This window comes from Bacteroides sp. B1-V-101 (genome assembly GCF_023656585.1).
GTDB lineage: Bacteria > Bacteroidota > Bacteroidia > Bacteroidales > Bacteroidaceae > Bacteroides > Bacteroides thetaiotaomicron.
In genome coordinates this window covers 1-57671 of record NZ_JAMOKH010000008.1, presented here as the reverse complement: position 1 = coordinate 57671, position 57671 = coordinate 1, and the positions used below count along the sequence as shown (strand labels likewise).

Here is a 57671-nt window from a genome sequence, read left to right as displayed (position 1 = left end):
AAAAAGAGGAATTAAATCTGAGCAGTTTTGATTTTGGATACATATATTGTGGCAGTTTTGATATTCGTATTTTGGTTTTCCGATCTATTGGTTTTAGAGAAATACATGTTAAATGTAGTTCGAAAAATAGAACATTAAGAAGGTAGGAAACATGCAAACGATTTAGAAAAACTATGTATTTTTGTGTTATAACTTTCAAAACAGTATAAGAAGCTTTACTCATTTTAATGCAGAATTGACTTGTTTGCGAGTTTAAGCACAAATAGTTATTTTTATTATATTGACGAATTAATGCTTGATTTAGGATAAAACAAACAATTTATTGTTGGAATTCTTTAATTATTTATATAAGGGCAACTAAAGAATCATTTTAAAATTTGAAGAATTCTATAAGTAAAGAACATTTTATACTTTTGCACTGTTTTGAATAAAAAATTAACAGGTTTAAAGTAGAATTATGGCATCTATAAAGTTATTGCTCAATAAACAGCGAATGCTTAATAATGGTACATTTCCATTGGTTTTTCAGTTTATCCACCGGAGGCGAAAGTTACTTTATTATACCAAGTATCATATCTTTCAGCAACAACTGGCTGATGGAGCTTTGGAGGTTGAGTATTGTGAAGCATCGCTTTATTCCATGAAAGAAATAAAGGAGATAAATCGTGAGTTGAAACGGGACTATAAGCGATTCCAGAATCGTATATTGGAGTTGGAAAGGAACAATGAGGAGTATTTAGTAGATGATATCGTAGAGTTTAAAAAGAAGAAGAGTCATCGTTCGTATCTACTTATGCAGTATATAGAAACACAGATTTCTTATAAAAAAAAGATGGGGAAAGACGGTATTGCAGCCGCCTATCATAGCACCTATATTTCTCTGAAAAAATATATAGGTATGAAATCTGCGCGTAAGTCGGATATCAGGATGGAGGAAATAAACTTCAGCTTTGTGGTAGGGTATGAGGACTATTTGAATGCACAAGGACTGGCGAGGAATACGATTAATTATTATCTGCGTAATTTCCGAACGATTTATAATTCCTCTATCCGGGATGGATTTAAGCCTAAAAGCGAGAATCCTTTTACTTACATTCAGACAAAACCATGCAAGACAATAAAACGTGCAATTAATAAAGATGATATGAAGAAACTTTCTTCGCTTATTTTACCTGTTCATTCTGGAATGGACATTGCGCGGGATATGTATTTATTTAGCTTCTATGCCCAAGGAATGGCTTTCGTTGATATTGTATTTCTAAAAAAGAAGAATATTCGTGATGGAATATTGAGCTATCGACGTCATAAGTCACAACAGCTGATTCATATAGTTATCACTCCTCAGATGCAGGGATTGATTGATAAATACGCGAATGACAGTGAATATGTGTTTCCAATTATTGATACATCTTTGTCGACATCTATCTACGATCAGTATCGCCTGGCTTTAGGCAGGGTGAACCGGTATTTAAAAAAGATCACTTTTCGGTTAAATATAAATGTCCGGCTGACTACCTATACTGCAAGGCATACCTGGGCTACACTGGCAAGAGAAAGCGGGGCGCCTATTTCTATCATCAGTGCGGGATTAGGGCATACTTCAGAAGAAATGACGAGAGTATATCTTAAAGAATTCGATCAGGAGACGCTGGCGCGGGTGAATCGTATTGTGACCAATCTGTTATAATATGAAACATGAATTTGTTCTTCAAATTTTGTAAAACTCATATTTATAACTTATATTTGTAAACGGTATCTATTTTGTAATAGAGAGTATATCAATCGCTTAATAATAGCGATGTTGCAAAATAAGACTATTTTTTGCGAATAGCCATTATCAAAAAGTACATTAATACTCTCCTTTTGTACGATCCCGCAGTTCTCCTTAAAGATTATCGGTTTTCGCCTGATAACGGTCTATTAATTGCTTTGGAGTACAGCGAAAATGCTGTTTGAAGTAGCGGTATAACTGAGCTTGCGACTCAAAGTTGCATACCTCCATTAGTTGCTTGACACATATACCCGGTTCTATAACTTTTCCCAAAATACGTTTCTTTAATTGTTTCATCATCCATTGTTTTGCGGTAATTCCGAATTCTTCTTTGAATTTAATAAAGAAGCTGGTTCTTCCTATATTTGACAGTGTAATTAGCTCATCAAGATTATTTACTTTTGAATAGTTCTGCATGACAAAATCTCTAAACTCTAATTGCCTGCCAATGATAGGGTGGAAAAGTGTAGCAATTTCTTTTTTATTATAGAATCCCCTGAGTAGGAAGAAAAATTCACGTTCTATTACATTATGTAGGTATGTACAGTTCATTTCATTCCTCAAACAGTGGACTACAGTTTCAAGGAATGGCATTAGTGGATAACGCATGGGGATAGGGCTGAAATCATAGTCAATATTTTCACAAATGGAGCTCAAACCTTGAAATAAAAGTTTGTCACAGTTGCTTTGAGGTATATCAAATGCCATAGCCAGCATTTGGGATTTGTCTGTTGCGGAAATCTTTATCATTGAAGATTTAGGCAACACTACCATTTCATTGCTATGAAACGTGCGGTTACAAAATTGGTTACAGTATACTGAAAAATCTCCTTCTAAAAAAAATAAAAGATAATTTTTGTGGGTATACTCTTCCTCTATGCATTTCTCAGTGTCGAATTTAATATATTTGAATCCTGTATCAATATCTGTCATGTAATTTTTGCATGACAAATGTTCCCTGGCGTAATGTAATCCGTTCGGTGATTGTTCCCCTCTCATATCTTTCCCTTTTTGATGGCAACAAAGCGATTATACTCCATTATGCTTCATAATTGATTCAGTATGGTCTAATATAATCACTTTATTACCAATGTATTATAATGAATAAAATTAAAGCCTGTTATGTATATGCAGGGTATGAAACATAATATATAGTATATGGTTGTACATAACCCTCTATCAATCAATTGTATATATACAAAATAGACATTATTACTCTCTATTACAAAATAGAGAGTAAAGAGTATAGGGGAATTATGTATAGTTAATGTGTTGTATGTTAGATGATTATGCGACTAATTTGCGCATAGAATAGTATGGCTGTAAAATCAGGCCGGATGATTCTTGTTTAATGAAAAGTAGAAAACGACAGCACTCGTTTGTTGGAAAAAGAGAATTATGGGATGAATTATTTTTTTATAGCAATAGCATTTTTAGTTGCGGTATTTATGGGGTGGATTATCACTCCTCAGATTTTGCTCGTAGCTTTTAGAAAACGACTGTTTGATTCTGTAGGTGGTCGCAAGACCCATAGCGGTATAGTACCACGTTTGGGAGGAGTTGTGTTCGTCCCGGTGCAGTGCTTTCTATTAGTGCTATCTATGTTTTTTATGTATAAACTAGAAATAACGTCCTATCTTCAAGACCCATTTATACCTTTCCAATTTTTATTGTTGATGATAGGTTTGCTCATTTTGAATATGGTCGGAGTGATAGATGATTTGATTAGGATTAACTATCGTAGAAAATTCGTAGCTCAAATTGTTGCTTCTTCATTTCTTCCGTTATCCGGACTCTGGATTAATGATTTGTATGGACTACTCGGAATAACTACTTTATCTCCTTGGATTGGAATGCCTCTGACGGTGTTTGTGGCAGTCTTTATTATTAATGCCGTTAACCTGATTGATGGAATCGACGGGCTCTGTTCCGGTTTGGTCGGTATGGGGGCTTTGGTTTTTGGTTTCTTGTTTATTTATAATGCAGCATGGTTACATGCTGTTTTTGCCTTTATCACCGCAGGGGTGCTATGTCCTTTTTTCTATTACAATGTGTTCGGCAAATCGAAAGGAAGACAACGAATTTTTATGGGGGATACTGGCAGTCTGACGCTGGGGCTCTCGATGGCTTTTCTGGCAATCAGCTATGCGATGAATAATCCGTTGATAAAGCCTTTTTCCGAAGGAGCGATAGTAGTTTCTTTCGCTACATTGATTGTCCCTCTTTTTGATGTAGTTCGTGTGGTACGGATACGTTATTTTCAGCATAAGCCTCTTTTTATGCCCGACCAGAATCATATACATCATAAGTTTCTGAGAGTAGGGATGTCTCATTATGTCGCAATGATTCTTATTCTGGCTTTGGCATTGTTCTTTAGCTTCTTCAATATTGTTGCGGTAGAATATATCAGCAACAACATCGTGATTTTTATAGATATCGTACTGTGGATTGCTTTCCATTTATGGTTGGACAGGCGAGAGCTTATCCGGGCAAAACATGGGGTGGCAAATAATTAAATTTAATGATATGAAAATAGCTATTATCGGTGGTTCCGGATTCGTGGGAAGTCGTTTGATCGGGCTGTTACAGACTGTTCCGAACATTGAACTGCTCAATATTGACAAGCAGCAGAGTGAACTTTATCCTCATCTGACACAAATAGCTGATGTGCAGGATGTACAGAAGCTGACGGAGTTGCTGGCAGGAACTGATCTTGTGGTTTTATTGGCTGCCGAACATAAAGACAACGTAACTCCTGCATCGCTTTACTATACGGTGAATGTGGAAGGGACACGTAATACGCTTCAGGCTATGGAAAGTAATGGAGTTGCCCGTTTGGTATTCACCAGTTCTGTTGCTGTCTATGGATTGAACAAAGATAATCCATCAGAATTGCATCCGGCCGATCCGTTCAATGATTACGGTCGTAGTAAGTGGCAGGCGGAATGTATGCTGCAGGAGTGGTATGATACGCATCGGGAGTGGAACATTCATATTCTTCGTCCCACAGTTATCTTTGGAGAGGGCAACAGGGGGAATGTATATAATTTGTTGCGGCAGATTACTTCCGGGCGATTTCTGATGGTAGGAGACGGTGAAAACCGGAAGTCGATGGCCTATGTCGGTAACGTAGTTGCTTTTATCGCTTTTCTGATTGAGAATAATATGGAGGGATATCATGTATTCAATTATATCGATAAGCCGGATTTCACAATGAATGATTTGGTGTATCATGTCGGGGAGGTGTTGAATAAACATATTCCTACTACACATTACCCCTATTGGTTAGGAATGTTGGGTGGATATTGCTTTGATGCTTTGGCTAAGATGACGGGAAGAAAATTGTCGGTGAGTTCTGTTCGTGTGAAGAAGTTCTGTGCGGTGACTCAGTTTGATTCTGTTAAAGTACAGTCATCGGGTTTTAAGCCGGCTTTCTCAATGGAAGAAGGGTTGAGACGGACGTTGCAATACGAGTTTGGTTCAGGAGCTGAAGAAGCTATTAATTGATAAACTAGGCTTTTTCCTTTTTACAGGATAGAAAAGAAGGAAAAAAGTTAGATAGATAAGACATAAAATTTTTCAGGTAGCCGTCATGTATGTGACTGGCGGGAGCGGAGCGCGCTTGGAGGGTACCTTATTGTGACTTTAAATGATAGAATTGGAGGAGTTATTATGGATGAAAAAAAGTGTTGGTTGGTTGTTTGTGTGCAGAGTAACAGGGAGAAGAAAACCTACGAACGTCTGTCGGCATTGGGATTTGAATCTTTTCTTCCGTTACAGGAAGAAACACGTCGTTGGAGTGACCGAAGCAAGAAAGTGCAGCGGGTCGTGATTCCTATGGTTGTTTTTGCCCGGATAGCTCCTTCCGAACGTATTTCTGTGCTTCGTCTTCCCTCTGTAAGCCGCTTTATGGTATTGCGCGGAGAAAGTGCTCCGGCAATCATCCCGGATGCACAAATGGAACGTTTCCGCTTTATGCTCGATTATTCGGAAGAAGCGGTTGAGATGTGTTCGGAGCGTATCCAGCCGGGCGAACAGGTAAAAGTTATCAAGGGGCCGTTGACAGGATTAACAGGGGAGCTGATAACAATGGATGGAAAAAGTAAGGTAGCCGTCAGGATTAATATGCTGGGAGCTGCGATGGTAGAAGTGCCGGTAGGGTTTGTAGAGAGAATATGATACTGTTAGGTAATTACTACTAAGAAAAAACAACTGAGATTACAAACCATGAAGGAACAGCAGATTACAGTAACTTCCCCTTTATTACCATCTTTGGAGGAGTTAAATGTTTACTTGCAGGATATATGGCAACGCAAATGGATTACTAATAATGGATATTATCATCAGATGCTGGAAGCCGCTTTGTGTGAATATCTGGGTGTACCTTATATCAGTCTGTTTACCAACGGGACTCTTCCTCTAACTGCGGCCTTACTGGCAATGCGTATTACAGGAGAGGTAATAACCACGCCTTTCAGTTTTGTTGCTACTACACATTCGTTGTGGTTGAATGGCATCAAACCGGTATTTGTAGACATAGACCCTGTAACCTGTAATCTTGACCCTGATAAGATAGAGGTGGCTATAACTCCTAATACTACAGCCATTATGCCAGTGCATGTGTATGGGTATCCTTGTGATACTAAGAGCATTCAGCAAATAGCAGATAAATACGGATTGAAGGTAATCTATGATGCTGCTCATGCATTTGGGGTGGAGAGAGAGGGAGAATCTATTTTGAATGCAGGTGATATGTCGACATTGAGCTTTCATGCGACGAAGACTTTTAATACCATTGAGGGAGGTGCATTGGTACTTCACGATGAACATACTAAAAAGAGAGTTGATTACTTGAAAAATTTTGGTTTTGTCGGTGAAACGGAGGTGGTTATTCCCGGAACTAATGGCAAGCTAGATGAAGTGCGGGCAGCTTACGGATTACTGAACTTAAAACAGGTAGATGCTGCCATTGAAGCACGCTGCCAGGCTACAACTAATTATAGAGAAGCCTTACGTAATGTTTCCGGTATCACATTTATGGATGATATATCCGGAGTGAAGCATAATTATTCTTATTTCCCCATATTTGTGGATGAAGAACGATATGGTATGAGCCGTGATGAACTCTATTTTAAGATGAAGGAATATAATGTATTAGGACGGCGGTATTTTTATCCGCTGATCAGTACTTTTTCTACTTATCGTGAATTAAAGTCAGCAAGGAAAGAAAATTTGCCTGTAGCCACAAAGATGGCGGAACAGGTTATTTGTTTGCCGATGCACCATGCATTGAGCGAAGATGATATGGAGCGGGTGTTACGGCTGATAAGAAAGTAGAATATGAAACTTGGTGTGATGCAACCTTACTTTATGCCTTATATCGGTTATTTCCAATTAATGAAAGCTGTAGATAAGTATGTGGTTTATGATGATGTTAATTACATTAAAGGCGGCTGGGTTAACCGTAATCATATACTGATCAATGGAGAGAAAGAAATGTTCACTGTGACTTTGAAGAAAGCGAGTCAGAATAAGTTATTCAATGAAATAGTGATAGGCGATGATTTTAAGAAACTTATGAAAACACTGCAACTGAACTATTCCAAAGCTGTTAACTTTGATCAGACGATGACTCTGATGAAAAGAATCATTTCTTTCTCAGATAAGAGGCTTGCGGCATTTATAGCAAATAGTTTTCGGGAAATATTCAGTTATTTGTCAATAGATACGGAGATATTGATGTCCTCAGATATTCCGAAAGATAATTCTCTGAGAGGAAAAGATAAAATCTTGCAGATATGTGAAATATTGGGTGCTGATACTTATTATAATGCTATCGGTGGGCAGAATCTTTATGATAAAAAGGAATTTAGTGAACATGGAATTGTACTGAATTTTGTAGATACAATCCCAAAAGTATATTCTCAATTGCGTACTAAGGAATTTGTGCCTTATTTGTCGATGATAGATGTATTAATGAATAATACCAAAGATGAAGTCAATGATTTATTGGATTCTTTTTGTGTAAGATATTGAAATTGCTTAGATATGAAATCTTTTAATATTGTAGTGTGTGCGTCTGGTGGTGGAGGAAATTTTCGTTCTTTGATAAAATATCAATGTGATTATGGTTATCACATTTCGTTACTGATAGTAGATAGAGAGTGTCCTGCTATTAAGATAGCAAAGGAAAATGGGATATCATATTCCGTTTTAGAAAAGAAAGTTTTAGGCAAGTCTTTTTTTGAGGAGTTTGAGAAGATTGTCCCCATAGATACGAATTTAATTGTTTTAGCAGGATTTCTACCGATTATACCCAAATGGATTTGTGAAAAGTGGGAACGTAAAATAATAAATATTCATCCTTCACTATTGCCAAAATATGGAGGGAAAGGCATGTATGGGGTTAAAGTGCAAGAAGCTGTTTTGAGGAATCATGAGAAGTATGCCGGCTGTACCGTTCATTATGTGGATTCGGAAATAGACACTGGCGAGATAATAGCTCAAAAAAAAATACTTGTGATGGAGAATGAGTCTGCATGGGAATTGGGAGGCAGAGTTTTTAATGAAGAAATAATATTACTTCCGTTGGCTATTAAACATATACGTGAAGCAATGAAAGTGATTCCTTAAGATTGAATATAAGTGTATTATATAATATTATACGATTTTCGATATGACACAATGCCCATTGGTTAGTATTTCTTGTCTGACCTATAATCATGCTCCGTATTTACGTCAGTGTTTGGATGGTTTTGTGATGCAAATAACATCTTTTCCAATAGAAATCTTAATTTATGATGACGCGTCTGGAGATGGTACTCAGAATATTATTGAGGAGTATCAGAAAAAATATCCGGATATAATAAAACCAATATATCAAACTGAGAATCAATATTCAAAAGGTGTGAAGGTTGGTTTTGTTTATAATTATTCTCGGGCTAAAGGTGAGTATATAGCATTTTGTGAGGGGGATGATTATTGGACTGATCCTTATAAATTACAAAAGCAGATTGATTTTTTAGAATGTTACTCGGATTATGTTATTTGTTCACATCGATACAGAATATGTTTAAAAGAGGAGAAGGTGATGAATGATGAGATCAAACCGATTGGCGATTTATCTGATGGGATGTCTTTTGATTTGTCTTTCTTGATTCGTGGAGGTTGGTTATTTCAACCATTAAGTGTCGTATACCGAAAGTCGGCATTGGATTTGGATACATACTCGAAATATGCAATATATATAGACGTTGCCTTGTTCTATGCTATTTTGAAAAATGGGAAAGGATATTGTATGCCTGATGTAATGGGAGTATATAGAATACATGAAAAAGGGGTATGGTCTGGACTCGACTTAAATCATCAAAGGATCTTTTCTTTGAAAGCAAGAGAAGCTATTTATGATGTGGAGAAGACGGATGAGGCTGCAATGTTCATCCTCTCACAATTCTCTCGTCCAATGGGACGGTTTCAGGTTGTGAAAGAGTGTTCTATGTTTATGAGAATCACGAAGATATTAATTTCCCATTTTGGTTTACGTTTTGTATTGAGAATGTGGTTTGATAGACTATTCTTAAATAAAAAGTTGTGCGTGAATGAGTTTTATCAGATAAAGGATTTCTGCAAAAGAAAGAAGAATGGATAACATTATAATAGTATTAAATTCAAATCTGTTACTAAAATGAATATAGCATTGATTATTGCAGGGGGATCCGGCAACCGGATGGGACAAGATATTCCAAAACAGTTTATTCATGTGGATAATTGTCCGGTTATTGTACATACAATGTTAGCTTTCCAAAGACATCCGGACATAACTGCTGTTGCTGTTGTTTGTTTAGGTGGATGGGAAACTGTGTTGTCTTCATACGCTCATCAGTATAATGTATCAAAGTTACGTTGGATATTTGCTGGGGGGATAAATGGTCAGGAATCAATTAGTAACGGCATATACGGTTTAAAAAAGAACGGTGTCAAAAAGGATGATCTGGTTTTGATTCATGATGCGGTTCGTCCACTGGTATCTCAGAGTATTATATCTTCCAATATCGCAATTTGTAAGCAGTATGGTTATGCTATCACTGGTATTCAGTGTAGGGAGGCTATTTTGGAAAGTGATGATGGCTTTTGTTCTGTGACAAGTATTCCGCGTGATAAATTGATAAGAACGCAGACACCCCAGACTTTTCGGTTAGAAAATATTATAAATGTCCATGAGCAGGCAAAATCAAAAGGTATCATAAACTCAGTATCTTCTTGTACTCTTTTGGCGGAATTGGGCGGATATGAAATGCATATAGTTCCGGGAGAGGAGCGAAATATAAAGATTACGACTACGGAAGACCTGGAGATTTTCAAGGTTTTGAGGCAAACGTCAAAAGAAGACTGGCTGAAATGATGACTTATTATGACGATATCAGAAAAGTGCAGGATTTGCATCTGCCGTGGGAAATTCTGACTGATATAAATATTCTGATTGTGGGGGCCTCAGGTCTGATAGGAAGGGCGTTGGTGGATACTCTGATGCAGTTACCCGATAAGACGTTTCATCTATATGCAGGTGTACGGGATTTGGTTTATGCGCAAAGTTGTTTCATGCGATACAAGGATGATGAATCTTTCACCTTGATACAATGTGATGTGACAGCATTGATTCCATTTGATATTGATTTTCACTATATTATTCATGCAGCGAGCTATGCGGGGCCGGCCGCCTTTCATAATGATCCGGTCGGGGTTATGAAAGCGAATATATTGGGAGTTGACAATCTGTTTTCATACGGAGAGCAACACAATCTAAGAAGGTTGTTATATGTTTCTTCCGGTGAAGTGTATGGAGAGGGGAATGGAATTCCTTTTCGCGAAGAAGACAGTGGTTCTCTCGATTGGGCTTCCTTACGCGCATGTTACCCTGCGGCAAAACGGACTGCTGAGACTTTGTGTATTGCTTATGCAGCTCAATTTCAGATAGAAACAGTTATAGCACGTCCTTGCCATATTTATGGACCTTTTTACACTTCAAAAGATGATCGTGCCTATGCGCAGTTTATACGAAATGTATTGGCAGGTGAAAATATAATATTGAGAAGTTCTGGTTTGCAACAGCGTTCCTGGTGTTATGTGGTTGATTGTGTGTTTGCACTTCTTTACGTTTTGCTAAAAGGAAAAACAAAGAATGCTTATAATATAGCTGACGTCCGGTCGAATGTCAGTATCCGCGAATTTGCGGAAATGATAGCACAGAAAAGTGAACGAGAAGTAATTTTCGATTTACCGGATAATACCGGGAAGAATAAACCTATTATATCACAGGCGATATTTAATACTGAGAAAATAAATAAAATAGGCTGGTTCCCCCAATGGAAGCTTGAAGAAGGCGTTTCACATACACTTAATACTTTAATATCTGTTGATGGAACATATATATAAGTTGCTGCGCTCTTTTAAATGGGACTGTGCTAAATATCTCTACAAGAATACTCTGAACTTTAAAGTTAAGAGATTAAGACGAAAGAAAAATATAAGAGTTCTGTTTGCTGTGGCGGAGAGTGCTACCTGGAAAAGCGATTGTCTTTATAAAGCGATGGCGGAACATCCCAGATTTACTCCTTCTATTCTTGTTTTACCTGATGAACAGAAGGAAAAAACTCTGTTGAAAGAAGAAGTTGATTCATGTTTTAATTTATTTTGTAGAAAAGGGTATGCTTGTACTTATCCTTATCAAAATGGAAAACTGATTAATATTCGGAAGAAATTGAAACCGGATATCATTTTCTATCAAAAACCTTATACTTTTTATCCTAAGAGTCTTTTGTATTATAAAAATATGAATGCTTTATTTTGTTATACAAATTATGCTTTTCATAGCTTACTGACAGATTGGGCTAATGATAATGAATTCTTTAGATTGATGTGGCAGAATTATTATGAAAATGAGTCTGCTAATGTTGATTTGAAGAAAAAGTTTGCAGGGATATTCTCAAATATCGTAGTTACGGGCTTGCCTGTAACAGACTTATTTCTGACTGAGAAACATGAAGATAAGTGGAAAAAAACAGATAAGAGTCGTAAACGGATTATTTGGGCACCACATTTCTCAATATCTGATGGTGGCTGTTTGAACTATTCAACTTTCTTATCTATTGCGGAAGAACTGTTAGAATTTATAAAGAACACTCAATTACCTGTTCAGATGGCTTTTAAGCCTCATCCTTTGCTAAAGAGTCAACTATATAATTATTCTTCATGGGGGAAAGAGAAAACAGACGAGTATTATGCGGCATGGGAATTTCTGCCGAATGCTCAATTGGAGACCAATGAGTATGTTGATTTGTTTATGACTTCGGATGCCATGATTCATGATTGTGGCTCTTTTACGATTGAATATCATCATACATTGAAACCTGTAATGTATCTGGTCAATGGAAAAGAGCATACTGCAACGATGAATTCTTTTGCCAAGGCAGCCTATGACCTGCATTATAAGGGGCAGACTATCCAAGATATCCGGAATTTTATAGAATGTACAGTATTGGAAAACTCTGATTACTTACTAGAAAAAAGAAAAAACTTTTTTAAGTCGTACTTATTGCCGCCCCATAATCAGTCTGCCACAGAAAATATAATCCATGCTATTTTGGGAACAGGATATTATACCGAAAAAAAACAGAGGTGAATAGTGATATTCGTTCAATGGGCATTTCCGGTGTGAAATGGGCTTCTATAGGACGTTTCTCTTCGCAGGGAATAAGTTTTGTCCTGGGACTTATTTTGGCCCGTCTGCTTTTGCCTTCAGACTATGGTATGTTAGGAATGCTTGGAGTGTTTACTGCTTTTGCCGGTTCATTTATAGATTGTGGATTTGGTTCTGCTTTGATACGTAAGTTGGACCGTACAGAGATAGATTGTTCTACTGTTTTTTATTATAATCTGGGAGCGAGTTTATTGGTATACATGGTCATGTTTTTGGGAGCTCCTTTTATCGCGGACTTTTATAAGCAGCCTTTATTGACTAATGTAACCAGAATAGCCTGTCTGACAATACCGATAGGTGCTCTATGTTCAGTTCATAGTAATCTTTTGTATTGTCAGTTGAGGTTCAGAGATATCGCGATAGGTAATATACTGGCCACTTTTTTTTCAGGAGGTATAGGATTATTATTAGCATATAATGGTTATGGAGTTTGGGCATTAGTATGTCAGGGAATTATTGCGTCTTTGGTAAATTGTTGCTATTTATGGAGAATTTCCTGCTGGAAACCATTGTGGATGTTTTCTACCAGCTCTTTTAAAGAATTGTTTGGTTATGGCAGTAAGTTAATGTTGTCTGGTTGGCTTAATACAATGTATTCTCAGTTGTCCCCGTTGATTATTGGACGGTTCTATTCTTCCTCCACTTTGGGTTACTATACCAGAGCGCAAAGTTACGTGGATTTCCCGAGTAGTAATATAATGGGAATTTTGCAGCAAGTCGTTTTTCCTGTTCTGTCGAGATTGCAGAATGAGGATGAACAGTTAATAGGAATTTATCGGAAATATATTAAAGTTTGTGCTATTTTTATTTTTTGTGGTATGACCATTTTGGCGGCACTGGCTAAACCTTTGATACTTCTTTTACTTACAGATAAGTGGTTGCCATCTGTCCCGATCATGATACTTTTATGTTTTTCTTTTATGTTCTCATTTGTGAATACAATAAATTTATCTCTTTTACAGATTAAAGGAAGATCGGATCTATTTTTGAAACTGGAGGTCGTGAAAAAAGCTATTTCTATAACAATGATTTTGTTGAGTGCATCTTGGGGAATTATGGCGATGTGCTGGTCTATGGTTATATATACCCAAATTGCTATTTTTATTAATACATATTATACTGGAAAGCTATTTCATTTAGGGTATCGGGAACAGCTGACAGATTTTCTACCTTATTTTTTTATGGCACTTTTAGCTAATATACCTACTTATATGCTGACATATACATCTTTGTCTATTGTTACACAGATTTTATTGGGCGGCTTAATGAGTTTATCTATTTATATATTACTATTGAAAATAAAGCGTGATGATATGTATCTGTTAATAGAGCATATGCTGTTAAGTTATTGTAAAAGAAAGATGGCGAGATGATATTCGGTTTTATTGCAAAAATATATAGGAAATATCAAGAATATATTCATCCTGGTATTTATGTTACGAGGCATGGTATTCTGTACAGAGAAAAAGATTGCCGATATAATGTATATCCGTTACAAAGATTAATTGTTGGTAAGGTATGGGTTGGAAACATTTCTTCACAGGAGAAAGGGCGGCTTATTCTTCATGCTAACTCGGAATTGATAGTAAAAGGGAATTTTGATATTATCGGTTCAACTGTAGTCGTATTGCCGGATGCTAAACTGATTTTAGGTTCCGGGTATATTAATTTCCATTCGAAGTTACATTGTTTTAATCACATAGAAATAGGAGAAAATGTTATCATTTCAGAGAATGTAATTATCCGGGATTCTGATAATCACCAGATAACGGGAGGAAATAGCATGTTTGCTCCTGTTATAATAAAGGATAATGCATGGATTGGTATGTCTGCTATCATTTTAAAAGGGGTGACGGTTGGTGAAGGTGCTATTGTTGCAGCAGGTTCTGTCGTGACTAAAGACGTACCGCCGCATACTATTGTCGCAGGAGTACCGGCAAGGGTAATTAAAAAAGATGTTTATTATACAATATGATTATTCAATCTTGTGAGAAACGAAACATTAGTATCTATCATCGTACCTGTCTATAATTCTGCGCAATATTTAAGGAAGTGCATAGATAGTATTTTGGCACAGTCATATACAGAATTTGAGCTTCTCTTAATAAATGATGGCAGTGAAGATCATTCGGGATTGATTTGCGATGATTATGCGCAAAGTGATAACCGGATACAAGTCTTTCATCAGGAAAATGCAGGCGTGAGTGCTGCGAGAAACTTGGGACTTGAAAAGCATACTGGTGAACATTTCCTTTTTATAGATTCAGATGACTACATACAAGAGAGGTATCTGGAAGAACTAATGAAATATGCATCATGCGATTTTGTTCAGTGTTCCTGCTGTTCTGAACCTGTGGGCAATGACTATTTATTTGTTGATGGAAATTTCGAAGGGAGCGATGAAATAAAGCAATGTCTGTTGAAATATATTTATCCTGAATTTACGGTACCTTTCGGCAGATTGTATAAGTCATCCATACAAAGAAAGAATAAATTGTTTTTCGATACATATTTGTATTCAGGAGAGGATACTTTATGGGTAAGCCAATATTTATTGTGTGTTCACTCTTTGCGAGTATCCTCATATATTGGATATATCTATGTGCATCATGTAGGGGAACATTTGTCGCAAAAATCGATTTCATATGAGCATTTGGAATATACGTTACATAAACTGTTAATTTCTTATTCTGATCTTGAAAAACGATATGATTTCGATTTAACAGGTGTTCGTTATAGTGTCATTATTTATTTTTTTCATAGGTATATCGTATATATAGCAAACAGAAATTATACAGAAATCAGGAAAGAGTTAGAAAAGTCATGTGCTAACCCTTTGATTAAGGGGGTCTTTTATGATAAGAAATATCTCTTGAAAGGGAAAAAAATGAAATTGTTTAATTGGTTAGTATTACATGATATGTATAGTGTATTGGCTCTTTATGTAAAACGATGGAAGCGATATTTATGAGATCCGAGCTTTTGTCTGCTTTCGGATTCAGATTAATTTAATAAAAGAGACGTAGAATGGTGACTTTAAAAGAATACCTTAATTCGGATCGTATTGATTATTTTCCTTTTGGTTCAAAAGGATATATCATGGATTGGCTCTTGAGGACAGAACAATATTGGATTCGGAGATATATACGTGCACTTCGTAAAGAGGAATTTTATATGAACTATAAGAGAAATAAGATTTTGCAATATTATTTTTCTCGAAAGAAGAATCTTTTGGGTATCCGTCTTGGGTTCTTTATAAATGCAGGTTGTTTTGATATTGGTTTGAAGATTTATCATTATGGGTCTATTATTGTAAATCCTAAATCCCGTATAGGTAAAAATTGTACGATTCATGGTAATTGCTGCATTGGAAGTAAAGGTACTTTTCCGGATGATTCTCCCGTTATTGGGAATAATGTTGATATTGGACAGAATGCGCAAATTCTGGGTGGAATATATATTGCAGACGGAGTGAAAATTGGAGCGGGAGCAGTTGTTACGAAATCGGTATTAGTTCCGGGAGTGACGGTAGTAGGGGTTCCGGCTCGTATTGTAGAGAAGTAATGAAGATATCAGTTATAACGATTAATTATAATAATGGTGAGCAACTGGAAGCTACCATTCAGTCAGTCGTATCTAATGTGACAGTATTAAGAGAGCTTTTGGGAGAGAAGGCTGAATACATTGTGATTGATGGTGGAAGCGTTGACTGTAGTGTTTCTGTGCTTCAAAAATATTCTGAATATATTTCTTATTGGATTAGTGAGAAAGATAAAGGTATTTATCATGCAATGAATAAAGGAATTTCTGTTGCACAGGGGGAGTATTGTTTTTTCCTTAATTCAGGTGATACCTTTTATGAAGATGATACACTGAAAAAAGCTCTTCTTTTCTTAAAGGAGGATTTTGTATGTGGAAATGCTGTTTTAAAATATGCGGGTGGTATAAATGAATGGAGTGCCCCAGAAATAGTAAATACATTGTTTTTTATGCAGCGTTTTTCCGTGTGTCATCAGTCTTTGTTTATTCGTACGGAACTACTTAAATCACATCCTTATAATGAAACATTAATGATAGTGGCCGACTATGAACAGATGTTTTATGAAATTGCTGTGAATCACAGGAGTTATAAAAAAATAGATTTGACTATCTGTTATTATGGATGTGATGGAGTCTCTTCTGATCACGAGAAAGCGGATGCAGAAAAAAGAAGTGTAATAAATGAGTTTCGGTATTTGGGATATATAGAACCGGACGAACTATGGAACGTGGTGAGTAAACTAAAAATTGGCACCCGGAAGTATCGGCTTTTATTATCTTTGGCAAAATGTCTGACAAGTAGTCCTAAATATTGGGTGAGATAAATATATTTGTATGAAAAAGACCTCTGTTCCATTGGTAATTGCTTTTACTCCTGATTATTTTATTCCGGCAGCTACATGTCTCTACTCCATAATTACGAGTATGCAGGCGGAAGGAGAGTTACATGTCATTTGCTTATTAAGCGAGGAATTGCCTGAACGGTTAAAACTAAAAATACAACTAATAGGTGAGGGACGCACTTGTTATTCTTTTGTGAATCTTCAAGGAAAATTGCAGCATATATATATTGATCAAAAATATACGGAAGCGGCTTCTTATCGCTTGTTGTTACCGGATTTATTGCCAGAATATAAAAAAGTCATCTATATAGATTGTGATATTATTGTTCGTAATGATTTGGTTCAACTTTATCATTCCATTGATTTAGGAATGAATTATCTGGCAGCTGTGTTTGAAGCTTCTATGGATTTTCAGTTGGACCATCTGAAAACAATAGGATGTAATCCGAATGAGTATATTAATTCAGGATTTCTGATTATGAATCTGGAATTGATGCGGAAGGATAATATGGTTGAAAAATTTATAGAAGCTTCAAAGGTTGACTATTTGGAGTTTCCGGATCAGGATGTCCTTAATCAACTTTGTAAGGATCGAATATTAGCCTTGCCTCCCTATTATAATAGTATCAGGACTTTTTATCTGCCACAATATAAGAAATTCTTTTTGCAGAAGTATACAGAACAGGATTGGTTAGAGGTTCACCGGCATGGTACAGTACATTATACCGGGGCAAAGCCTTGGAATCAATTCACGGTGCAATTCCAGCTTTGGTGGCAATACTATGAACAATTGCCGGAGATTATTAAAAAGGAGTGGCAGGTTGATAAGAAGATTTATTTCTTATCTAAGCTTTATAGAACATCTTGCGGGACCTTTGTGGTAGATAAACTCCAGGCATTATATCGCAAAATGAAATATTAATGATGGAGAAAATGAAGTTAAAAGAACTAGTAAAGCAGTTTATTCCTATGAATTACTGGAATACCAGGCGTAAAGCATCTATCATTAGACAGCAAGGGAAAGTAGCCGACTTTTGGGCTCCTATTCTTAAAGCTTATTATAATGGTGAGATAGAAAGATACTCACTGAAGCCTAAAAAAAAGTTGGGTACTCAAAAAGTGATTTGGCAATACTGGGGACAGGGCATTGATAAAGATGAGTTACCCGAAATCATACAAATATGTTTTGATTCGGTTGACAGGAACAAAAATGATTATCAAGTGATTCGCCTGACGGATATAACTATATCTGAGTATATAGACTTGCCGGATTTTGTTTGGAGAAAGCGTGAGTATGTACAGTTTACCCGTACATTCTTTTCTGATTTGCTTCGTGTAGCCTTATTGAGCACTTATGGTGGTGTATGGTTGGATGCTACTATTTTACTCACTGGAAGTATTCCGGCTGTCTATGAGAAGACTGATTTTTTTATGTATCAGCGCTCTGATGAAGAGAAGAACAAGAAGTACTGGGAAAATGTTTATGCTTATTATTTTGGCTGGGAACCTAATTTTAAGGTGCGAATGTTGTCTAGTATCCTTTTTGCTCAAAAAGAGAGCGAGATTATTTCAACTCTAACCGATCTTCTGCTTTATTTTTGGAAAACTCAAGACTCGCTGCCTGATTATTTTTGTTTTCAGATTCTATTTAATGAATTAGTAGCCAACTACCGGCCTGCTGAAAATTGTCCGATAGTAAACGATTGCATTCCGCACATCATACAAACAAAAATAAATGGAACTTATGATGATGTGTCATTTGAAGAAGCCTTGGAGCTAAGCAATATTCACAAAATGACTTATTTTGATGCTGCTGCAATGATACGTCTCAAGATGGTGTTACGATTAGCCCGAAATGCTTGACTACAGTATGAAACATGCATATTTGATAATGGCTCACCACGAGTTTGAGGTTTTAGGGAAGTTGGTTCAGGCCCTTGATGATGAACGAAATGATATCTATATTCATTTTGATAAAAAGGTGAAAAACTATCCATTGCTTAAGACAAAGTATACAAATTTGTATATTCTGCAAAAGCGGACAGACATCCGTTGGGGGCACATTTCACAGATAAAGGCGGAGTATGCTCTGTTTGAGGCTGCTTTTATGCAGGATCGATATGATTATTATCATTTGCTTTCCGGGGTACATTTGCCTCTGAAGTCCCAAAGCTATATTCATCATTTTTTTGAAGGTCTAAAAGATAAGGAAGTATTGGTGCATGTCCCAAACTCAGATTATCAGACGCACCTTAAAATGCGGAGATATAACTTCTTTACGAAGAATTTTATGCATAAGGTTCTTTTTATAAGAAGAATAAATCAGCTATTGTGGAGAGTATGTATTCGTATTCAAAAAGAATTGCATATATGTCGGAATCGGAATCAATCATATACTAATGCGGCTAATTGGGTGAGTATAACAGGTAAATGTATAGGTTATTTATTGCAGATTAAAAAAGATGTATTGCGAAAATATCGTTTTACTTTATGTGGGGATGAGTTTTTTATCCCCTCGGAATTGGGTAAATCGTATTTAAAAGATCGTATATACTATGATGATAAACTATTGAAATGTGATTTTGATGGTGGTTCCAATCCTCGTATATATCATTTGGGAGACTATGATGAATTAATCAGTTCGGGTTGTCTGTTTGCTCGGAAGTTTAGCTATACGGATATGCATATTGTTGACAAAATATTGATTCATATCACCGCTGATCAAGAATAATGAAACATGCCTATTTGATTATAGCTCATAATGAGTTTGAAATTCTGAAACGACTGATACAGGCTCTTGATGATGAACGAAATGATATCTATATCCATTTTGACCGAAAGCTGAATCACTATCCGGATTGCCGGACATCGTATGCTAAACTTACTTTTTTAGAGGAACGTATGGATGTCCGTTGGGGAGATATAAGTGTAGTAGATGCAGAATTTGCATTGTTCGATGAAGCTTATCGACGTGGGGAATATAGTTATTATCATTTGTTATCGGGTGTTGATATGCCTCTTAAAACACAGAACTATATTCATCGTTTTTTTGAAAAAAATGCGGGAAAAGAGTTTGTTGGCTACTATCAGGGAAATATATCCAAAGAAATTGACCGTAAAGTTTGTAGATGGCATTTGTTCCCCAAAAGTTTTAAGGAAACTGAAGGCGGCTTGGCTGTAACAAAGCGTGTTTTACGTGCAGGATGTGTCCGGCTGCAGTCTTTACTCGGGATTCGGCGGAATAAGGATATTAATTTCAGAAAAGGTACTCAATGGCTAAGTATTAGTAACGAGCTTGTTGGTTATTTGTTGCAGCAGCAAAAAGAGGTACGAAGAGTTTATACCCATACTTTTTGTGCGGACGAAATATTTGTGCAGACTATTTGCTGGAATTCTTCTTTTCGCGACAGAGTCTACGATATGCACGATGAAGGACACGGTTGTTTGCGGATGATTGGGTGGAAAGATAACCAGCTGGAAGAGTGGAAAGAAAAAGACTTTGAAATATTGATGAATTCGGAAGCATTGTTTGCCCGGAAATTTAGTATACGGCATATCGAAGTTGTTGATCAAATTCTGAATGAAATCAGTAAATGAAAGAAAACCTTGAGAAAAGACAATCGGAAGTGATTGCAGCTATGAGATTTCCGTTGATGGTATTGTTGCTTTTTGCCCATGTGCTTCCCATGACATCAATCCCTATAGAGATGAATTTCTCAGAAATGAATGTATATCATCTTTTTTCAGAAGGCATATCTCATAATTTGTCCCGGATACGCAATCCTTTATTCTTTTTCTTCTCTGGTTTCTTCTTCTTTCGCAAACTAGAGAAATGGAGTCTTGATTTTTATCATCTTCAATTAAAAAAGAGAGTAATAAGCCTTTTGCTTCCTTATTTATTATGGAATATACTTATGATATTGGCTGTCTATATAAAGAATTATGCGTTTATTTTTCTTTTTTCAATGGAACCGGGGGAGGAACTACAGGAAGTCAGGAATAATTCTTTGTATATGTTGTTTTGGCATACTCCTGTGAACTATCCTTTGTGGTTTTTGCGTGATTTGATTTGTATGTCTGCGTTGTCTCCATTATTCTATGCTTTCTTCAAGTATCTGAAAATATATGGATTACTTATTCTGCTCGCTCTGTATTTATCTGTTTGGGAAACAAATATTGCAGGACTGAGTATGACAGCTATTATGTTTTTCGGAGCAGGTTCCTATATGGGAATTTATAAAAAGAATGTTCTGGCGTTTTGTTCGAAGTTCCGGTATGTGACAGCAATAATCACTCTCATGTTTTTATGTTGCGCTATCATTTGTAATGGGAGGGAGCTTCATGCGTATATTGTTAGAATATATATATTGTTTGGCATAATAACAGCTTTCAATTTGATGGACTGGTTAATAGATAAGGAAAGTTGGAAGAATCTGTTTTGTAAATTATCGGCTACAGTCTTTTTTATTTATGCAGCCCACGAAATATACATCATTAACTGGACAAAGGGCTTCTTCTCCCGTACTTCTCTTGCAGACTCCGGAGGAGGATTAATGCTTAGTTATTTACTAATACCTTTTATTACTTTAGGTGTTTGTCTCGGTCTCTATTATTTTTTGAATAGAATGGCCCCCAATATGCTTGCTTTGCTGGTTGGAGGACGAATGAAAACTCAAATTATAAGAAACAGCAAATGAATATTGGAAATATAACTATTTCAGTGATCATTCCTGTATACAATGCGTCAGTAACTTTGCCTCATTGTCTGGAATCCTTGCATAAACAGACTTATAGAAATTTGGAGCTTTTATTTGTGGATGATTGTAGTACAGATGAAAGTTTGTATATACTAACATCTTATGCGGAACAATTTGCAGAGATCGATTTTACAATCAGAATATTACAACATGAACGAAACCGAGGTGTAGCGGCGGCACGTAATACGGCCCTGAAGTGTGCTACCGGAGATTATATTTATTATGTAGATGCGGATGATTCTATAGAACCGCACACATTGGAATGTCTGGTCAATGAAATCAATCACAAAGGACTGGATATAGTGGGGCACGAGTGGTACTTGACTTTCAATTCCAATGCACGCTATATGAAGCAGCCGGCATATACTACTTCCGTTGAGGCATTACGAAAAATGATGGGTGGGGTAATGCGGTGGAATTTATGGCTTTTTCTGGTTCGTCGTTCTCTTTATGTAGAGAATGATATTCGTTTTACAGAAGGTTTGAATATGGGTGAAGATATGATGGTGATGATGAAATTGTTTATCTGTGCCGGGAAGGTTGGCATTGTTCATCGTCCTTTTTACCATTATAGACAAAGTAATCCGGAATCACTGACAAAGATTTATTCACAAGAGCATATAATACAAGTAGCAAATAACGTATATGAGGTGGAAAAATATGTAAATGCTTCCGCATATGCGGATTCATTAATAGAGTTTATTCCTTTTCTTAAGTTGAATATAAAGTTGCCTCTTCTTATAACAGATGATAAATCGCATTATGAACAATGGCTGGAATGTTTTCCTGAGGCAAACTGCTATGTCATGAATAACAAACTTCTTCCTTTAAGAACACGGATTATACAGTGGATGGCGGTAAAACGATATTTCATTTTGTTGAGGTTATATTATCGGACGGTATTTAAGCTGGTTTATGGTATTATTTATAAATAATATAGTTGGAGAATGGTGCGTTTATTGACTATGTTATTGATATCAATGGTTGTGAGTGGCTATTATTTTCCATTCAGTTTTTCTGTCTTACCGCAACTGAACACTAAAATGGCATTAGCGATGTTAGGTATTGCTTTGGTAGCTTATCAGGGATTTCAAAAACATCGGATTACTTTTTCGAGAGATTTGCTGGGTGCTATTGTCTTTGCTTTTATTTTCTCATTTATCTGCTTTGTTGCTGCTGACTATAATCATACAGATGATTATTCTTATGTCACTTACTTCGTGTCCTTTTTTACGTGGTTGGGAGGTGCATATGTGGTTTGTTATGTTATTCGCGCATTTCACGGTAAGGCGACATTAAATTTGCTCATAGCCTATTCGGCTTTTGTATGCGTGTCTCAGTGTATATTGGCAATTTTAATCGATAGATTCTCGGCATTCCGGGCTTTGGTAGATACCTATATCTCTCAAGGGCAAGAGTTTTTTCAGGAAGTGGGAAGATTGTATGGTATCGGTGCGGCATTGGATCCTGCCGGTGTAAGGTTTTCTATTGTGCTTCTTTTGATAGTCTATCTTCTCTGTGAGGATGAGGGTGTAAAGCAGGTTAGGTGGAAAACTTTTGCCTGTTTATTCGCTTTTTTCGTGATTGCTGTTATCGGTAATATGATTTCTCGTACTACATCTGTCGGATTATTCCTGGGAATAGTATATTTAATATGCTCTACAGGTATTTTCCGTTTGGTAATCAAGGGTCGTTATATCAGGCTTTATTCTATTTTAGGAGGAATGTTGATCGTATTTACGATGTTATCGGTCTATTTATATAATAACGATCCTTTTTTCTACAAGAATATCAGATTTGCCTTTGAAGCTTTCTTTAACTGGGTGGAAACGGGAGAACTAAGAACGGATTCAACGGACAAATTAAATACAATGATGTGGGTTTGGCCGGAAGATGTTAAAAGTTGGATAATTGGCACAGGCTTGTTTGCTAATTTTGTGTATAGCACAGATATTGGCTATTGCCGTTTTATTTTGTATTGCGGTTTAATTGGCTTCGGAACTTTTGTTTTGTTTTTTGTGTATAATGCCTGTGTGTTTGCATGGAAGTTCCCTTCTTTCCGGCTTTTTTCTTTCGTTCTTTTATCATTGAGTTTCATTATCTGGATGAAAGTAGCTACTGATCTATTTTTTATTTATGCTTTATTTTATTGTCTGGACTGGAAAATGGAACCAGTTCTTATAGAAGAATGAAAATCGTTTACTGTATAGCCGGAACCTACAATTCCGGAGGAATGGAACGGGTATTGGCAAATAAAGCCAATTATCTGGTCAGTCATGGATATGAAGTTGTTATTATTACTACAGATCAACGTGAAAAGCAATCCTTTTTCGAACTGGACCAACGTATCAACTGCTGTGACTTGAGAATCAACTATGAAGAAAATAACGGGAAGTCATTTCTTAATAAGTTAGCCAATTATCCTTTCAAACAGTGGAAACATCGGAAGAGGCTGACGGCTTGTCTGAAACAACTTAAGGCTGACATTGTGGTTTCTATGTTCTGCAATGATGCTTCTTTTCTATGGAAGATTGATGATGGCAGTAAGAAAGTACTTGAAATTCATTTTTCCCGTTATAAGCGTTTGCAATATGGACGTAAGGGAGTCTGGAAAATTGCAGACCGATGGAGAAGCCGGATGGATGAAAGAACCGTGAGGAAATACGATCGTTTTGTAGTACTGACTGCCGAGGATAAGGCATATTGGGGAAATCTGTCCAATATGATAGTGATCCCCAATGCATTGAGTCATTCTACAACAGAACTTCATCTTTCTCCCCTTACAGCCCGAAAAGTGATTGCAATAGGGCGATATGGGTATCAGAAAGGGTTTGACTATTTGATAGAAGCATGGGAAATTATTCATTGTGCCCAACCTGCTTGGACACTGGATATAATTGGTGATGGAGAATGGACGGACCGTCTGCAACGACAAATTAAGAGAAAAAGGCTGAATCATTGTGTCTTTTTGAAACCACCGACCGGACAGATAGAAGAAGAGTACCGACAAGCCTCTTTGCTGGTACTGTCTTCTCGTTATGAGGGGTTGCCTATGGTATTATTAGAAGCACAGTCGTTCGGATTACCCATTGTTTCTTTTGCCTGTAAATGTGGCCCTGGAGATGTAATAACTGATGGTAAAAATGGTTTTTTGGTATCGGTAGGAAATCTTCCGATGTTAGCCGACAGGATAATGAGACTGATGGAAGATGAAGGTTTGCGTAAACGTATGGGAATGAATGCGTACCATAATTCAAAAACATTCTCGGAGGAACGAATTATGCAATGTTGGATTGATATGTTCGATAAGTTAGTATCACAAAGATGAGTAGCAAGCGAAAGACGATTGTTGTCTCAGCGGTTAGTTTACGTAAGGGAGGTACATTAACGATATTGCAAGATTGCTTATGTTATCTTTCTGCTTTGGCAGCCGACGGCAATTATCGGGTTATTGCATTGGTACATAAAAGAGAATTGGCTGACTATCCGCACATTGAATATATTGAAATGCCGGACGTTATCAAAGGGTGGGGACGACGTTTGTGGTGTGAATATGTGACAATGTATAAATTGTCACAAAAAATAATGCCTGTATATTTATGGCTGTCTCTTCATGATGCGACTCCAAGGGTGGTGGCTGAACGTCGGGTTGTCTATTGCCAGACTTCTTTCCCTTTTTATAAATGGAGTTGGAGGGATTTTCTGTTTGACTATAAGATTGTTCTATTTGCTTTATTTACCCGTTGGATTTATCGGATCAATGTGCATCGGAATACTTACCTGATTGTACAACAGGAATGGTTACGTTCCGGATTGAGCCGGATGTTGGGGGTAAAAAAAGAAAAGTTCATAGTAGCTCCTCCGGAACGTAAAGAGAATGATGTGATTGCAGAAATAGTAGAACTTTCCTGTTTTACATTCTTTTATGCTGCCACACCAGATTGCCATAAGAATTTTGAGCTGCTATGCGACGCTGCTTCTCTGTTGGAACAAGAGCTTGGAAAAGGAAGGTTCAAAGTGGTCTTGACTATTAGCGGACAAGAAAATAAATATGCACAGTGGTTATATAAAAAGTTCGGTTCGGTAAGTTCGATAGAGTTCGCAGGATTCATGAGCAGAGAAAAACTTTTTGGTTATTATCATGCAGTTGATTGCCTTGTGTTTCCGTCAAAGGTGGAAACATGGGGATTACCCGTATCTGAATTTATGGCAACGGGTAAGCCGATGCTTCTAGCCGACCTTCCGTATGCTCACGAGACTGCCGCTGGAAGTATGCAAACTGCATTTTTTAAATTGTCGGACCCGGTTCAATTAATGAATCTGATGAAACGGTTATGTGAAGATGACTTTACTTTTCTAACGAGTATCGGTACTTCTGATAAACGTTTCTCATTCGCTTCATCCTGGCGGGAATTATTCGATTCTATATTAAATTAATTTTTTCAGTCCGGTACTATATATGCGGTAAGTGACAAACTAAACTTATGAAGAGTAAGAAATAGATATTTTATTAAAAATGAGAATACTACAAATAGGCAAATTCTATCCGATAAGGGGAGGGATAGAGAAAGTGATGTATGACATCACAATGGGACTGTCACAGAGACAGGTTTATTGTGATATGCTATGCGCCTCGGCCGAAAAACAGAAACCTGAGAATCTATTATTGAATGATTATGCACGTATACTATGTGTGTCCACCTGGAAAAAAGTGGCGGCTACTATGTTATCTCCGGCTATGATTTTCCGGTTGCGTAAAATAAACAAAGAATATGATATCATTCATATCCATCATCCGGATCCAATGGCATGTCTGGCATTATTCCTGTCTGGTTACAAAGGTCCGGTAGTCCTGCACTGGCATAGTGATATACTGAAACAGAAAATGTTGTTGAAGCTCTATTCACCATTACAAAATTGGTTGCTTCGAAGAGCAAAAGTAATTGTTGGCACCACCCCCGTTTATGTACAGGAATCTCCGTTTTTGGAAAACATACAGCGCAAAGTTATCAGTGTTCCTATCGGAATAGATGAAATGAAGCCGGTTCCCGGGCGGGTGGCACAAATAAAAGAAAGATATGCCGGAAAGAAAATCATATTCTCTTTGGGACGTCTGGTAGAGTACAAAGGCTATGAATATCTGATAAAGGCTTCTCAAAAGTTGAATGACGACTATATTATATTGATAGGTGGCAAAGGTCCCCTTCAAGAGTATTTGCAATCCTTGATTGATGAACTGGGAGTGAGGAAAAAAGTAAAACTGCTGGGATTTATAGATGACAAAGATCTGCCGGATTATTTCGGTGCCTGTGATCTGTTTTGTTTAAGTTCGATTTGGAAAACGGAGGCTTTTGGTATTGTACAGATTGAAGCAATGTCCTGTGGAAAGCCTGTGATTGCTATGAATATCCCGGAGTCCGGAGTCAGTTGGGTGAATATAAACAGGTTCTCCGGAATTAACGTAAAACCTGAAGATGCAGATGCATTGGCAGAGGCGATTACTGCTGTTCTGACAGATGAATGCCTGTATGAAGAGTTAGCAAGAGGAGCGCGAAGACGTTATGAGACTATGTTTACTAAAGAGCTAATGACAGAACTATGTCTGAATCTTTATTCGGGAGTATTGGACAGTTCTGAAACCGATTATCCGGCCAACAAAAAAGAATGAATTCCGAAAAGTTGTAATCAAAGAAAAACAAGCTATATGAAAAGAAATGTGTATGTGGGAGTACTTTTGACAGCGTTATTGATGACTTCTTGCATCAATACGAAAAGAATCGTTTATCTGGAGGATATGAAAGAATCGTTATCTTATCCGATGAATGCCCAACCGGAAATGAAGATTCAACGGGATGACCGGCTTAGTATTGTTGTCAGTTCACGGAATCCCGAACTGACGGTTCCTTTCAATATATCGACCGGAGGAAACTTTCAGGTAACTTCCAGTGGAGATGTAGCTACCGGTACCGATATGCAAAAATGTGAAAAAGGGTATATGGTAGATTTGAATGGATATATCGAATTTCCGGTTTTAGGAAAACTGAAAGTGGTAGATTTATCATGTAAGCAAGTAGCTGAGCTAATTAAAAAGCGGCTGATTGATGAAAATCTGATCAATGATCCTTTGGTATTTATCGATATTTTGAATATAAAGATTACTGTGATGGGAGAAGTTGAAAGTCCTCAGGTTTTAAAGATAGATGATAGCCGGATTACTTTGCTCGAAGCAATCACCCGAACAGGCGGAGTGACTTCCAATGCTCTTTTGGACAGGGTAGCGGTCATTCGCGAAGAAGGGAACGAACGCAGAATGTATATGCATGATATCCGTTCGTCGGACATTTTCTACTCTCCTTGTTATTATTTACAGCAGAATGACATGGTATATGTACATCCTAAGTTTGCAGAAGCCAATACGAAGGAAAGACGTACATTAAGTTTTTATTCGTTCGGTCTGACTCTTTTAAGTTTGATTACTACAATAACTGTCTTATTAAAATAATAGCCGATTACTGCATATGGAAAAACAAAAGAAGATGGCTTTGACAGAGGAGGAAAAGTCTATTAATATCGTTGACCTTTTTATATACCTGATAGCTCATTGGAAATGGTTTGTCCTTTCTATTCTGCTGTTTGGGGGATATTTCTGGTATAGCTACTGTGAGACCCCGTTTGTATATAGCCGCACGGCAATAGTAATGATTAAAACACCAGCCAATTCGCGGTCGGCAATGCAGTTGAATAACGCTGATTTCATAGGCCAAGTCAATGTGGCGAGTGAAATTCTGCAATTCAAGTCGAAGGAATTGATGCGGAAAGTGATAGATCGTCTGCATGCGGATGTCAGTTACATGGTGCGTGATGGCCTGCGTCCCAGAGAACTCTATACGGACTCTCCTGTACGGGTTGCCTTTCTGGAGGCTGGGCTGGATGAAGTGTGTTCTTTGTCTGTTATACCTAAAAATAAACAGCAGGTGGAGTTGGCAGACTTTTCGCTCGATGAACTCGAACAACGAAAGACTGTGAATCTGAATGACACTGTTGATACGCCATTAGGAAAACTGATTGTATTTACTGCTGAAAATTATAGTGAATCCTATTTTGACAGACCAATCAAGGTGACCAGTAAGTCCCGGGAAGGGATGGTCGCTTTCTGGCTCTCTAATCTGACAATCAGACAGATGAGTGGTGATGCCGCTTTGCTGAGTATGACTATGAATGACCTGTCACCTACACGGGCAGCCGATATTCTTGATATGTTGATTACCGTTTATAACGAAGAAGCCATAAAGGATAAAAACCGTATTTCCGTGAATACGGCAGAATTTATCAAAGAGCGTCTTCAGATTATTGAGCATGAATTAGGGAGTGTGGAAACTGATATTGAGGATCTGAAAAGAGCGAATAACGGCGTTGATATTAATACAGTTGCAGGTATGTATATACAAGATAGCAGGCAATATGAATCATCAATCAAGGAACTGGATACTCAGCTTCAGTTGGTATCATTTATTAAACAGTATTTGCAGGATTCAAACAAGGATGACGAACTGATCCCCAGTAATATCGGACTGTCTGATCTTAGTATTGAGAGCCAGATTTCTCGCTATAATGAAACGTTGCTGCGTCGTAACCGTTTGGTAAGTGGCAGTAGCAGCAATAATCCTGTTGTTCAGGAGTTGAATCGTATCATGCAGACGATGAAACAAAATATTTATATGGCAGTAGATAATTTATCTAAAAGCTTGAGACTGAAGAAACAAGATTATATGCGTCAGGAGAGCCATGTGCGTCAAAAAGTGCAAGCCGTTCCTGGGAAGCAAAGGGAAATGTTATCTATAGAACGGCAACAGAAAGTAAAGGAATCTTTGTACATATTCCTACTGAATAAACGGGAGGAGAACGCTTTAAGCCAGGCGATGGTGGATAATAATGCAAGAATCCTTGATCCGGTTTCGGGAAGTAACTTGCCGATCTCTCCCAATAAATATAAAAAGATGATACTCGGAGTAGGATGTGGTATCATTGTACCTTCTGTCATTCTGTTATTGATTTTAATGCTGGACACCCGGGTGCATAATAGAAAAGAAGTTGAGGCTGTTGTCAGTGCTCCATTCCTTGCGGATATCCCACAGACAGCCAAAGCGTCTGTGGATGCACACGAAGTTGTAGTGCGTGCACGGGGACTTGATCCGTTGTCCGAAGCTTTTCGTATCCTTCGCACCAATTTAGGGTTTATGCTGTCACAGGCGCAAGACCATAAAATTATCACATTGACTTCTTTTAATATAGGGGCTGGCAAAACTTTTGTTTCTGTTAATCTGGCTGCCAGTTTGGTGCAGACCAAAAAGAAAGTTCTTATACTTGATCTGGACCTTAGAAAAGGGAAAATGAGTGAGATGGCGCATAGCAAGCATGTCAAAGGAGTAGCACACTATTTATCCAATCCATCCATTGTTGTAGACGATCTTATTCTGCGGGATGCTTTCGGTGAAGGGCTTGATTTAATTCCTATTGGAGTCATTGCGCCTAATCCTACAGAATTGTTGTTGAGTAGGCGACTGGATGAATTAATGGATAGACTCAGAGAATTATATGACTATATCATTGTAGATAATGTGCCGATAGGATTAGTGGCAGATGCTTCCGTTGTCAATCGTATTTCGGACTTGACATTGTTTATTGTGCGTGTCGGAAAAATCGACCGGCGGCAACTGCCTGAGTTGGAACGATTGTATCAGGAACACAAACTCACTAATATGGCGGTTGTTCTCAATGGTACGAAAAAAGGCAGTAGCGGCTATGGTTATGGTTACGGTTATGGACAGGGTTATGGTTATAAGAATGCGGAAAAGAAGAAGGGATTATTTGGACGGAAGAAAAAGAAATCCCGGAAATAATGCTATCATTTCTCTCTGACAGATGTTCCGTAATGTCTATATTGAAAATTAAACGGTCTTTTAATCTGATTCCGTATAAAGTGAGAAGGTTATCGGATTTTATGTGAACGATAAACTGAAAAAAAAGCCCCAACTTTGCAGTTGGAACTTGGTATATTGAATTTTAATGAAAAGAATCACTTATGGGAAAAGTAATTGTTCTATCGGCCTTGTTGCTGATAACAGGAATGAGTGTTTATGCACAAGAGGACTACTCTAAATCTTTAAAAACGACAACTACAATCGTAGAAAATGCTGATAAATATAAAGTAGAAACCAATCGCTTTTGGAGCAACTGGTTTGTAACTGCCGGTGGTGGCGGACTGATCTTTTTCGGTGACCATAATATGCAGATGAAATTTGGCGACCGTCTGAGTCCGGCACTTGACATCGGTTTTGGAAAGTGGTTTACCCCCGGCATCGGTATACGCTTCATGTATAGCGGACTGACTATCAAAGGTGCTACACAGAACGGCAGTCACTCTACCGGAAAAGTGTACGATGCTTCACAATGGCTGGACGAACAGAAATTCGACTTTATGAATATTCATGGAGACGTGCTGTTCAATGCCTCGAATCTGCTTTGTGGTTATAATGAAAAACGTTTTTGGTCTGTAACTCCCTATGTCGGTTTAGGCTGGATACTCACATGGGAAAGTCCGCGTGCACGTAACTTCAATGCCAGTATCGGTTTGATCAACTCGTTTCGTCTGAGTTCTGCGTTCGACTTGAATCTGGATGTGCGTGGTACTGCGACAAAGGATGAGTTTGACGGTGAACGTGGCGGGCGTAAAGAAGAAGGATTATTGTCCGTAACAGTAGGAGTTACTTATAAATTCCCACGGCGTACATGGGGGCGCAGCACTGTCAAGACCATTACCTTTAGTGATGAAGAACTACGTCTGATGCGCGAACAACTGAAAGCGATGAATGACGAGAACAATCGTCTGAAAGACGAATTAGCAACTTCCAATAAGGTTACGGAAAGAGTGGTGGAAACGAATATCCTCTCTGCTCCTTATCTGGTCACTTTCCAGATATCAAGGTATGCTCTTAGCAATGAAGCTCGTGTAAATATCGGATTTCAGGCTAAGATAATGAAGGAAAACAAGAATGCTGTCTATACGATTATCGGTTATGCCGATAAGGGTACAGGGACTAAGGAGTTTAACCAGTTTTTGAGCAAGGCTCGTGCGGAAGCAGTCTACAACTGTCTGGTCAATGAGTTCGGAGTACCGGCATCGCAACTGAAAATAACTTATGAAGGTGGTGTGGACAATATGTTCTATGATGATCCGAGAGTAAGCCGTGCAGTGATAACGGTGATTAAATAAACCCTTTTACATAAATATGGATGAGATGAGATAAAAAACACACTTATAAAACAATTTGTAATTAGTTGAAAGATGCATAAGCATCTATAAATCTCATGGGGCATAACTTCGGTAACGGAGTGCCTCGAAAAATAGTCATCTGTGAAGATGGTCGCTATTGCTTGTTTGAAAGCATCTTTTTCCAGTGGGGGAGAGGTGCTTTCTCATGGCTTAGTCCGTTAAACACTTGACAAACGCCTTTTATTGTTGTATATTTGTAGTTCCAAACCTGAACTGAATAATATAAGAACGATAAATAAAATGAGAAAATTAGTATGGAATCATCGGCTGCGGTGGTATAATATAGTAACAAATAGTGCTTATCTCTCTGACGTATAGCCGAGGATAGGATGCTCCGATATAGGAAAAGGCTGCGAACTTTATGAGGTTTGCAGCCTTTTTTGTATTATAAATTCAATCCTGATTCTACAAATTCCTATTTTAAAGTTTATAATAAACGAGGGGTACGTTTATAATAAACGATCACAGTATTTATTATAAACCCGGTTGCCGTTTATGCATTGAACTGTAATTATTTTCGTATGCTTGGAAGTCTATAATTGGAATGAAATAAAATGCTGGTAATTATAGTGAACATGTATGGCGTCTGTGATCTGTCAGATATGAAGTAAAATGAAAGAACAACGGCTTTCTTTCTCCAAGTTTGTGCTCTATTCTTTTTCTAAGGGAGGTGAAGACGGTGATCATTTTTGATATTCAGCAGTCTGGATTCTTGCAGAGGACAGACGGTTATTCCTCTAAATGCAAAAGTTTTAATTTCCTTCCATCTATTTAAGAGTATTTACCTTATCTTTGTTGCCGAAATAAAATATGATCATGAGGAACACATTGTATATTCTATTGGCATTGGTTACTTTATTTCTGCAAAAGGTAAGCGGAGAAGAGAATTCTAGTTATTATTTTACTCACATAAATGGAGATAACGGGCTTTCGTCGAGTAACGTGAAAGCGATTATCCAGGATAGCTACGGTTTTATGTGGTTCGGGACGAAGAATGGTCTCAATCGTTTTGACGGTACTTCCATCCTGCGGATGAACTGCGAAGATCATCAGTTAAAGAAAGGCAATAATAACATTTCCGCTTTGTATGAGGATGCCAATCGCACACTTTGGGTGGGTACGGACAGGGGTGTCTATTTGTATCATCCGGCTTCTGATGTATTCACCCATATAAACCAAAAGACAAAAGAGGGTAAAACAATGGATAACTGGGTGTCGGCCATCGTAGGCGATACACAGGGTAATATATGGGTTATTATCCCCGATCAGGGAATATTCCGTTATAAAGACAACGAATTATATTTTTATGAAATCAGCAATAGGAGACAATTTAAGCAGGAATCCCCCAATTGTATTTGCGTTCGTGAAAATGGGGAAGTCTGGATTGGCTTCTGGGGATTAGGAATCTGTCGTTATAATCCGCAGAATGATTCGTTTGAACAGATAGTGGAGGATAGGGACGGACGTCCGTTGGTGGGGAAGAATATTAATTCTATCTGCGAGTATGGCGATTGGCTGATAATGGCTGCCAATGAAGGGGAATTGATAAAATATAATACGAAATCCCATGTCTTGGAAGATATAAAAGTAGCAGGAGCCGATAATACGTTCTATACTACGGTAGCCTATATGAAAGGTAAAATCTGGCTGGGAACCTTCAATGGACTGTACGTCATTGATGAGAAGAAGAACGAAGTCGTTTCGTTGAAGGAAGACCTGATGCGTTCGTTCAGCCTGTCGGATAAGATGATTTATTCGATGTGTCAGGATAGTGAAGGAGGGATATGGATCGGGACATTGTTTGGCGGGGCGAACTACTTACCCAACCGGAATCTGCAATTCGATAAGTTCGTACCCGGAAGTTCCGGAAATTCACTGAATACCAAACGTATCCGTGAACTGGCGGAAGATGTGAAAGGCAATATCTGGATCGGTACAGAAGATGCGGGAATCAGTGTGTTGAATGTAGAGAACGGTGTGATAAGGCAGGTAAAGGATAATAAATCCGGAAATCATCTGGTTACTTTGGCAGTAGTCCCTTTTCAGGATCAGATATATTGCGGACTGTTCAAGGCCGGACTTGACGTTATTCAGGTTCCGGGATACACTGTCAGGCATTATACTCCGTCGGAACTGAAGATCGGAGAAGGCAGCGTATATGTTTTCCATATAGACAGGAAAGGACGTAAATGGCTGGGAACAGGCTGGGGACTGTATGTTGCCGAGGCTGGTTCATTTAATTTTGTGAATGTCAAGGAGACCGGATACAACTGGATTTTCGATCTGTGCGAAGCGAAAGACGGTTCTGTCTGGATTGCCACGATGGGAAGTGGCGTGTGGAGATATTCGCCTCAGACCGACTCCTATAAAAAGTATGAAAGCAAGGAAAATGAACCCGATGGGCTGAGTTCAAACTCAGTCAGTTCCGTTATGCAGGACAGTAAAGGACGTGTCTGGTTTTCTACCGACCGGGGCGGAATCTGCTATTACAATGAAGAAAAGGATAACTTTGTCACCTATTCAATAAAGGAAGGATTGCCCGACGATGTTGCCTACAAGATTCTGGAAGATGAAGAAGGAAATCTATGGTTTGGGACGAACCGCGGACTCGTTCGCTTTCATCCCGACAAGAATGATATACGTGTCTTTACGACAAAAGACGGGCTGCTGGGGAATCAGTTCAATTATAAATCGGCTTTGAAGGCGCGCAATGGCAAATTCTATTTTGGGGGCATAGACGGACTGGTCGCTTTCGACCCGAGAGAAGCGAAGACGGATGATTTTGTGCCGCCTATTTATATCTCCAAATTCAGTATATATAATAAGGAGGTGACAGTGCATACTGCCGATTCACCTTTGAAGGAATGTATCACGCATACTGATCGTATCGTATTGAATTATGATGAGTCGAATATTAGTTTTGACGTGGCGTTACTCAGCTATTCTACCGCTGAGGCTAACCAATATTACTATCGGATGGCTCCGATTGACAAGGACTGGATTAAAGCCGCTACCAATCAGAATATATCGTATGCGAAATTGCCTCCGGGACAATATACCTTTCAAGTAAAGGCAACGAGTAACGATAATGGAGGGCAATTTGTCGAACGCTCCTTGTCTATTGAAATACTACCGCCCTGGTGGTTCTCCCCTTGGGCATACGTATTCTATTTTATCTGGCTTGTCTGCGTGGTGGTATCCTGGTTCTTCTGGTATAAGCACCGGAAGGAAAAGGAAATGGAAGAGCGTCAGAAACTGTTCGAGATAGAGAAAGAAAAAGAGCTGTATGAGTCTAAGGTCAATTTCTTTACGGAGATTGCCCACGAAGTGCGTACTCCGCTTACTTTGATCAATGGTCCGCTGGAGACGTTGCAGGAGATGGAAATTGCTGACCCTAAGATTCAGAAGAATCTGTCGGTGATTACGCAAAACACCAATCGCCTGCTGACACTGACGGGGCAGTTGCTTGATTTTCAGAAGATAGGCGCTCATAAATTTGAGATGACGATGGAATGTGTGGATATTACGTCGCTGCTTCGTGAAACAGTTGCACGCTTTGAACCTACTATATCCAAGAAGAACAAAGAACTGACTCTTCATATTCCGGAAGAATCCATAGAAGCGGTCGTTGATAAGGAGGCTATCACTAAGATTCTGAGCAACCTTTTGAATAACGCTTTAAAATATGCCCGTCATTCTATTTGCGTGGAATTACAGAGAGAGATGGAGGCATTCCTTGTGCGGGTGACCAGTGACGGTGATAAGATACCGGCGGAGATTAGCCAGCAGATATTCGAACCGTTCTATCAGGCAGCGAAAAAAGACTCCGCCTCATTTGGTGTCGGCATAGGACTTCCGTTGGCACGTTCGTTGGCATCTCTTCATAGAGGCAAGCTATATTTGGACTCGGAGCATGAAGATAATTCTTTCGTTATTTCTGTTCCTCTGGTCGAAAATACCTTGCGGTCTTTGCCCAAGTTGGAAGAGATAACGGTCGAGACAGATACCCTGGGTGAAGGGGTGCCAGTAGAGGCGGAAATGAAAAGTTACGTTTTGTTGCTGGTAGAAGATAATGAGACCATGCTGGAATTTATGTCCGAACGCCTGCTGGAGGTTTTTACGGTGGAAACGGCGAAAAATGGACAGGAAGCACTGGAAGTGTTGAGGAGCAGACGGATTGATCTGGTCATCAGCGATATCATGATGCCCGTTATGAACGGGTGGGAGTTGTGTAAAGAGATAAAGTCGGATATGGACCTGAGCCATATTCCCGTCATCTTCCTGACAGCCAAGAATGATATCGACAGCAAGATCAACGGCTTGAAGATAGGTGCGGAAGCCTATGTAGAGAAACCGTTCTCTTTCAACTACCTCAAAACGCAGATCGTATCCTTGCTGTATAATCGTCAGAAAGAACGCGAAGCATTCTCCAAGCGTCCGTTCTTCCCGACGAATAAGATGCAGATGAATAAGGTGGATGAAGAGTTTATGAATAAAGTGATTCGTACCATCGAGGAAAATATCATAGATACCAATCTGAACGTAGAGCATCTTGCCGAGATTCTGGGCATGAGTCGTTCCAGTCTGCTGCGCAAAATAAAGATGCTTTCCAATCTTTCTCCTGTAGACTTCATCCGTTTAATCCGGTTGAGGAAGGCTGCCGAACTGATTCATGAAGGTAAGTATCTGATCGGGGATATTTGCTTTATGGTAGGTATCAATTCACCGTCTTATTTCAGTAAGCTTTTCCTGAAACAGTTCGGCATGACACCTAAAGATTTCGAGAAACAAAGTCAGGCAGACAAAGAAAAGATAGACATGCCTTCGTGACCGTCCGGGTGCACTATAACAAATGATGCATAAAAATGAAACATCTGCGGAAAATATGCTTCAGATGTAGTCTGCTGCTGCAAAAATGGTATTTTTTGCAGTAATTTTTAATATTCCACCTATATATATACTCCTACTTTTGCCACCGTTCCGGATAAGGAGAGATAATCCCTTTCGGCGAACGGATTGATTTATCCTTAAAAGTGAACTCTAATACTAACTTAAAATTCTGATACATGGAAAAAATCAGGCTTATCTATTTGACTTTGATTTTATTTTGCTGCTGCCAGCTGTCGGCACAGAATAAGACAGTTACCGGACAGGTAACGGCAGCAGGTTCCGAAGAACCGATTATCGGTGCGAGTGTAGTGGTGAGGGGTACTTCCAATGGTACTATCACCGATGTTGATGGAAACTTTTCTCTTTCAGTCCCTGTAGGGAAAGAACTTCAGATTTCTTATATCGGGTATATTACTCAATATGTAAGGGTTCCTAAGAATAATAAGGTGGCTGTAGTGCTGGAAGAAGACAGTAAGGCTCTGGATGAAGTTGTGGTGGTAGCTTTCGGTACACAAAAGAAAGAAAGTATGATCAGCTCCATCGAGACGATCAAACCCGCAGAGCTGAAAGTACCGTCCAGTAACCTGACGACTGCTCTTGCAGGTCGTATGTCCGGTGTGATTGCCTATCAGCGTAGTGGAGAGCCGGGAAAAGATAACGCAGACTTCTTTATCAGAGGTGTCACGACCTTCGGATACAAAAAAGACCCGTTGATTCTGATTGACGGTATCGAAACGACTACTACCGAGCTGGCACGTCTGCAACCGGACGATATTGCCGCATTCTCTATTCTGAAAGATGCTACTGCTACGGCATTATACGGTGCCCGTGGTGCCAATGGTGTTATTCAGGTAGCCACGAAGGAAGGTAAGGAAGGAGCGACTAAAGTGTCTATTCGTGTAGAGAACTCATTCTCTTCCAATACCAAGAATGTGGAACTGGCCGATCCGATCACCTTTATGCAGCTTGCCAATGAAGCGGTCAGAACCAGAAACCCGCTGGCTCCTTTGGCATATTCGCGTGAGAAGATAGACAACACGATCAAAGGTACGAATCCGTATGTCTATCCTGCCAATGACTGGAGAAAACTTTTAGTAAAGGATATGACCGCCAATCAGCGTGTTAACATGAATGTCAGCGGTGGTGGTAAGCTGGCAAGATACTATATTGCAGCTTCTTTTTCCAAAGATAACGGAAACCTGAAGAGCAATTCGATGAATGGTTTCGATAATAACATTAATCTTCGTTCTTATCAGTTGCGTTCGAACATTAATATTAACCTGACAAAGACGACGGAAGCTGTCGTACGTCTTTCCGGTACTTTTGACGACTATCGCGGACCTCTGGACGGAGGAGATGTGATGTATAAGAAGATAGTCCGTTCCAACCCTGTATTGTTTCCTGCCTATTACCCGTCGGATGCACTGCCTACGGCGAAGCACTTGCTGTATGGTAACGCTATCCGTGAGACGGAGGCGAACTATACCAATCCTTATGCCGAACTGACAAAAGGATATAAAGACTACTCCCGTTCTACAATGGATGCACAGTTTGAGTTAAAGCAAGACTTATCCTTTATCACGAAAGGGCTGAACATCCGTGGATTGTATAATACTTCCCGCTACTCTTATTTCGACGTTAACCGTTCGTTCAATCCTTATTATTATAATGTAAGTTCGTATGATAAAAAGACGAATCAATATAATATCGGTCTGCTGAACGAGAAGTCCAATCCGACAGACTATCTGGGATATAGCGAAGGCTGGAAAGATATACAGTCTACCACCTATATAGAAGCTGCTATGCAGTATAATCGTAGTTTCGATATTCACGAAGTCAGTGGCTTGCTGGTATATCAGCAGCGCGAAAAGATCAATGCGAACAGCGGTTCTTTGCAGAAGTCTCTGCCTTACCGTAATCAGGGTTTGTCCGGTCGTTTCACTTATAGTTACGACAGCCGTTATATGGCAGAGCTGAACTTCGGTTACAACGGTTCCGAGCGCTTCTATAAAAACGAACGTTGGGGATTCTTCCCCGCAGCCGGCTTGGCTTGGGTAATCTCTAATGAGAAATTCTGGCGTCCGATGAACAAGGTGATCCCTAAATTGAAACTGAAAGCAACCTACGGTCTGGTAGGTAATGATGCGATTGGAGACGAGAATGACCGTTTCTTCTATCTCTCCGAGGTAGATCCGAATGATTCAGGTAAGGGATATTGGTTTGGAACCAACTTTGACGAAGGAAAACCGGGAGTGACGGTGAAGCGTTACGATAACCGCCTTATCACTTGGGAACGGGCGAAAAAAGCAAACTACGGTTTGGAGCTTACTTTGTTTGATGCCTTGAATATTCAGCTGGACTACTTTACAGAGCATCGTACGAACATTTTGATGGACAGAGCTTCTATCCCGGCTGATATGGGTCTGGCTGCCAAAGTACGTGCCAATGTGGGTGAAGCGAAAGCAAACGGAGTAGACTTGTCAGTGGATTATAATAAGTTCTTCCGCAATGGGTATTGGTTGCAGGCACACGGTAACTTTACCTATGCGCACAGCGAATTTCTGAAATATGAAGAACCCGCCTATAACGAGAAATACAGAAGCCATATCGGTCAATCGTTGAACCAATGGTACGGTCTTATCGCCGAACGTCTCTTTATTGATGAATACGATGTGCAGAACTCCCCGAAACAAACCTTTGGCGAATATGGAGCCGGTGACATCAAATATCGGGATGTGAATGGTGACGGACAGATTACCGATGCCGACATGGTTCCGCTGGGATATCCTACAGTACCCGAAATTGTCTACGGATTCGGTTTCTCATTCGGTAATCAGCGATTTGATATCTCGGCTTTCTTCCAAGGTTCGGCACGTTCTTCCTTCTGGATAGATGCGAAGGCAACTTCTCCGTTCCAGCACATCAATCCTACGGATGACGATCCTTATCATCAGGATATTCCTTTATTGAAAGCTTATGCCAACGACCACTGGTCGGAAAGTAACCGTAACCTGTATGCCATGTGGCCCCGTCTGAGTACGACAGTGATTGAAAATAACGTGAGAACCAGCTCTTGGTTTATGCGTAACGGTGCATTCCTGCGGTTGAAAACGCTGGAAGTAGGCTACACACTGCCGGAAAGCTGGACGAAGAAGGCCTATATATCATCCGCACGTGTTTATTGCAGCGGAAACAATCTGCTCCTCCTTAGCGGATTTAAACTATGGGACATCGAAATGGGAGGTTCCGGACTGGGATATCCTATTCAGAGAGTCATCAATCTGGGTGTACAAATTAACTTCTAAAATCTAGGAAAGCATGAAAAATAGAATGATATACCAAATGAAGAATAAGGTCAGAAACCTGACATACTTCCTTCTGTTGATTGGAGGAACAGCATTGACACAATCCTGCAGCTATCTGGATGTAGTGCCCGATAAGATAGGAACGATTGACAACTCGTTTACAAACCGCAACGAGGCGGAAAAGTATCTGAATACTTGTTACTCATACATTCCGGGCAATGACAGCCCATACAATAATGTCGCTCTGATGGGTGCGGACGAACTCTGGAGTTATTACCCTCTTACTCCGTACAACGATTTTGGTCCTTGGAAGATTGCACTGGGACGTCAGAATGTCAATGATCCTTTATGTAACATGTGGTATGTATATTACCGTGGCATCCGTGATTGCAACATCTTTCTGGAGAACGTATCAGACATGAGCAAAGTAGGAGATTTGACTCCTTCCATGCGGAAGAGATGGCTTGCCGAAGTGAAATTCCTGAAAGCATATTATCATTTCTGTCTGTTCAGAATGTACGGTCCTATCGTGATTGCTGATGACAATCTCCCGATTTCGGCTACTCCGGAAGAAGTGAGAAAGAAACGTGAACCGGTAGATAAGGTAGTGCAGTACATTGTAGATTTGCTGGACGAATGTCTGGAAGATCTTCCGAGAGTGATTTCCAACAAAGGTAGTGAGTTGGGCCGTGTGACGCAGATCGCAAACCTGACTCTGAAAGCCAGACTGCTGGTAACAGCTGCCAGTCCGTTGTTCAATGGCAATAAGGATTATGCAAACTATGTGGATAAGGATGGAGAACATTTGTTTAACTCCACCGAAGATCCGACTAAGTGGGATGCCGCCATTGCCGCGTGCGAAGCCGCCATTGAAGCCAGTCAGGACCCGGAATTAGGATTAGAATTATACTCCTACAAAAGCAACCTGATCCTGTCGGATGAAACCAAATGCCAGCTTAGCATTCGCAACAGCGTAACAGAAAAGTGGAATACAGAACTGATCTGGGGACTTTCTTCACGTTCGGACGCACACTTGCAAAGTCTTTGTATGACTCGTGTCGGAGCTTACCCCAACAATATGTGGGGAGGACAGGAAATGCTGAACCCTACAATGGAAGCTACGAATCTGTACTACACAAAGAACGGTGTCCCAATGGACGAAGATAAAACATGGAATTATGCCGACCGTTTCAAAGTAAAGATGCACACCAACGAGCAACCATACGAACTGGCATCTTATTATGAAACAATACAGATGAACTTTGACAGAGAACCTCGCTTCTATGCCAATATCGGTTTTGACGGTTGCACCTGGTATCAGTATAACTGTCCATCAGACAGTGAAAAAGACATCTGGACAGCGAAGAACCGCGCCGGACAAGCACAGGGAAAACTGGGGACTAACAGCTATACAACCACCGGATACTGGACCAAAAAACTGGTCAGCGTCACTTATGAAGTTACCCAGAGTGGCTATACGACCGAAAGATTCCCTTGGCCGGAAATGCGCCTTACTGACTTATACTTACTCTATGCCGAAGCGCTGAACGAGAAAGACGATGCCAACAACCGTGAACTGGCTATCAGCTACCTGGATCAGATCAGAGCACGTGCCGGTCTGAAAGGAATCAAGGAGTCATGGGACACTTACTCCAAGTATCCCAATAGATACAAGACACAGGAAGGACTTCGTGAAATCATCCAGCGTGAGCGTGCTATCGAACTGATGTTCGAAGGCAGCCGTTTCTGGGATCTCCGTCGATGGAAGACAGCCAATAAGGTATTGAACGAGAAGATCCACGGATGGAACTTTGAAGGTGAAACTCCCGCAGAGTATTATTCGCAGAGAACCCTGTATACATTAAAGTTTATCGCTCCGCGTGATTATTTCTGGCCGATTCATCAGAATGACCTGGTAGTCAACCCGAAATTGGTTCAGAACCCCGGATGGTAATGTATGTCTCATTTTAAAATCAGCAGAATATGATATCACGTAAATTTATAATATGGGCTTGCGGCTTGCTTTTCGTTTTCGGTAGTTGCGCAGAAGATATGGTAAAGCCCATTGAAAACGATAAAGACGCCCCTGGCACTGTTCAGAACGTAAAAACAGAAAGCCTTCCGGGAGCTGTGAAGTTCACTTATACACTGCCTTCCGATCCGGATTTGCTGTATGTGTTGGCCAAGTATACTAATAAAACAGGAAAAGTAATGGAGTTCCGTTCCTCGTTTTACACGAACTCCGTTACGGTAGAAGGTTTTGGCGATACGGATACTTATAAAGTAGAACTGTACACTGTAGACCGTAGCGAGAACCGTTCTCAGCCTCAGATAGTGGAAGTCGCTCCGCTGACTCCTCCTATCCTGTCCTGCTACGAGTCGCTATCGGTGGTTTCTGACTTTGGCGGCATGACCTTCGAGATGGACAATAAGTTCAAGTCCGATCTTGCTATCTACGTCTGTACGCCCGATGAATTAGGCGATATGGTGCTGGCCGAAACATTCTACTCGGCACGTGAAGAGATTGTTTATTCCGTCAGAGGGTATGATGCAGTTCCCCGTCGTTTCGGCATCTTCCTGCAGGATAAATATGGGAATGAGACAGATACGCTGTTCACCGAGCTGACTCCGATCTACGAAAGGGAACTGGATAAGACGAAGTTCAGGGAAATGTATTTGCAGAACGATTCCCGCGTAGATTCGTACGATGGAAAGATGGAATATGTATGGAACGGAAGAATCTCCAAAGATGGTGACAGTGGTGGCGTAGGACTTCACACTGGAACAGGCACGAAAGACGGTCCGGCAGTATTTACCTTCGACCTTGGCGTACTGGCTAAACTGAGCCGCTTTGCACTGTGGGCTATTCAAGACGAGAAGCACTTCTATAACGACATGAGCCCGAGACGCTACGAAGTATGGGGATGCGCTACGGAACCTAACCCCGATGGTAGCTGGGATCAGTGGGTGAAACTATTGGATATGGAGAATGTGAAGCCTTCCGGTTCGCCTATCGGTATCCTGACGGAAGATGATATCGAAGCCGCGAAAATAGGAGATCAGGCAAATGTTCCTCTGGATATGCCGCGTGTACGCTATATCCGTATCAAATGTCTGAAGAATTGGTCTAACAATTACAACATCTGTTTCACGGAACTCACCTTCTGGGGGAATGATAACGAAGAATAATTCAATGAGTGTTAACCGACTGATTAAAGCAGAAAGAATATGAAACAATTTATCAAACATACGCCCTATCTGATGTCACTACTGATGCTGTTGGGGATTACATCTTGCACAAAGATGGACGAATATCTGAAATATACGGATGGAAAGGAAATTCTTTATACGGGTATTCCTGATTCTATCGCCATGTACTCCGGCTACAACCGGGTGGTCTTCCGCGGAGTACTGGCATCCGACCCTAAAATAGCCAAGATAAAGATATACTGGAACTTGAAACAGGACTCTCTGGAACAGGATATCCAGAGAGAAGGGAATGATAATGTGCTGATTATACCGATTCCTCTGGAAGAAGGGACCTATAATTTCGAAATGCATACCTATGATAAAGACGGATTGCATCCTTCGGTTCCTTTCAACCTTACCGGAACGTCATATGGTGACTCCTACAAAGACGGGCTGGTCAACCGCTTGGTGAAGAAGGTAGAAAAGATAGAAGATGATGTAACGATCGACTGGTCGCCGGCAGAACCGACAGCTCTTTATACGATGGTGCATTACACTGATAATTCGGGAAAAGTACAGGAACTGAAGATCGAAAACAGCGAAGAAGAAACCGTCCTGAAGGATTACAAGAGTATGACCAAGTTTGATGTGCAGACTTACTTCCTGCCGGATGAAATGTCGATTGATACCTTTAAAACGGCAGTTGTCTCTTACGGAGTCAGTGAAGACATTACCGACTTGTATCTGAAGAACTACAAACGTCCGTTTGAAGGAAGGGATAAGAATGCGGATAATAAATGGGGAATACTCGTTGACTGGGACTTCACTCCCAATATCCTGAATCAGAGTAATGGAAAAGGCGGTTGGTCCGAAGACTGGGGCAATTATTCCATCCATCTGGAATCGAAAGACTGGGATGGAGAAGGAATCACGAATGGTAAGGTTTATCAAAGTTTTGAGTTGCCGGCCGGAAATTATCAATTGGAGTGTGAACTCGAAGGGGGTAGTAACGGAATGAACGGATATCTGGCAGCCAGCCGCGGCAGCGTATTGCCGGACATTGACCGATTGAAAGAAGAAGCATTGGGATATAGCCAGTACGGTGACTCCAATATGGGCGGAAAGCATACCCTGACCTTCTCTTTGGCGGAACCTGCTACTGTTTCGGTAGGCTGGGTAGTCACCTTCGGATCGTCTACTTGGATGAAAGTGCTCTATATCAAGCTGATGAATATAGCGGATATAGCCGAATAATTCGGTTCTTATAAGTGCTTGGAATAGTGGATATACACCATATATGCCCTGCATGCAGGGCATATAGATCCAACGCGCAGGACATATATACGCTACGAGTTGGACATATAGATCCAACAACCAGGATATATATGCGCTGCAAACGACATAATTACGATAAGAAAATAAATAATAATACTATAATCAATAATGTGTATGAAGTTTATAAAGAAAAAAGGTAAATCGCTGGGTATCGGACTTGCAATGGTTGGTTCATTGTTGGTGTCTTCTTTGCAAGCAGGCCCCGTTTATCTGCATAGTGGTGAATCGATTGTTTCCTGGAAGTTAAAGCCGGAGGCGGAAGTCGGAACAAATGTTCCGGCTCTGCTGAACGCAGGTTATGACACATCATCATGGGTGGACGCTGTTGTACCGGGCACTGCTTTTACTTCTTACGTAACGGCAGGACTGGAAAAGGACCCTAACTTTGGGGATAATATTCACAACGTAGACCGTGCAAAGTATGACCGCAGTTTCTGGTATCGTACAGAGTTTAAAGTGCCTGCCGACTTTGATAAAGCGCTGACATGGCTCAACTTCAACGGAGTGAACCGTAAAGCGGAAATCTACCTGAACGGACACCTGCTGGGGATACTCGATGGATTTATGCACAGAGGACGTTTCAATATCACGGAAATGGTGAAGAAAGATCAGCCGAACGTACTGGCAGTATTGGTTCACATGCCGCAAACCCCGTTGGCAAACTACGGCAGTCCTACTTACTTGTCGAGTGGTGGCTGGGACTGGATGCCTTATGTGCCGGGACTGAATATGGGTATCACGGATAAGGTTTATCTCAGCAACACCGGTACGGCAACGATCATCGATCCTTGGATTCGTACAGACTTACCATTGCCCAGCCGCACACGCGCCGATCTGTCGGTGGCGCTGGAAGTGAAAAACAGTTCTGACAAACCATCTAAAGTCGTGGTGAATGGTACGATCACCCCCGGTGATGTGAAGTTCACCAAAGAAGTAGATATTAATCCGGGTGCGACTTCGGAAGTGAAGTTCGACAAACGGTATTATCCGCAACTGGTGATCAACTCGCCGAAACTGTGGTGGCCCAACGGATATGGTGAACCCAACCTGTATACCTGTAAACTGGAAGTATCCGTAGACGGGAAAGTCTCCGAAACTAAAGACGTCACCTTCGGTATCAAGGAGTATAGCTATGACACAAACAACAACACCCTGCATCTGCACATCAACGGTGTACCTGTATTTGTGAAAGGAGCTAACTGGGGAATGTCGGAATATATGCTGAGATGCCGTGGTGAAGAGTATGACACCAAGCTACGTTTCCATCACGAAATGAATTTCAACATGATTCGTAACTGGCTTGGCTCTACTACCGATGACGAGTTTTACGAAATGTGTGATAAATATGGTCTGATGGTATGGGATGACTTCTGGATTAACTCTAATCCCAATCTTCCTTACGATTTGAATGCGTTCAATAACAATATGATAGAGAAAATCAAACGTGTCCGTAATCATCCGTCTTTGGCCGTATGGTGTGGTGATAATGAGTCGAACCCGCAGCCCCCGCTGGAAGGCTGGATGGCAGAGAATATCAAAACCTTTGATGGTGGCGACCGCTATTTCCAACCGAACTCACATGCCGGCAACCTGACAGGTAGCGGTCCTTGGGGAGCATTCGATCCTCGATTCTATTTCACTGAATATCCTGACGGACTGGAAGGTGATCCGGAGCGTGGCTGGGGATTCCGTACAGAAATAGGTACGGCTGTAGTTCCTACTTTTGAAAGTTTCAAGAAGTTTATGCCGGAGAAAGACTGGTGGCCCCGTAATAAGATGTGGGATTTGCACTACTTCGGTCAGTCTGCTTTCAATGCCGCACCGGACAGATATGACGCTTCTCTTGCCAAAGGTTTTGGCGCCCCTTCTGGAATCGAGGACTATTGCCGTAAAGCGCAGCTTATCAATATCGAATCGAACAAAGCTATGTATGAAGGCTGGCTGGACCGTATGTGGGACGACGCTTCCGGTATCATGACCTGGATGGGGCAATCGGCTTACCCCTCTATGGTATGGCAGACTTATGATTACTATTATGATCTTACAGGCGCTTACTGGGGAACGAAGTCCGCGTGCGAACCGTTGCATATCCTCTGGAATCCGGTGACGGACGCAGTGAAGGTGGCCAATACTACCGCAGAAAACTATCAGGATTTGAAAGCGGAAGTGACAGTCTACAATATGGACGGAAAAGCGGTTCCGGCTTATAGCAAATCCTCTGTTGTTCATTCAGCGTCCAATAGTACGCTGGAGTGTTTTACCATCGACTTTAATAAGGAAAGACCGAACCTGGGATTGAATCAGAAAGTAGTTGTTTCCTCTACTTCCGAAGGCGACCCGTCAATGGCTGTGGATGGAAAGAAAGATACCCGCTGGTCAAGTGCCTACCGTGATAACGAGTGGATATATGTTGATTTGGGCAAGGTACAGCCCGTTGGCGGTGTCCGTCTTGACTGGGAAGCATCTTATGGAAAGGAATACAAGATTCAGGTATCGAATGACGCCCAGCAGTGGGAAGAGGCTTACAGCACGAAAAATGGAATCGGTGGTGTGGAGCTGATTACTTTCCCCGAAAAGGATGCACGTTATGTACGTATGTTCGGCTTCAAGAGAGGCTGGTGGTACGGATATTCTCTGTGGAGCTTCGATGTGCTGGGAGGAACCGGTAAGAGCGAAGGTTTGAGCGATGTACATTTCATCCGTCTGAAACTGACGGATAAGAACGGTAAGCTGATTTCGGAAAATAACTACTGGAGAGGAAATGACCGCAGAGACTTCACTGCTCTGAACCAACTTCCGAAGGCCGAACTGAAAGTTTCTTCCAAAATGGAACAGAAGGGAGAGAAAGCGGAAATCCGTGCAACAATCGGACTGCCTAAGTCTGCCAAGAGTGTAGCTTTTGCTGTACACGTACAGGCTGTACGCACGGTTGACGGTGAACGTATTCTTCCGGCTATCATGAATGATAATTATTTTACGCTGATGCCGGGTGAAAATAAAGAGATTACTATTAACTTTGACAAGTCTTTGTTGAAAGGCGGTTCTTACAAATTACTGGTTACACCTTATAATAACTAACTTGCTATGACACTGAGAAATATAACTTGTGCTGTAACTTTATGCCTGCTTACCCTTTCGGGACAGGCTGTCGGAAAGACGGAGGTACCACCTTATAAGAATAAATCACTTTCCATCGAGAAGCGTGTAGACGACCTGATGGGACGGATGACACTGCGTGAAAAGGTTCTGCAATTGCAGAACCGGGGCGCAGGCCGTCTGGACGAGATAGACCGTATATTCAACGGTGAGAGTTATGGCTGTACCCACGAAATGGGTACGACTGCCGCCGAGTGTGCTGCCATGTACAAAGAACTGCAACAGTACATGCTGACGAAAACAAGGCTCGGAATCCCCATTATTACTTCTGCCGAAGGCATTCAGGGAATCCTGCAAAATAATTGTACGCTGTTTCCGCACGCTTTGGCACAGGGGAGTACCTTTAATCCTGCTCTGATCCAGCGCATGACCGAAGCTGCGGGAGAGGAAGCCAAAGTAATTGGTATCCATCAGATTCTCTCGCCCGTACTGGACATTGCCCGTGAACTTCGCTGGGGACGTGTAGAAGAGACCTTTGGTGAAGACCCTTACCTTATTTCCGAAATGGGTATCGCCTTTATCAATGGATATCAGAAAAACCGCATCACCTGTATGCCGAAGCATTTTGTAGCGCACGGCACTCCCTCCGGCGGATTGAACTGTGCGCAGGTCAGCGGGGGTGAACGGGAACTGAGAAGCTTGTATCTCTATCCGTTCCGTCGTGTCATCAAGGAGACGAATCCGTTGGCATTGATGACTTGTTATAGTGCTTATGATGGAGTAGCCATCACAGGTTCTCCTTATTACATGACAGATATTCTTCGTGGTGAGCTCGGTTTCAAGGGGTATGTTTATTCCGACTGGGGATCGGTGGACCGCCTTAAAACCTTTCATGCTATCACGCCCGAAACCGATGAGGCCGGACGCCTGGCATTGGAAGCCGGGGTAGACTTGAACATCGACTCTGCTTATGATAACTTCGAACGGATGGTACAGGAAGGCCGTCTGGATATAAAATACATTGACCTTGCCGTTCGCCGTATCCTGACGGTTAAGTTTCAGTTAGGGCTGTTTGATGCGCCTTATGGTGATCCGAAGGCAGTGAGTAAAGTTGTCCGCAGTGCGGAGAAAGTAGCTTTGGCCAAGGAAATAGCTGACGAGAGCGCTATTCTGCTTGAGAATAAGAATCAGATTCTTCCTTTGGATTTGGCTAAGTATAAGTCAATAGCCGTAGTAGGTCCGAACAGTAATCAGACGATATACGGAGATTATGCCTGGACTACCAGAGATACCAAAGAAGGTGTCACTTTGCTTCAGGGATTAAAGGAGGTATTAGGAAATAAAGTAACGGTTCGCCATGCCGAAGGATGTGACTGGTGGAGTAGTAAAAAGGATAAGATAGCGGAAGCGGTGGAAGCCGTTCGCGGCAGTGATCTGGCAATCGTTGCCGTCGGAACACGCAGTACCTATCTGGGCAGAAGTCCGAAATATTCCACTACCGGAGAAGGATTCGACCTCTCTTCGCTGGAACTTCCCGGAGTACAGGAAGAACTGTTGCAGGAAATCAAGAAAACCGGAAAACCGATGGTTGTCGTATTGATAGCCGGCAAACCATTGGCTATGCCTTGGGTAAAAGAGAATGCCGACGCACTGTTGGTACAATGGTATGGCGGCGAACAGCAGGGACGTTCGTTGGCGGATATCCTCGTAGGGAAGGTCAATCCGTCGGGACGACTGAATGTATCTTTCCCGCGTAGCACAGGCAATACTCCTTGCTTCTACAATCATTTTATCACAGACCGTAATGAACCGTTCGACCAGCCGGGCAGTCCCGAAGAACCGAAAGGACATTATATCTTTGACGCCCCCGACCCGTTATGGAGCTTTGGCAGCGGACAGAGTTACACTACTTTTGAATATGTGGATTGTGCGTTGAGTGATTCTGTATTGACCGACAAGGATCAACTGACGGTAACGGTAAAAGTGAAGAACACCGGCAAGATGGATGGCAAAGAGGTAGTGCAACTGTATGTACGCGACCGTTTCAGTTCCGTGGCTACTCCTATCCGCCAGCTGAAAGCATTCAGGAAAGACCTGATCAAAGCCGGTGCAACAAACACTCTCACACTGAAACTTCCCATCTCGGAGCTGGCACTTTGGAATGCCCGTATGCAGGAAGTGGTGGAACCGGGAGAGTTTGAGATTCAGATAGGAAGTGCCGCTGACAATATCCACTTCACGAAGGTGATAACTGTGAAGGGAAAATGACACCGAACGACAAAAAACGAAGAGGTCTGTTTCTGACGATAGGGTTGTTTATACTGCCGATTCAGCTGGTCATTAATCATTTCTATGGCGGGATTACGGTGAAATCTTTCATCGTGATACTGGTTGGCTGGCTGATCAGTATAGGCATGTTGTTTCTGGTCTTTCGTTCGGCATGTAGAAGATGAAGCTCGAGTATATACTTAAAACAATGATTATGAATACAAAAATCCTTTGCGTATGGATAGCGCTTCTGACTTGTCAGATAGCGGGTGCACAAACAAAGAATGTGACATGGGGAGATCAGGGAAACGGCACGTATATCAATCCGATATTGAATGCGGACTATTCCGATCCGGATGTCATCAGGGTAGGTGATAAGTATTATATGGTAAATTCGGACTTTCATTATATGGGCATGCCGGTGCTGGAATCCGATGATATGATTAACTGGAAGATTATCAGTCAGGTGTACCGGCGTCTGGATTTTCCGGACTGGGATACGAACGGAAATTATGGAGGAGGCTCATGGGCCCCCTCTATCCGTCATCATGACGGGAAGTTCTGGATTTACTTCTGTACTCCCCGTGAAGGGTTGATGATGAGTACGGCTACCGATCCTCACGGCCCTTGGTCACCCTTGCATTGTGTGAAACGGATTGGCGGATGGGAAGACCCTTGCCCGATATGGGATGACAATGGTCAGGCTTATCTGGGACGGAGCCAGTTGGGAGCCGGACCTATCATCTTGCATAAGATGAGTGCCGACGGGAGGACCTTGGAAGATGACGGACAGGTGATCTATACCGGTCCGGTGGCAGAAGGTACCAAGTTTCACAAGCGGGACGGATATTACTATATCAGTATTCCCGAAGGCGGAGTAGGTGAGGGATGGCAGACAATTCTGCGTTCGAAAAACATCTACGGTCCTTACGAGAAGAAAGTGGTACTGGAAAAAGGTTCTACCAATGTCAACGGGCCTCACCAAGGTGCACTGGTAGATACTCCCGAAGGTGAGTGGTGGTTCTATCACTTCCAGTTGACGGAACCGCTGGGAAGAGTCGTGCATCTGCAACCTGCACACTGGAAAGACGGATGGCCTGTGATTGGGGTGGACATCGATATGAACGGCATAGGCGAACCGGTAAAAGTCTGGACAAAGCCGAATACCGGAAAGAAAGTGCCTGTAAGCTTCCCGCAGGGAGGCGATTCTTTTGATTCGCCCGAGCTGAACTTGCAGTGGCAGTTCAACCATAATCCTTCTGACGCCGACTGGAACCTGACGGAACGAAAAGGATGGTTACTGTTGAAAGCTCTGAAAGCGGATCATCTTCGGGCATCACGCAATATGCTGACACAGAAGTGTATCGGATACGAGGGGACGGTTACGACAGAAATGGATATGAGTTCTTGGGCCGAGGGACAACGTGCCGGACTATTCTGTATAGGCAATTTGTTTAATGGCATTGGAGTACTCAAAGAGAATGGCAAGAACTATCTGTATCTGGAAAATAATGGTAATGTGGAGAAAGTAAAGCCGGTAAGCGGTAAGAAGATTTATTTCAGAGCAACGATGAATGCACGTACCAACCAGCATCAGTTGTACTATAGCACGGACAATAAGAACTTTACTCCCTGCGGAGAGCCTTATTCGCTGAGATTCGGTGACTGGAAAGGTGCCCGTGTCGGTCTGTACTCATACAATACGCTTCGTGACGGAGGAAATGCTTTCTTCAACTGGTTCACTTACGACTTTAACTGATTCAGTTCGTTCACAACTTTAATTGATTCAGCCATCCATAACTTTAACGACTTGATTTATAAACCTTATTAAATGTATATCATGAAAGTGAGAATCCTTTTTTTAATCTGTTTCCTTTGTATCACCTGTCTTCTGAACGCGGCGGACAAGCCTGTCATTCAGATTCATACGGATAACAGTAGTCTGATCTTCCACGTAGCCGACAACGGGCGGTTATACCAAAGCTATCTGGGCAAAAAGCTGAACCATGAGACCGATATTTCTCATCTTCCACAAGGGACGGAAGCCTATATCACCCACGGTATGGAAGACTACTTTGAACCTGCCATTCATATCCTTCACAATGACGGCAATCCGTCACTTCTGTTGAAGTATGTCTCTCATGAGACGAAAGCGGTGTCGCAAGGAGTTAACGAAACCATTATCACCTTGGGAGATGATAAATATCCGGTTACGGTAAAGCTGCATTACGTCACTTATCCTGCCGAGGATATCATTAAAACCTATACGGAAATCAGCCATAAGGAGAAGAAGCCCGTAGTGCTTCACCAATATGCTTCTAGTATGCTTCATCTGAATCGTGCTAAGTATTATCTGACTGAATTTTCGGGTGACTGGGCACACGAAGCCAATATTTCCGACCAGCCGTTGGAGTTTGGTAAAAAAGTACTCGATACCAAACTGGGCGCCCGTGCCAACATGTTTACCCCTCCGTTCTTCCAGCTTTCTCTGGACCAGCTGGCTACGGAGAATTGTGGTGAAGTGCTGGTAGGTACATTGGGATGGACCGGCAATTTCCGCTTTACTTTCGAAGTGGACAACAAGAACGAATTGCGTATCATTTCGGGTATCAACCCTTATGCCTCTGAATATTATCTTCCGGCAGGTGTCGTGTTCCGTACTCCCGATTTCTATTTTACCTATAGTGCAAATGGTAAGGGCAAAGCCAGCCGTAATTTCCACGATTGGGCACGCCGTTATCAGTTGAAGGACGGAGATGAAACCCGTATGACCCTGTTAAATAACTGGGAAGCGACTTATTTCGATTTTAATGAGGAGAAACTGATAGGACTGATTGGCGATGCCGCAGGGCTCGGAGTGGATATGTTCTTGCTGGACGACGGCTGGTTTGCCAATAAATATCCGCGCAGCAGCGATCATCAAGGCTTGGGAGACTGGGACGAAACGGCAGATAAACTGCCCAACGGTATCGGGCGTCTGGTCGAAGAAGCCACTAAGAAGGGCATCAAGTTCGGTCTGTGGATAGAACCGGAAATGGTGAATCCGAAGAGTGAGCTTTACGAGAAACATAAAGACTGGGTCATCCATCTTCCCAATCGGGATGAATATTACTTCCGTAATCAGTTGGTACTTGACCTGAGCAATCCGAAAGTGCAGGACTTCGTCTTTGGAGTAGTGGATAATTTGATGACTAAATATCCCGGTATCGCTTTCTTCAAATGGGATTGCAATAGTCCGATCACTAATATCTACTCTTCTTATCTGAAGGAAAAACAGTCGCACTTGTACATCGACTATGTTCGCGGTCTGTATAATGTATTGGAACGTATTAAAACGAAGTACCCTGATCTGCCGATGATGCTTTGTTCGGGCGGTAGCGGGCGTATCGACTATGAAGCGCTCAGATACTTCACCGAGTTCTGGCCGAGTGATAACACGGACCCTATCGAACGTCTGTTTATCCAATGGGGATACTCTCAGCTTTTCCCGGCAAAAACTCTTTGTGCACATGTCACTACGTGGAATCATGATGCAAGTATCAAATTCCGTACAGACGTAGCAATGATGGGCAAACTTGGTTTTGATATCAAATTGTCGGACCTCAATGATAATGAGAAGAAGTTCTGCCGTGATGCGGTCACCAACTACAATCATCTTAAACCGGTGGTGCTCGAAGGAGACATGTATCGGCTGGTATCTCCTTATAGCGGAAACCATACTTCCACCCAATATGTGGGGAAAGATAAGAAGGGAGCTGTTGTCTTTGCATTCGATATTTACCCCCGTTATGGTGAGAAACTGTTGCCTGTCCGTCTGCAAGGACTGGACGCCGACCGCCAATATCGGGTGAAGGAAATTAATCTGATGCCGGGCGCTAATTCTTCTCTGCAAGGAAACGGTGAGTTATTCTCTGGTGAATATCTGATGACGGTAGGACTGAATATATTTACAGGTCAGCGTCTGAACAGCAGAGTTATAGAAGTAGTTGCTGAATGACAGGACCGATGGAAATCCGTTAATCACTTGACAAACGCCTTTTATTGTTGTATATTTGTAGTTCCAAACCTGAACTGAATAATATAAGAACGATAAATAAAATGAGAAAATTAGTGTGGAATCATTGGCTGCGGTGGTATAATATAGTAACAAATAGTGCTTATCTCTCTGACGTATAGCCGAGGATAGGATGCTCCGATATAGGAAAAGGCTGCGAACTTTATGAGTTTTGCAGCCTTTTTTGTATTATAAATTCAATCCTGATTCTACAAATTCCTATTTTAAAGTTTATAATAAACGAGGGGGACGTTTATAATAAACGATCACAGTATTTATTATAAATCCGGTTGCCGTTTATGCAGTATTCTGTTGCTATTTTTGTATAGTTAGAATGTGCGTTCTCCGATTATAGCTAATTACGATAATTATAGTTGACAAGGGTTGCGGGTAATCTAACCATACAAAGCTCTTGAATACCTTACGTTACTTATGCGTGAAGTTCCAGTATAAACCGGCATCCCTTGGTGTAGCTTGTGTCCAATGTCAGACTGCCATTCATTTTGGTGGCGATGAGTGAGCAGATAGGTAATCCCAAGCCATCACCTGTAGTCAGGTCTTTGACCTGGGTGAAGGGTTTGAAGAGATTTTCCTGTTGCTCTGCCGGGATACCTGTTCCCGTATCGGTTATGATGAACTGATGGGTGTGTGCCCCCCGTTTCTTGAAGTCGAGGCTGATCCGTCCCTGCTCCGTATAGAAAGCGGCATTTTTCAGCAAGTAGAGCAGGATACGTTCCAGTTGTTCTTTATTTGTTTTTACTTGGAGTTTGGGGGCGTTTACAGAAGGGGTGACGTCCGGCTTTATAAATTCTTTCGCCTTCTCCATGACACTTTCACAGAAAGTACCCGCATTGACTTCTCCCATTTCATAAGGTTCGGTCAGTGAGTTCTCCAGGGAGGAAAGCTCTTGAATATTGTCGCTGAATTGCTTCAGGGCTGCTACTTGTGCCTGCATCTGCTCTGCGCACCTTGGAGCTTGGGCGGAGAGCTCTTTGGCGGAAGTCCCTAAAGTGTTCAGAGTCGGTTCCATTTGTGAGGATATGTTTCGGATGAACTTTGTTTTCAGTTCGTTGTGCTCGTTAGCTATGACCACGCTCTTTTTGAGTTTGCGGTTGCCGGTGATAAATTTCAGCAGTAAGATGGCAAGTACAATGATTGCGGCTACAAGGATAGCTACAAGCGTACAAAGTCCTATGATGATGTATTGCTTGGCGGATAGTGTACTGTCTTTGTCCTGTATGGTCTGCAGGCTTTCGTCATATTTTCGTTTCAGGACATTCAGCTCATCTTGGGCAGTCAGGGCTTTTACCGAGTCTGTCCATACAATATAGTTTTCGTACGTGCGTTCCATCAACGGAGCATTGTTGGCTTTGCGGGCGATGCCGATAAGAGTCTTGTAGCAGTCACTCACTTTATCGTAGTCCTTCTTTTCCTTGTATTGGCTGATGAGTTTGCGGAAACAGGCGTCTCCTTGCGTATTCTGATTGAAAGTATAGTAATAGTTGGCTTTCGTATAGAGCAGCACTTCCATTAAAGAATCATTTTTGGCGAGACTGGCAATCTCTTCCAATTTGTCCAGCTGGTTTTTTGCCTGTGCAGGATTCTTCAGTGAAATGTACATCTGCAACCGTTCCTTGCTGATGGGAAAGCGTAAGTCATAAAAGACTTTGTTTTGCTTCTGTTCGCCTGTCCAGATGAGTTGTTCCATATTACGGCATAATTCGAAACCTTCTTTGTAGAAGTTTTCTCTGACATATAGAGCATTGGCTTGAATACCACATTCTATAGCTTGTGGATAGTTCTCTCGCACGGCAAATGCTTCATACGCTTTCTTAAACAGGTAACGGGCTTTGATGTAATCTTTCTGCTTCAGGCTGCTTAAAGCCTGTTCTTTTAGTTCTGTGGCTTTATCCTGAGGTGCTTGTGCATAAACTGACAGATAAAAACAAAATGTGATTAAAAGAGTTACAATGGACGTTTTCATACTATTGCTTTTATTATTTACTACAAATGTAAAACAAATATATGAATAAAAAAGATATAGCCAGTAAAAAAAATATCGCTGTTTATACGAAGCTAAGCGGGAACAATATGTAGAATACTTAAAAAATCATTTGTCGAATGTATAAATAGTTCTGTGGCGATACTCTTCCCCCGGCATGAGCAGGCAGGACGGAAAATGCGGATGCGAAGGGGTATCCGGAAAGTATTGTGTCTCCAGACATACACCGATATCCGGTGTGGGAGCGAGATAGCCGGCGGTATATAATAAGACACCGGGTAAGTCAGTCCTGACAGTCAGCCTTCTGCCGGAGAAAGGGTCGGATAATACGGCGGCTGTCAATAACGTGTCGGACGACTCTTCTTTCAGGATATAGCAATGATTGTATCCCTTGTTCCAGTGCAACTGCTCGTTATCGTCGTAAAGATGTGCTCCGATGCTGCGACTGGTGCTGAAATCAAACGGACTGTCTTTGACATCCTGTGCCTGTCCGGTAGGAATAAATTGTGAGGTTGTCTCTAATATTCGTGCAGCAGGTATCATAAGCTCATGCTCCGTTATTTTTCGTTTGTCGCCGGACAGGTTGAAGTAAGCATGATTGGTGAGATTCAGATAAGTAGGGCGGTCTGTGGTTCCGTGATAGCTGATTGTCAGTTCGTTGGTTTCCGTGAATTGATATTCCACTTCCGCCTGTACATTTCCCGGATATCCTCCTTCCATGTCCGGAGAGTGGAGAAGGAAACGGATGCCGGAATCTGTCCGTTTCCATTGCCATATCTTCTTGTGAAAGCCGGATAGTCCGCCGTGATTGGTGTTCTCTCCGTCGTTTTTCTCCAGCAGATAGGTAGTGCCTTCGATAGAAAAGGATGCCTGATGAATGCGGTTGGCAAACCGGCCGACAGTGGCTCCCATATAATAGGTGTCTTTGAGATATCCTTCTGCATGGTCATATCCCAGCAGAATGTTTTCAAAGACGTCGTATCGGTTCGGCATATTGGCCGAAACCCAGGTGGCTCCCAGGTTTGTAAGCTCGATGGAGGCTCCGGTAGCATTGGTCAACCGGAACAGATAGATGGAATCTCCCGATGGAGTACATCCCCAATGTGTAATTGTAAACTGCATAATCTGCTTATTTTATATGAATCTTTTGCTTTGCAAAGGAAAGCAAAATCAAAGAATCAGAAAATAGAGAAAATCAGTTTAAAGATGGACAATTATAAGAATTGTGTCTGTGTTTTTCTATCGAAAGGAAATGGGGATGTGCTCTCTCAACGGAATGCCGGAAGGTGTGTTAAAAATCGGTAGTATCTTAAATCTCCTCCTTCGGGAAGGAGGAGTACCCGCAGGGGGAGGTGGTAGGTGAATACGCAATTCTTTCATTCATAGTAAATTATAGACAACTCCATTTTAGTTACTATTGACTTTTGACACATTTACATTTGCAGTATTAAATATCACAACAAAATATAAGTGTATATTTGAAAAGTAGAGTTGCAGTGAACTAACTTTGACACTAGTCTTAAATGACTATAG

Annotated in this window: 42 protein-coding genes; 39 read left to right on the top strand and 3 right to left on the bottom strand. The window is 40.9% G+C overall.

Annotated features, from left to right (window positions below; translation table 11 throughout):
* The first annotated feature begins 457 nt into the window (after window positions 1–457).
* A complete protein-coding gene (locus NBH01_RS08355) occupies window positions 458–1687 on the top strand; it encodes a tyrosine-type recombinase/integrase (RefSeq protein ID WP_162303085.1) in 1230 nt (409 codons plus the stop codon).
* 198 nt (window positions 1688–1885) lie between these two features.
* Here NBH01_RS08355 and NBH01_RS08350 read toward each other — a convergent pair whose 3' ends face one another.
* Window positions 1886–2770 (bottom strand): helix-turn-helix domain-containing protein, encoded by an 885-nt coding sequence (locus NBH01_RS08350; protein WP_008765254.1) that lies wholly within the window; start codon window positions 2768–2770, stop codon window positions 1886–1888.
* 404 nt (window positions 2771–3174) lie between these two features.
* On the opposite strand from NBH01_RS08350, the gene NBH01_RS08345 reads away from it, so the two are divergent.
* The 38 genes from NBH01_RS08345 to NBH01_RS08160 all read left to right on the top strand — a co-directional run bounded on the left by NBH01_RS08345 (window position 3175) and on the right by NBH01_RS08160 (window position 54079).
* On the top strand, window positions 3175–4287 hold the full coding sequence (locus tag NBH01_RS08345) for an MraY family glycosyltransferase (RefSeq protein ID WP_008765255.1): 1113 nt from the start codon (window positions 3175–3177) through the stop codon (window positions 4285–4287).
* A 10-nt stretch (window positions 4288–4297) separates the two neighbouring features.
* Window positions 4298–5278, top strand: a complete 981-nt coding sequence (locus NBH01_RS08340) for an SDR family oxidoreductase (RefSeq protein WP_008765256.1) — start codon at window positions 4298–4300, stop codon at window positions 5276–5278.
* A gap of 165 nt (window positions 5279–5443) precedes the next feature.
* Window positions 5444–5950: a UpxY family transcription antiterminator gene (locus NBH01_RS08335; protein WP_008765257.1), complete on the top strand. Its 507-nt coding sequence runs from the start codon at window positions 5444–5446 to the stop codon at window positions 5948–5950.
* A 48-nt stretch (window positions 5951–5998) separates the two neighbouring features.
* Window positions 5999–7108 (top strand): DegT/DnrJ/EryC1/StrS aminotransferase family protein, encoded by a 1110-nt coding sequence (locus tag NBH01_RS08330; RefSeq protein WP_008765258.1) that lies wholly within the window; start codon window positions 5999–6001, stop codon window positions 7106–7108.
* A gap of 3 nt (window positions 7109–7111) precedes the next feature.
* Window positions 7112–7807, top strand: coding sequence for a WbqC family protein (locus tag NBH01_RS08325; RefSeq protein WP_008765259.1), 696 nt, complete (start codon window positions 7112–7114; stop codon window positions 7805–7807).
* Between the two features lie 12 nt (window positions 7808–7819).
* Window positions 7820–8404, top strand: a complete 585-nt coding sequence (gene purN, locus NBH01_RS08320; RefSeq protein WP_117981328.1) for a phosphoribosylglycinamide formyltransferase — start codon at window positions 7820–7822, stop codon at window positions 8402–8404.
* Between the two features lie 43 nt (window positions 8405–8447).
* A complete protein-coding gene (locus NBH01_RS08315) occupies window positions 8448–9419 on the top strand; it encodes a glycosyltransferase family 2 protein (RefSeq protein WP_113748066.1) in 972 nt (323 codons plus the stop codon).
* A 36-nt stretch (window positions 9420–9455) separates the two neighbouring features.
* Entirely contained in the window at window positions 9456–10172 is a 717-nt protein-coding gene (locus NBH01_RS08310) for an IspD/TarI family cytidylyltransferase (RefSeq protein ID WP_008765262.1), read from the top strand.
* A complete protein-coding gene (locus NBH01_RS08305) occupies window positions 10169–11203 on the top strand; it encodes an SDR family oxidoreductase (RefSeq protein WP_250700063.1) in 1035 nt (344 codons plus the stop codon). The genes NBH01_RS08310 and NBH01_RS08305 overlap by 4 nt, the downstream gene beginning before the upstream one ends.
* Window positions 11187–12449, top strand: coding sequence for a CDP-glycerol glycerophosphotransferase family protein (locus tag NBH01_RS08300; protein ID WP_008765264.1), 1263 nt, complete (start codon window positions 11187–11189; stop codon window positions 12447–12449). The genes NBH01_RS08305 and NBH01_RS08300 overlap by 17 nt, the downstream gene beginning before the upstream one ends.
* The gene (locus NBH01_RS08295) at window positions 12446–13900 is read left to right on the top strand and encodes a lipopolysaccharide biosynthesis protein (protein WP_008765265.1); all 1455 of its coding nucleotides are present in this window, start codon (window positions 12446–12448) and stop codon (window positions 13898–13900) included. Before NBH01_RS08300 ends, NBH01_RS08295 begins: the two co-directional genes overlap by 4 nt.
* A complete protein-coding gene (locus NBH01_RS08290) occupies window positions 13897–14502 on the top strand; it encodes an acyltransferase (RefSeq protein WP_234141143.1) in 606 nt (201 codons plus the stop codon). Before NBH01_RS08295 ends, NBH01_RS08290 begins: the two co-directional genes overlap by 4 nt.
* A gap of 12 nt (window positions 14503–14514) precedes the next feature.
* Complete coding sequence (locus tag NBH01_RS08285; RefSeq protein WP_008765267.1) at window positions 14515–15498, top strand: glycosyltransferase; 984 nt, start codon at window positions 14515–14517, stop codon at window positions 15496–15498.
* 56 nt (window positions 15499–15554) lie between these two features.
* Window positions 15555–16091 carry a serine acetyltransferase gene (locus tag NBH01_RS08280; RefSeq protein ID WP_008765268.1) on the top strand — a complete coding sequence of 179 codons (537 nt, stop codon included), beginning with the start codon at window positions 15555–15557 and terminating at the stop codon, window positions 16089–16091.
* On the top strand, window positions 16091–16891 hold the full coding sequence (locus NBH01_RS08275; RefSeq protein WP_008765269.1) for a glycosyltransferase family 2 protein: 801 nt from the start codon (window positions 16091–16093) through the stop codon (window positions 16889–16891). The genes NBH01_RS08280 and NBH01_RS08275 overlap by 1 nt, the downstream gene beginning before the upstream one ends.
* Window positions 16892–16901: 10 nt before the next feature.
* Window positions 16902–17831 (top strand): glycosyltransferase family 8 protein, encoded by a 930-nt coding sequence (locus NBH01_RS08270; RefSeq protein ID WP_008765270.1) that lies wholly within the window; start codon window positions 16902–16904, stop codon window positions 17829–17831.
* On the top strand, window positions 17831–18772 hold the full coding sequence (locus tag NBH01_RS08265) for a capsular polysaccharide synthesis protein (protein ID WP_224200502.1): 942 nt from the start codon (window positions 17831–17833) through the stop codon (window positions 18770–18772). Before NBH01_RS08270 ends, NBH01_RS08265 begins: the two co-directional genes overlap by 1 nt.
* Window positions 18773–18779: 7 nt before the next feature.
* Entirely contained in the window at window positions 18780–19640 is an 861-nt protein-coding gene (locus NBH01_RS08260; RefSeq protein ID WP_008765272.1) for a beta-1,6-N-acetylglucosaminyltransferase, read from the top strand.
* Window positions 19640–20506: a beta-1,6-N-acetylglucosaminyltransferase gene (locus NBH01_RS08255; RefSeq protein WP_008765273.1), complete on the top strand. Its 867-nt coding sequence runs from the start codon at window positions 19640–19642 to the stop codon at window positions 20504–20506. Before NBH01_RS08260 ends, NBH01_RS08255 begins: the two co-directional genes overlap by 1 nt.
* Window positions 20503–21606, top strand: coding sequence for an acyltransferase family protein (locus NBH01_RS08250; RefSeq protein ID WP_008765274.1), 1104 nt, complete (start codon window positions 20503–20505; stop codon window positions 21604–21606). The genes NBH01_RS08255 and NBH01_RS08250 overlap by 4 nt, the downstream gene beginning before the upstream one ends.
* The gene (locus tag NBH01_RS08245) at window positions 21603–22601 is read left to right on the top strand and encodes a glycosyltransferase family 2 protein (RefSeq protein ID WP_008765275.1); all 999 of its coding nucleotides are present in this window, start codon (window positions 21603–21605) and stop codon (window positions 22599–22601) included. Before NBH01_RS08250 ends, NBH01_RS08245 begins: the two co-directional genes overlap by 4 nt.
* 12 nt (window positions 22602–22613) lie before the next feature.
* Window positions 22614–23858: a hypothetical protein gene (locus NBH01_RS08240; protein ID WP_008765276.1), complete on the top strand. Its 1245-nt coding sequence runs from the start codon at window positions 22614–22616 to the stop codon at window positions 23856–23858.
* Window positions 23855–24994, top strand: a complete 1140-nt coding sequence (locus NBH01_RS08235; RefSeq protein WP_008765277.1) for a glycosyltransferase family 4 protein — start codon at window positions 23855–23857, stop codon at window positions 24992–24994. Before NBH01_RS08240 ends, NBH01_RS08235 begins: the two co-directional genes overlap by 4 nt.
* Window positions 24991–26103 (top strand): glycosyltransferase family 4 protein, encoded by a 1113-nt coding sequence (locus NBH01_RS08230; RefSeq protein WP_008765278.1) that lies wholly within the window; start codon window positions 24991–24993, stop codon window positions 26101–26103. The genes NBH01_RS08235 and NBH01_RS08230 overlap by 4 nt, the downstream gene beginning before the upstream one ends.
* A 79-nt stretch (window positions 26104–26182) precedes the next feature.
* Window positions 26183–27334 (top strand): glycosyltransferase family 4 protein, encoded by a 1152-nt coding sequence (locus tag NBH01_RS08225; protein ID WP_008765279.1) that lies wholly within the window; start codon window positions 26183–26185, stop codon window positions 27332–27334.
* A gap of 36 nt (window positions 27335–27370) precedes the next feature.
* On the top strand, window positions 27371–28168 hold the full coding sequence (locus tag NBH01_RS08220; RefSeq protein WP_011108518.1) for a polysaccharide biosynthesis/export family protein: 798 nt from the start codon (window positions 27371–27373) through the stop codon (window positions 28166–28168).
* Between the two features lie 16 nt (window positions 28169–28184).
* Window positions 28185–30566, top strand: coding sequence for a GumC family protein (locus NBH01_RS08215; RefSeq protein WP_032840804.1), 2382 nt, complete (start codon window positions 28185–28187; stop codon window positions 30564–30566).
* A 182-nt stretch (window positions 30567–30748) separates the two neighbouring features.
* Complete coding sequence (locus tag NBH01_RS08210; RefSeq protein WP_234141142.1) at window positions 30749–31939, top strand: OmpA family protein; 1191 nt, start codon at window positions 30749–30751, stop codon at window positions 31937–31939.
* 876 nt (window positions 31940–32815) lie between these two features.
* A complete protein-coding gene (locus NBH01_RS08205; RefSeq protein ID WP_225678819.1) occupies window positions 32816–36829 on the top strand; it encodes a two-component regulator propeller domain-containing protein in 4014 nt (1337 codons plus the stop codon).
* A gap of 236 nt (window positions 36830–37065) precedes the next feature.
* Window positions 37066–40194 (top strand): SusC/RagA family TonB-linked outer membrane protein, encoded by a 3129-nt coding sequence (locus tag NBH01_RS08200; RefSeq protein ID WP_008765284.1) that lies wholly within the window; start codon window positions 37066–37068, stop codon window positions 40192–40194.
* 13 nt (window positions 40195–40207) lie between these two features.
* Window positions 40208–42148: a RagB/SusD family nutrient uptake outer membrane protein gene (locus tag NBH01_RS08195; protein WP_118337064.1), complete on the top strand. Its 1941-nt coding sequence runs from the start codon at window positions 40208–40210 to the stop codon at window positions 42146–42148.
* Between the two features lie 29 nt (window positions 42149–42177).
* Window positions 42178–43383 (top strand): DUF5000 domain-containing lipoprotein, encoded by a 1206-nt coding sequence (locus tag NBH01_RS08190; RefSeq protein ID WP_225678818.1) that lies wholly within the window; start codon window positions 42178–42180, stop codon window positions 43381–43383.
* 39 nt (window positions 43384–43422) lie between these two features.
* Window positions 43423–44637: a DUF4998 domain-containing protein gene (locus NBH01_RS08185; protein ID WP_225695183.1), complete on the top strand. Its 1215-nt coding sequence runs from the start codon at window positions 43423–43425 to the stop codon at window positions 44635–44637.
* A gap of 243 nt (window positions 44638–44880) precedes the next feature.
* Window positions 44881–47796 carry a galactose-binding domain-containing protein gene (locus NBH01_RS08180; RefSeq protein WP_374692583.1) on the top strand — a complete coding sequence of 972 codons (2916 nt, stop codon included), beginning with the start codon at window positions 44881–44883 and terminating at the stop codon, window positions 47794–47796.
* A 6-nt stretch (window positions 47797–47802) separates the two neighbouring features.
* Entirely contained in the window at window positions 47803–50082 is a 2280-nt protein-coding gene (locus NBH01_RS08175) for a glycoside hydrolase family 3 N-terminal domain-containing protein (protein WP_225678814.1), read from the top strand.
* The gene (locus NBH01_RS08170; protein ID WP_008765291.1) at window positions 50079–50267 is read left to right on the top strand and encodes a hypothetical protein; all 189 of its coding nucleotides are present in this window, start codon (window positions 50079–50081) and stop codon (window positions 50265–50267) included. The genes NBH01_RS08175 and NBH01_RS08170 overlap by 4 nt, the downstream gene beginning before the upstream one ends.
* A gap of 29 nt (window positions 50268–50296) precedes the next feature.
* The gene (locus NBH01_RS08165) at window positions 50297–51841 is read left to right on the top strand and encodes a glycoside hydrolase family 43 protein (protein WP_225678813.1); all 1545 of its coding nucleotides are present in this window, start codon (window positions 50297–50299) and stop codon (window positions 51839–51841) included.
* 81 nt (window positions 51842–51922) lie between these two features.
* Window positions 51923–54079 carry an alpha-galactosidase gene (locus tag NBH01_RS08160; RefSeq protein WP_221647123.1) on the top strand — a complete coding sequence of 719 codons (2157 nt, stop codon included), beginning with the start codon at window positions 51923–51925 and terminating at the stop codon, window positions 54077–54079.
* A 487-nt stretch (window positions 54080–54566) separates the two neighbouring features.
* Here the strand turns inward: NBH01_RS08160 and NBH01_RS08155 are convergent, their stop codons facing one another.
* Window positions 54567–56120 (bottom strand): sensor histidine kinase, encoded by a 1554-nt coding sequence (locus tag NBH01_RS08155; RefSeq protein ID WP_151209283.1) that lies wholly within the window; start codon window positions 56118–56120, stop codon window positions 54567–54569.
* A 126-nt stretch (window positions 56121–56246) separates the two neighbouring features.
* Window positions 56247–57260 (bottom strand): aldose epimerase family protein, encoded by a 1014-nt coding sequence (locus tag NBH01_RS08150; protein WP_008761914.1) that lies wholly within the window; start codon window positions 57258–57260, stop codon window positions 56247–56249.
* Between the last annotated feature and the right edge of the window lie 411 nt (window positions 57261–57671).

Coding starts and splice junctions, on each gene's coding strand:
- NBH01_RS08355 (WP_162303085.1), top strand. CDS start 458: ATGGCATCTATAAAGTTATTGCTCAATAAACAGCGAATGCTTAATAAT.
- NBH01_RS08350 (WP_008765254.1), bottom strand. CDS start 2,770: ATGAGAGGGGAACAATCACCGAACGGATTACATTACGCCAGGGAACAT.
- NBH01_RS08345 (WP_008765255.1), top strand. CDS start 3,175: ATGAATTATTTTTTTATAGCAATAGCATTTTTAGTTGCGGTATTTATG.
- NBH01_RS08340 (WP_008765256.1), top strand. CDS start 4,298: ATGAAAATAGCTATTATCGGTGGTTCCGGATTCGTGGGAAGTCGTTTG.
- NBH01_RS08335 (WP_008765257.1), top strand. CDS start 5,444: ATGGATGAAAAAAAGTGTTGGTTGGTTGTTTGTGTGCAGAGTAACAGG.
- NBH01_RS08330 (WP_008765258.1), top strand. CDS start 5,999: ATGAAGGAACAGCAGATTACAGTAACTTCCCCTTTATTACCATCTTTG.
- NBH01_RS08325 (WP_008765259.1), top strand. CDS start 7,112: ATGAAACTTGGTGTGATGCAACCTTACTTTATGCCTTATATCGGTTAT.
- purN (WP_117981328.1), top strand. CDS start 7,820: ATGAAATCTTTTAATATTGTAGTGTGTGCGTCTGGTGGTGGAGGAAAT.
- NBH01_RS08315 (WP_113748066.1), top strand. CDS start 8,448: ATGACACAATGCCCATTGGTTAGTATTTCTTGTCTGACCTATAATCAT.
- NBH01_RS08310 (WP_008765262.1), top strand. CDS start 9,456: ATGAATATAGCATTGATTATTGCAGGGGGATCCGGCAACCGGATGGGA.
- NBH01_RS08305 (WP_250700063.1), top strand. CDS start 10,169: ATGATGACTTATTATGACGATATCAGAAAAGTGCAGGATTTGCATCTG.
- NBH01_RS08300 (WP_008765264.1), top strand. CDS start 11,187: ATGGAACATATATATAAGTTGCTGCGCTCTTTTAAATGGGACTGTGCT.
- NBH01_RS08290 (WP_234141143.1), top strand. CDS start 13,897: ATGATATTCGGTTTTATTGCAAAAATATATAGGAAATATCAAGAATAT.
- NBH01_RS08280 (WP_008765268.1), top strand. CDS start 15,555: ATGGTGACTTTAAAAGAATACCTTAATTCGGATCGTATTGATTATTTT.
- NBH01_RS08275 (WP_008765269.1), top strand. CDS start 16,091: ATGAAGATATCAGTTATAACGATTAATTATAATAATGGTGAGCAACTG.
- NBH01_RS08270 (WP_008765270.1), top strand. CDS start 16,902: ATGAAAAAGACCTCTGTTCCATTGGTAATTGCTTTTACTCCTGATTAT.
- NBH01_RS08265 (WP_224200502.1), top strand. CDS start 17,831: ATGATGGAGAAAATGAAGTTAAAAGAACTAGTAAAGCAGTTTATTCCT.
- NBH01_RS08260 (WP_008765272.1), top strand. CDS start 18,780: ATGAAACATGCATATTTGATAATGGCTCACCACGAGTTTGAGGTTTTA.
- NBH01_RS08255 (WP_008765273.1), top strand. CDS start 19,640: ATGAAACATGCCTATTTGATTATAGCTCATAATGAGTTTGAAATTCTG.
- NBH01_RS08250 (WP_008765274.1), top strand. CDS start 20,503: ATGAAAGAAAACCTTGAGAAAAGACAATCGGAAGTGATTGCAGCTATG.
- NBH01_RS08245 (WP_008765275.1), top strand. CDS start 21,603: ATGAATATTGGAAATATAACTATTTCAGTGATCATTCCTGTATACAAT.
- NBH01_RS08240 (WP_008765276.1), top strand. CDS start 22,614: ATGGTGCGTTTATTGACTATGTTATTGATATCAATGGTTGTGAGTGGC.
- NBH01_RS08235 (WP_008765277.1), top strand. CDS start 23,855: ATGAAAATCGTTTACTGTATAGCCGGAACCTACAATTCCGGAGGAATG.
- NBH01_RS08230 (WP_008765278.1), top strand. CDS start 24,991: ATGAGTAGCAAGCGAAAGACGATTGTTGTCTCAGCGGTTAGTTTACGT.
- NBH01_RS08225 (WP_008765279.1), top strand. CDS start 26,183: ATGAGAATACTACAAATAGGCAAATTCTATCCGATAAGGGGAGGGATA.
- NBH01_RS08220 (WP_011108518.1), top strand. CDS start 27,371: ATGAAAAGAAATGTGTATGTGGGAGTACTTTTGACAGCGTTATTGATG.
- NBH01_RS08215 (WP_032840804.1), top strand. CDS start 28,185: ATGGAAAAACAAAAGAAGATGGCTTTGACAGAGGAGGAAAAGTCTATT.
- NBH01_RS08210 (WP_234141142.1), top strand. CDS start 30,749: ATGGGAAAAGTAATTGTTCTATCGGCCTTGTTGCTGATAACAGGAATG.
- NBH01_RS08205 (WP_225678819.1), top strand. CDS start 32,816: ATGAGGAACACATTGTATATTCTATTGGCATTGGTTACTTTATTTCTG.
- NBH01_RS08200 (WP_008765284.1), top strand. CDS start 37,066: ATGGAAAAAATCAGGCTTATCTATTTGACTTTGATTTTATTTTGCTGC.
- NBH01_RS08195 (WP_118337064.1), top strand. CDS start 40,208: ATGAAAAATAGAATGATATACCAAATGAAGAATAAGGTCAGAAACCTG.
- NBH01_RS08190 (WP_225678818.1), top strand. CDS start 42,178: ATGATATCACGTAAATTTATAATATGGGCTTGCGGCTTGCTTTTCGTT.
- NBH01_RS08185 (WP_225695183.1), top strand. CDS start 43,423: ATGAAACAATTTATCAAACATACGCCCTATCTGATGTCACTACTGATG.
- NBH01_RS08180 (WP_374692583.1), top strand. CDS start 44,881: ATGGTTGGTTCATTGTTGGTGTCTTCTTTGCAAGCAGGCCCCGTTTAT.
- NBH01_RS08175 (WP_225678814.1), top strand. CDS start 47,803: ATGACACTGAGAAATATAACTTGTGCTGTAACTTTATGCCTGCTTACC.
- NBH01_RS08170 (WP_008765291.1), top strand. CDS start 50,079: ATGACACCGAACGACAAAAAACGAAGAGGTCTGTTTCTGACGATAGGG.
- NBH01_RS08165 (WP_225678813.1), top strand. CDS start 50,297: ATGAATACAAAAATCCTTTGCGTATGGATAGCGCTTCTGACTTGTCAG.
- NBH01_RS08160 (WP_221647123.1), top strand. CDS start 51,923: ATGAAAGTGAGAATCCTTTTTTTAATCTGTTTCCTTTGTATCACCTGT.
- NBH01_RS08155 (WP_151209283.1), bottom strand. CDS start 56,120: ATGAAAACGTCCATTGTAACTCTTTTAATCACATTTTGTTTTTATCTG.
- NBH01_RS08150 (WP_008761914.1), bottom strand. CDS start 57,260: ATGCAGTTTACAATTACACATTGGGGATGTACTCCATCGGGAGATTCC.